51 protein-coding genes (1 of these 51 cut by a window edge) are annotated in these 56445 nt (G+C 67.8%); 29 read left to right on the forward strand and 22 right to left on the reverse strand.

The window, feature by feature from the left end:
• From ACTRWB_RS34100 to ACTRWB_RS34110, 3 genes are all read left to right on the forward strand, one after another.
• The coding region (locus ACTRWB_RS34100) for a PRC-barrel domain-containing protein (protein ID WP_446904466.1) at window positions 1-361 on the forward strand (361 nt) is incomplete at its 5' end.
• Window positions 358-1635, forward strand: a complete 1278-nt coding sequence (locus ACTRWB_RS34105) for an MFS transporter (protein WP_446904467.1) — start codon at window positions 358-360, stop codon at window positions 1633-1635. The genes ACTRWB_RS34100 and ACTRWB_RS34105, both read left to right, overlap by 4 nt.
• Before the next feature lie 41 nt (window positions 1636-1676).
• Window positions 1677-2246, forward strand: coding sequence for an FUSC family protein (locus tag ACTRWB_RS34110; protein ID WP_193098783.1), 570 nt, complete (start codon window positions 1677-1679; stop codon window positions 2244-2246).
• 48 nt (window positions 2247-2294) lie between these two features.
• On the opposite strand, the gene ACTRWB_RS34115 is transcribed toward ACTRWB_RS34110, so the two are convergent.
• Window positions 2295-2678 carry an RcnB family protein gene (locus ACTRWB_RS34115; RefSeq protein ID WP_446904468.1) on the reverse strand — a complete coding sequence of 128 codons (384 nt, stop codon included), beginning with the start codon at window positions 2676-2678 and terminating at the stop codon, window positions 2295-2297.
• A 97-nt stretch (window positions 2679-2775) separates the two neighbouring features.
• Window positions 2776-4527 carry a lipid A export permease/ATP-binding protein MsbA gene (gene msbA, locus ACTRWB_RS34120; RefSeq protein WP_446904469.1) on the reverse strand — a complete coding sequence of 584 codons (1752 nt, stop codon included), beginning with the start codon at window positions 4525-4527 and terminating at the stop codon, window positions 2776-2778.
• 225 nt (window positions 4528-4752) lie between these two features.
• Between msbA and ACTRWB_RS34125 the strand changes: the two genes are divergently transcribed.
• The 3 genes from ACTRWB_RS34125 (at window position 4753) to ACTRWB_RS34135 (ending at window position 7893) form a co-directional block, all read left to right on the forward strand.
• Window positions 4753-5505, forward strand: a complete 753-nt coding sequence (locus ACTRWB_RS34125) for a glycosyltransferase family 2 protein (protein WP_446904470.1) — start codon at window positions 4753-4755, stop codon at window positions 5503-5505.
• A gap of 131 nt (window positions 5506-5636) precedes the next feature.
• Window positions 5637-6479, forward strand: a complete 843-nt coding sequence (locus ACTRWB_RS34130) for a glycosyltransferase family 2 protein (RefSeq protein ID WP_343493686.1) — start codon at window positions 5637-5639, stop codon at window positions 6477-6479.
• Between the two features lie 133 nt (window positions 6480-6612).
• Window positions 6613-7893 carry an O-antigen ligase family protein gene (locus tag ACTRWB_RS34135; RefSeq protein ID WP_446904471.1) on the forward strand — a complete coding sequence of 427 codons (1281 nt, stop codon included), beginning with the start codon at window positions 6613-6615 and terminating at the stop codon, window positions 7891-7893.
• 161 nt (window positions 7894-8054) lie between these two features.
• Here the strand turns inward: ACTRWB_RS34135 and ACTRWB_RS34140 are convergent, their stop codons facing one another.
• From ACTRWB_RS34140 to dnaE, 3 genes are all read right to left on the reverse strand, one after another.
• Window positions 8055-9233 (reverse strand): glycosyltransferase family 9 protein, encoded by a 1179-nt coding sequence (locus tag ACTRWB_RS34140; protein ID WP_446904472.1) that lies wholly within the window; start codon window positions 9231-9233, stop codon window positions 8055-8057.
• A 174-nt stretch (window positions 9234-9407) separates the two neighbouring features.
• Window positions 9408-10496 (reverse strand): glycosyltransferase family 9 protein, encoded by a 1089-nt coding sequence (locus ACTRWB_RS34145; RefSeq protein ID WP_446904518.1) that lies wholly within the window; start codon window positions 10494-10496, stop codon window positions 9408-9410.
• 307 nt (window positions 10497-10803) lie between these two features.
• Window positions 10804-14337 carry a DNA polymerase III subunit alpha gene (gene dnaE, locus ACTRWB_RS34150; protein WP_446904473.1) on the reverse strand — a complete coding sequence of 1178 codons (3534 nt, stop codon included), beginning with the start codon at window positions 14335-14337 and terminating at the stop codon, window positions 10804-10806.
• A gap of 233 nt (window positions 14338-14570) precedes the next feature.
• Between dnaE and ACTRWB_RS34155 the strand changes: the two genes are divergently transcribed.
• Both ACTRWB_RS34155 and gluQRS read left to right on the forward strand, forming a co-directional pair.
• Window positions 14571-15425 carry a sulfurtransferase gene (locus tag ACTRWB_RS34155; protein WP_193098791.1) on the forward strand — a complete coding sequence of 285 codons (855 nt, stop codon included), beginning with the start codon at window positions 14571-14573 and terminating at the stop codon, window positions 15423-15425.
• A gap of 22 nt (window positions 15426-15447) precedes the next feature.
• Window positions 15448-16341: a tRNA glutamyl-Q(34) synthetase GluQRS gene (gene gluQRS / locus ACTRWB_RS34160; protein ID WP_446904474.1), complete on the forward strand. Its 894-nt coding sequence runs from the start codon at window positions 15448-15450 to the stop codon at window positions 16339-16341.
• Window positions 16342-16530: 189 nt separating this feature from the next.
• On the opposite strand, the gene ACTRWB_RS34165 is transcribed toward gluQRS, so the two are convergent.
• The 4 genes from ACTRWB_RS34165 to purT all read right to left on the reverse strand — a co-directional run bounded on the left by ACTRWB_RS34165 (window position 16531) and on the right by purT (window position 20389).
• Entirely contained in the window at window positions 16531-18114 is a 1584-nt protein-coding gene (locus ACTRWB_RS34165; protein ID WP_446904475.1) for a DEAD/DEAH box helicase, read from the reverse strand.
• Between the two features lie 395 nt (window positions 18115-18509).
• Window positions 18510-18890 (reverse strand): MliC family protein, encoded by a 381-nt coding sequence (locus ACTRWB_RS34170; protein WP_446904476.1) that lies wholly within the window; start codon window positions 18888-18890, stop codon window positions 18510-18512.
• 80 nt (window positions 18891-18970) lie between these two features.
• The gene (locus tag ACTRWB_RS34175) at window positions 18971-19156 is read right to left on the reverse strand and encodes a DUF6726 family protein (RefSeq protein WP_412023313.1); all 186 of its coding nucleotides are present in this window, start codon (window positions 19154-19156) and stop codon (window positions 18971-18973) included.
• An 18-nt stretch (window positions 19157-19174) separates the two neighbouring features.
• A complete protein-coding gene (gene purT, locus ACTRWB_RS34180; protein ID WP_446904477.1) occupies window positions 19175-20389 on the reverse strand; it encodes a formate-dependent phosphoribosylglycinamide formyltransferase in 1215 nt (404 codons plus the stop codon).
• 213 nt (window positions 20390-20602) lie between these two features.
• On the opposite strand from purT, the gene ACTRWB_RS34185 reads away from it, so the two are divergent.
• Complete coding sequence (locus ACTRWB_RS34185; protein ID WP_129512655.1) at window positions 20603-21148, forward strand: META domain-containing protein; 546 nt, start codon at window positions 20603-20605, stop codon at window positions 21146-21148.
• Between the two features lie 177 nt (window positions 21149-21325).
• The gene (locus ACTRWB_RS34190) at window positions 21326-25891 is read left to right on the forward strand and encodes a DNA translocase FtsK (protein WP_446904478.1); all 4566 of its coding nucleotides are present in this window, start codon (window positions 21326-21328) and stop codon (window positions 25889-25891) included.
• Between the two features lie 82 nt (window positions 25892-25973).
• On the opposite strand, the gene ACTRWB_RS34195 is transcribed toward ACTRWB_RS34190, so the two are convergent.
• Window positions 25974-27218, reverse strand: coding sequence for a lactonase family protein (locus ACTRWB_RS34195; RefSeq protein WP_446904479.1), 1245 nt, complete (start codon window positions 27216-27218; stop codon window positions 25974-25976).
• A gap of 165 nt (window positions 27219-27383) precedes the next feature.
• Between ACTRWB_RS34195 and ACTRWB_RS34200 the strand changes: the two genes are divergently transcribed.
• Window positions 27384-29213, forward strand: coding sequence for a glycoside hydrolase family 15 protein (locus ACTRWB_RS34200; protein ID WP_193098798.1), 1830 nt, complete (start codon window positions 27384-27386; stop codon window positions 29211-29213).
• Window positions 29214-29425: 212 nt separating this feature from the next.
• Window positions 29426-30895 (forward strand): polyhydroxyalkanoate depolymerase, encoded by a 1470-nt coding sequence (locus tag ACTRWB_RS34205; RefSeq protein WP_446904480.1) that lies wholly within the window; start codon window positions 29426-29428, stop codon window positions 30893-30895.
• An 81-nt stretch (window positions 30896-30976) separates the two neighbouring features.
• On the opposite strand, the gene ACTRWB_RS34210 is transcribed toward ACTRWB_RS34205, so the two are convergent.
• Window positions 30977-31609 carry a TetR family transcriptional regulator gene (locus ACTRWB_RS34210; RefSeq protein WP_129512661.1) on the reverse strand — a complete coding sequence of 211 codons (633 nt, stop codon included), beginning with the start codon at window positions 31607-31609 and terminating at the stop codon, window positions 30977-30979.
• 251 nt (window positions 31610-31860) lie between these two features.
• Between ACTRWB_RS34210 and rsxB the strand changes: the two genes are divergently transcribed.
• Window positions 31861-32793, forward strand: coding sequence for an electron transport complex subunit RsxB (gene rsxB / locus ACTRWB_RS34215; protein ID WP_446904481.1), 933 nt, complete (start codon window positions 31861-31863; stop codon window positions 32791-32793).
• On the forward strand, window positions 32790-33434 hold the full coding sequence (gene nth, locus ACTRWB_RS34220; RefSeq protein WP_193098800.1) for an endonuclease III: 645 nt from the start codon (window positions 32790-32792) through the stop codon (window positions 33432-33434). Before rsxB ends, nth begins: the two co-directional genes overlap by 4 nt.
• A 75-nt stretch (window positions 33435-33509) precedes the next feature.
• Here the strand turns inward: nth and ACTRWB_RS34225 are convergent, their stop codons facing one another.
• The gene (locus ACTRWB_RS34225; RefSeq protein WP_446904482.1) at window positions 33510-34439 is read right to left on the reverse strand and encodes a DMT family transporter; all 930 of its coding nucleotides are present in this window, start codon (window positions 34437-34439) and stop codon (window positions 33510-33512) included.
• 193 nt (window positions 34440-34632) lie between these two features.
• Here ACTRWB_RS34225 and ACTRWB_RS34230 point away from each other — a divergent pair, with 193 nt between their 5' ends.
• Complete coding sequence (locus ACTRWB_RS34230; protein WP_415927150.1) at window positions 34633-35100, forward strand: DUF1841 family protein; 468 nt, start codon at window positions 34633-34635, stop codon at window positions 35098-35100.
• 72 nt (window positions 35101-35172) lie between these two features.
• On the opposite strand, the gene ACTRWB_RS34235 is transcribed toward ACTRWB_RS34230, so the two are convergent.
• A complete protein-coding gene (locus ACTRWB_RS34235) occupies window positions 35173-35532 on the reverse strand; it encodes a c-type cytochrome (protein WP_048249238.1) in 360 nt (119 codons plus the stop codon).
• A 39-nt stretch (window positions 35533-35571) separates the two neighbouring features.
• On the reverse strand, window positions 35572-35931 hold the full coding sequence (locus ACTRWB_RS34240) for a c-type cytochrome (protein ID WP_048249237.1): 360 nt from the start codon (window positions 35929-35931) through the stop codon (window positions 35572-35574).
• Window positions 35932-36176: 245 nt separating this feature from the next.
• Between ACTRWB_RS34240 and ACTRWB_RS34245 the strand changes: the two genes are divergently transcribed.
• From ACTRWB_RS34245 to ACTRWB_RS34265, 5 genes are all read left to right on the forward strand, one after another.
• Window positions 36177-37019 (forward strand): AAA family ATPase, encoded by an 843-nt coding sequence (locus ACTRWB_RS34245; RefSeq protein ID WP_446904483.1) that lies wholly within the window; start codon window positions 36177-36179, stop codon window positions 37017-37019.
• Between the two features lie 27 nt (window positions 37020-37046).
• A complete protein-coding gene (locus ACTRWB_RS34250; protein WP_193098802.1) occupies window positions 37047-38222 on the forward strand; it encodes a vWA domain-containing protein in 1176 nt (391 codons plus the stop codon).
• Window positions 38223-38279: 57 nt separating this feature from the next.
• Window positions 38280-39491 carry a benzoate/H(+) symporter BenE family transporter gene (locus ACTRWB_RS34255; RefSeq protein WP_446904484.1) on the forward strand — a complete coding sequence of 404 codons (1212 nt, stop codon included), beginning with the start codon at window positions 38280-38282 and terminating at the stop codon, window positions 39489-39491.
• Between the two features lie 168 nt (window positions 39492-39659).
• Window positions 39660-40613, forward strand: a complete 954-nt coding sequence (gene tal, locus ACTRWB_RS34260; protein WP_446904485.1) for a transaldolase — start codon at window positions 39660-39662, stop codon at window positions 40611-40613.
• A 241-nt stretch (window positions 40614-40854) separates the two neighbouring features.
• Complete coding sequence (locus tag ACTRWB_RS34265) at window positions 40855-41307, forward strand: VOC family protein (RefSeq protein ID WP_129512668.1); 453 nt, start codon at window positions 40855-40857, stop codon at window positions 41305-41307.
• Between the two features lie 52 nt (window positions 41308-41359).
• On the opposite strand, the gene ACTRWB_RS34270 is transcribed toward ACTRWB_RS34265, so the two are convergent.
• From ACTRWB_RS34270 to ACTRWB_RS34285, 4 genes are all read right to left on the reverse strand, one after another.
• Window positions 41360-41872 carry a hypothetical protein gene (locus ACTRWB_RS34270; protein ID WP_446904486.1) on the reverse strand — a complete coding sequence of 171 codons (513 nt, stop codon included), beginning with the start codon at window positions 41870-41872 and terminating at the stop codon, window positions 41360-41362.
• 432 nt (window positions 41873-42304) lie between these two features.
• Window positions 42305-43855 (reverse strand): monocarboxylate uptake permease MctP, encoded by a 1551-nt coding sequence (mctP, locus tag ACTRWB_RS34275; protein WP_048249232.1) that lies wholly within the window; start codon window positions 43853-43855, stop codon window positions 42305-42307.
• Window positions 43852-44094 carry a DUF3311 domain-containing protein gene (locus ACTRWB_RS34280; RefSeq protein ID WP_129512670.1) on the reverse strand — a complete coding sequence of 81 codons (243 nt, stop codon included), beginning with the start codon at window positions 44092-44094 and terminating at the stop codon, window positions 43852-43854. The genes mctP and ACTRWB_RS34280 overlap by 4 nt, the downstream gene beginning before the upstream one ends.
• A gap of 198 nt (window positions 44095-44292) precedes the next feature.
• Window positions 44293-45210 (reverse strand): spermidine synthase, encoded by a 918-nt coding sequence (locus tag ACTRWB_RS34285; RefSeq protein ID WP_048249230.1) that lies wholly within the window; start codon window positions 45208-45210, stop codon window positions 44293-44295.
• Between the two features lie 381 nt (window positions 45211-45591).
• Here ACTRWB_RS34285 and ACTRWB_RS34290 point away from each other — a divergent pair, with 381 nt between their 5' ends.
• From ACTRWB_RS34290 to ACTRWB_RS34305, 4 genes are all read left to right on the forward strand, one after another.
• On the forward strand, window positions 45592-46629 hold the full coding sequence (locus ACTRWB_RS34290; RefSeq protein WP_193099491.1) for a hypothetical protein: 1038 nt from the start codon (window positions 45592-45594) through the stop codon (window positions 46627-46629).
• A 157-nt stretch (window positions 46630-46786) separates the two neighbouring features.
• The gene (locus tag ACTRWB_RS34295) at window positions 46787-47065 is read left to right on the forward strand and encodes a YlcI/YnfO family protein (RefSeq protein ID WP_193098806.1); all 279 of its coding nucleotides are present in this window, start codon (window positions 46787-46789) and stop codon (window positions 47063-47065) included.
• Window positions 47062-47370, forward strand: coding sequence for a type II toxin-antitoxin system RelE/ParE family toxin (locus ACTRWB_RS34300; protein WP_193098807.1), 309 nt, complete (start codon window positions 47062-47064; stop codon window positions 47368-47370). Before ACTRWB_RS34295 ends, ACTRWB_RS34300 begins: the two co-directional genes overlap by 4 nt.
• A gap of 14 nt (window positions 47371-47384) precedes the next feature.
• Window positions 47385-47639, forward strand: a complete 255-nt coding sequence (locus ACTRWB_RS34305; RefSeq protein ID WP_446904487.1) for a hypothetical protein — start codon at window positions 47385-47387, stop codon at window positions 47637-47639.
• 41 nt (window positions 47640-47680) lie between these two features.
• On the opposite strand, the gene ACTRWB_RS34310 is transcribed toward ACTRWB_RS34305, so the two are convergent.
• From ACTRWB_RS34310 to ACTRWB_RS34325, 4 genes are all read right to left on the reverse strand, one after another.
• A complete protein-coding gene (locus ACTRWB_RS34310) occupies window positions 47681-48157 on the reverse strand; it encodes a DNA-deoxyinosine glycosylase (RefSeq protein ID WP_193098809.1) in 477 nt (158 codons plus the stop codon).
• Window positions 48157-48753 carry a chorismate--pyruvate lyase family protein gene (locus ACTRWB_RS34315; protein WP_129512674.1) on the reverse strand — a complete coding sequence of 199 codons (597 nt, stop codon included), beginning with the start codon at window positions 48751-48753 and terminating at the stop codon, window positions 48157-48159. Before ACTRWB_RS34315 ends, ACTRWB_RS34310 begins: the two co-directional genes overlap by 1 nt.
• Before the next feature lie 8 nt (window positions 48754-48761).
• Complete coding sequence (gene htpG / locus ACTRWB_RS34320; RefSeq protein ID WP_412023294.1) at window positions 48762-50660, reverse strand: molecular chaperone HtpG; 1899 nt, start codon at window positions 50658-50660, stop codon at window positions 48762-48764.
• A 158-nt stretch (window positions 50661-50818) separates the two neighbouring features.
• Window positions 50819-52276, reverse strand: coding sequence for an aminotransferase-like domain-containing protein (locus tag ACTRWB_RS34325; RefSeq protein WP_048249224.1), 1458 nt, complete (start codon window positions 52274-52276; stop codon window positions 50819-50821).
• A 230-nt stretch (window positions 52277-52506) separates the two neighbouring features.
• Here ACTRWB_RS34325 and ACTRWB_RS34330 point away from each other — a divergent pair, with 230 nt between their 5' ends.
• From ACTRWB_RS34330 to ACTRWB_RS34350, 5 genes are all read left to right on the forward strand, one after another.
• Window positions 52507-53199 carry a VOC family protein gene (locus tag ACTRWB_RS34330; RefSeq protein WP_446904488.1) on the forward strand — a complete coding sequence of 231 codons (693 nt, stop codon included), beginning with the start codon at window positions 52507-52509 and terminating at the stop codon, window positions 53197-53199.
• 51 nt (window positions 53200-53250) lie between these two features.
• Entirely contained in the window at window positions 53251-54159 is a 909-nt protein-coding gene (locus ACTRWB_RS34335) for a DMT family transporter (RefSeq protein ID WP_193098813.1), read from the forward strand.
• Between the two features lie 151 nt (window positions 54160-54310).
• Window positions 54311-55492, forward strand: coding sequence for an aminotransferase-like domain-containing protein (locus ACTRWB_RS34340; RefSeq protein ID WP_129512678.1), 1182 nt, complete (start codon window positions 54311-54313; stop codon window positions 55490-55492).
• A 42-nt stretch (window positions 55493-55534) separates the two neighbouring features.
• Window positions 55535-55993, forward strand: a complete 459-nt coding sequence (locus ACTRWB_RS34345) for a RidA family protein (RefSeq protein ID WP_006478174.1) — start codon at window positions 55535-55537, stop codon at window positions 55991-55993.
• 13 nt (window positions 55994-56006) lie between these two features.
• Window positions 56007-56445, forward strand: partial view of a PhzF family phenazine biosynthesis protein gene (locus tag ACTRWB_RS34350; protein ID WP_446904489.1) — the start only. Its footprint extends 443 nt past the window's final position; the window shows 439 of its 882 coding nt (coding positions 1-439); it begins with the start codon at window positions 56007-56009; its stop codon lies beyond the right edge, outside the window.

Consider the following 56445-nt stretch of genomic DNA (forward strand, 5'->3'; position numbering starts at 1 on the left):
GCCGCTGTCGGGCTCGGCCGCGGCCTCGCCCACGACGCGGCTACCGATGCTCGACAGCGATGTCGAGCGCCCGAACGGCACGAAGATCGGCCGCATCGTCGACGTGCTGATCGATCGAGGCGCCCAACCGCAGGCCGTCGTGCTCGACCTCGGCGGGCTCGTCAATACCGACCGCCGCTCGATCGCCGCGAGCTGGGGCGCACTGCGCTTCGTCACGCGCGACAAGGCGCTGCATCCGCAGCTCGACCTGAACGACGCGCAGATCAAGGCGTCGCCGCCGTACGCGGCAGACAAGCCGATCGTCGTGGTCTCGCCGCCTGTTGCCCCGGCGTCGGCTTCGTCTGCGAGTGTTGCCCGATGACGATCAAGCATTCCGTCAGCGTACGCAGTCTCCGGTCCCTCGACTGGCTCAACTTCTTCGTTGCAAACGTTCAAACAGGGTTCGGTCCGTTCATCGCGTCCTACCTCGCGTCGCACAAGTGGACGCAGGGCGAGATCGGCATGGTGCTGTCGATCGGCACGATCAGCGCGATGGTCAGCCAGGTGCCGGGCGGCGCGGCCGTCGATGCGCTGAAGAACAAGAAAGGCGCGGCCGCGTGGGCGATCGTGGCCATCATCCTGTCCGCGGTGCTGCTCGCGTCGAGTCCGACGATCGTGCCGGTGATCGCCGCCGAGGTGTTCCACGGTTTCGCGAGCTGCATGCTCGTGCCGGCGATGGCCGCGATCTCGTTCTCGCTCGTCGGCCGCGCCGACCTCGGCGACCGGCTCGGCCGCAACGCGCGCTGGGCGTCGATCGGCAGCGCGGTCGCGGCGGGCCTGATGGGGCTCACCGGCGAATATTTCTCCGCGCGCGCGGTGTTCTGGCTGACCGCCGTACTGGCGCTGCCCGCGCTGTTCGCACTCGCGATGATCCAGCCGACGCACGAGGTGATCCCGCAATCGTCGAAGCCCGACGACCACGGCGACCACGGCGACCACGGCGAAGCCGGCGAACGCGAAACGCTGCTCGAACTGCTGCGCGACCGCCGGATGCTGATCTTCGCGGCGTGCGTCGTGCTGTTCCACCTGTCGAACGCGGCGATGCTGAACCTCGCGGCCGGTGAAGTCACGGCCGGGATGGGTGAGAACGTGCAGCTCGTGATCGCCGCATGCATCATCGTGCCGCAGGCGATCGTCGCGATGCTGTCGCCGTGGGTCGGCCGCTCCGCGCAACGCTGGGGGCGCCGGCCGATCCTGCTGCTCGGTTTCTCCGCGCTGCCGGTGCGCGCGCTGCTGTTCGCCGGCGTGAGCAGCCCGTACCTGCTCGTGCCCGTGCAGATGCTCGACGGCATCAGCGCAGCCGTGTTCGGCGTGATGCTGCCGCTGATCGCGGCTGACGTCGCGGGCGGCAAGGGCCGCTACAACCTGTGCATCGGGCTGTTCGGGCTCGCGGCCGGGATCGGTGCAACGCTCAGCACGGCCGCGGCCGGCTACGTCGCCGATCACTTCGGCAACGCGGTCAGCTTCTTCGGGCTCGCGGGCGCCGGCGCGCTCGCGGTGCTGCTGGTCTGGCTCGTGATGCCCGAAACGCGCGTCGAGAACGGCGACGCGGCCGCCGACGAAGCGGCCGCCGCATCGCCCGAACAGGCGCACTGAAGGCGGCGCGCCGCCGTTATCCGCTTCTTGGCCGACTCACGATGAATACGATCAGGACACTCAACGAAGCCCGCCAGCAGATCCAGCAGTCGATCTTCGATCTGTTCAAGGGGCTGACCTTCGGCGAACGGCTCACGCAAGGCGTGCTGATGGCCATCCAGGCCGTCTGCGGCGCGTGCCTCGCCTTCGTGATCGGCCGTGCGCTGCACACCGAGCAGGCCGTCTGGGCGGCCGTCACCGCGATCGCCGTCACGCAGCACAACTACTCGGACACGATGTCGCTGTCGCGCGACCAGTTCATCGGCGCGATGATCGGCGGCGTGCTCGGTTTCGCGGGCGCCGCGCTCGGCGGCGATCGCCTCGTTGCCTATGCGCTCGCGGTGGCGCTCACGATCGTCTGCTGCTGGTGCCTGAACGTCGGCAGCGCGGCACGGCTCGGCGGCGTGACCGCCACGATCGTGCTGCTTTTTCCGGGCAACGGCCCGCTGTGGGACATTCCGCTGATGCGGCTGGGCGAGGTCGCGCTCGGCACCGTATGTGCGCTGGGCGTGTGCTGGGTGATGTCGAGAATCGAGCGGCGCTGGTTTCGCCGCGCGACGGCGGCAAAGTGACGCGGCTGCCGGGCACGCGCCCGGCAGCCGGATGAACGGCGGGAAACGTTACGGGTTGACCTGCAGCACGATGCCCGAGCCGATCTGCACGAGCAGGTGATCACCGCCGACGCCGACCCACTGATAGCCGCGCGGCGGCGGGTTCAGGTGGTAGCCGCGCCAGTCGTCGATCACGTACTGGCGGTCGCGGAATTCGTTGGGCAGCCGATCGCCCTTGTGCCAGTCGCGGCGCGGCTGGTCGGCCCAGCGCTGCGGCACGTCGTCCTCACGATGCATCGCCTGGCCGGGCGGCATGTGTTTCGGGCCGTGGCCGTGCTGCATGCCGTGATTGTCACGATTGTCATGGTTGTCGTGATCCTGCGCCATCGCGGCCGGCGCGGCAAAAACCGCCGCGATCAGCGCGGCCAGCATCATGCTGTGCATCTTCTTCATTGTGCCTTCCCTCCATGTTGTCAGGTCGGACGAAACGACTGGACCCGCCTCATCAAGACTAGCACACGGTGCATGACGCAAATGCGCACGGCGCGCGTCAGGCCGCCTGCTGCTGGTACTGGATCCGGTGCAGGTGCGCGTACAGGCCGCCGTGGCGCAGCAGTTCGTCGTGACTGCCCTCTTCGACGATCTTGCCGGCCTCGAGCACGAGGATGCGATCCGCGCGCTCGATCGTCGACAGCCGGTGCGCGATCACGAGCGTCGTGCGGCCTTCCATCAGCCGTTCGAGCGCGGCCTGCACGTGGCGTTCCGATTCCGAATCGAGCGCCGACGTCGCCTCGTCGAGGATCAGGATCGGCGCGTCCTTGTAGATCGCGCGGGCGATCGCGAGCCGCTGACGCTGGCCGCCGGACAGCCGCATCCCGTTGCCGCCGACGAGCGTGTCGAGCCCGTCGGGCATCGCGGCGACCGCATCGGCGAGGTTCGCGGCCTCGAGCGCGGCCTGCACGCGCGCGCGGTCGGGCGTCTGCCCGTACGCGACGTTCGCGGCGATCGTGTCGTTGAACAGTACGACGTCCTGGCTGACCATCGCCATCTGGCCGCGCAGCGCGTGGAGGTCGTAGTCGGCAACCGGCACGCCGTCGACCAGGATCGCACCACCGGTCGGGTCGAAGAAGCGCGGCAGCAGGTTCACGAGCGTCGTCTTGCCGCTGCCGGACGGGCCGGCCAGCGCGATCATTTCGCCCGGCGCGACCTTGAACGAGATGCGGTCGAGCGTCGGCCGCTCGGCCGCGCCGTAGTCGAACGTCACGCCGCGGAACTCGATCTCGCCGCGCGCCTGCGGCAGCGGCCGGCCGCCGCCCTGCGGCTCGGACGGCTCGTCGATCAGCCCGAAGATCAGCTCGGCGGCGGTCATCCCGCGCTGCAGCGGCTGGTTGACATCGATCAGGTGCTTGAGCGGCGAGATCACCAGCAGCATCGACGTGACGAACGCGACGAAGCCGCCGACCGTCGTCTGGTCGTTCGTCGACTGCACGACCGCGATCGTGATCACGACCGCGAGCGCGATCGACGCGAGGAACTGCGTGAGCGGCTGCGCGAGGCCGCCCGAGATCGTCATGCGCATCGCGTAGCCGCGCAGGCGCTTGCTCATCGCGGTGAAGCGGTCCATCTCGTACGTCTCGCCGTTATGCACCTTGACGACCTTGTAGCCGGCGACCGTCTCCTCGACGATGTACGACAGCTCGTTGGTCAGCGTCTGGTGCTCGCGGTTCAGGCGGCGCAGGCGGCGGTTGATCTTGCTGACGAGCCAGCCGATGCCGGGCAGGATCACCGCGACGATCAGCGTGAGCCGCCAGTTCAGGTAGAACAGGTAGCCGAGCAGGAAGATCACGGTCAGTGAATCGCGCACGAGCGTGACCATCACGCCGGTCAGCACCGACAGGATCTGGTTGACCTCGAACACGATCGCGTTGATCACCGTACTCGCGGTCTCGCGCTGGAAGAACGACGCGCTCGTGTGGAGCATCCGCTGGAACATCTCGAGCCGCAGTTGCAGCAGGATGCGGTTCGACACGTAGTTGAGCAGGTAATTCGATGCGTACTGCGATACGCCGCGCACGAGCGCGAGGCCGATCACCGCGATCGGCACGTACCATTTCGCGTTGTCGCTGCCGTGCACGCCGAAGCCGTGGTCGAGGAGCGGCTTGAGCAGGGCCGGAATGCCGGCCTCGGTGGCCGCGACGACGCCCATCGTCATCACGGCGAGCACCACGATGCCGATCAGCGGCCGGATGTACGGCCACAGGCGCTTGAGGACCGTGACCGGCGAGGTGCCGGTGCTGTCCATCGGTTTGCGAAGAGTGTTCTGGGTTTCCAAGGCAATCCTTCTTGAGCCGCGATGCGGCACCCGGCGCGTGACCGCCCGGGATTTCGCCCCTGTCGGGCGGGTGCCTCAAAGGGCCCAACATTATAGCCGCACCGCCCCCACCGGCACGGCCATGGCCGATGGGGCCCGCAGCCGGGCCGCGGGTATACTGCCGCTCACCGTTTTCTCCGCCTTTCCGACGATTTCATGGCTGAACCCTCCCTCGGCGTCGCTCTCATCGCCCTCAACGCGTCCGCGCGGCTCGCGCAGTGCCTCGACGCGCTGTCGTTCGCCGACGATGTCGTCGTCATCGACGGCGGCAGCACCGACGATACCGTCGCGATCGCGCAGGCGCACGGCGCGCGCGTGATCGTCGAGCGCGACTGGCCGGGCTTCGGCCCGCAGAAGAACCGCGCGCTCGACGCGCTCGGCACCGACTGGATCCTGTCGATCGATACCGACGAGGTCGTCAGCCCCGCGCTCGCGCAGTCGATCCGCGATGCGATCCGCGCACCGGCCGCGCAGGTCTATGCGCTCGACCGGCTGTCGAGCTTCTGCGGCCAGTGGATCCATCACAGCGGCTGGTATCCGGACTGGGTGCCGCGCCTGTTCCAGCGCGGCGCCGCGCGTTTCTCGGACGATCTCGTGCACGAGCGCCTCGTGTTCGATACCGCCGCGCAGCGCCTGTCCGGCAAGCTGATGCACTACTCGTACGAGGACTTCGAAACCGTCGTGCGCAAGCTCGACGCGTATTCGACGGCCGGCGCGCGCCAGCGCCGCGCGGCCGGCCAGCGCGGCGGCTTCGGCAAGGCGCTCGCGCGCGGCGCCTGGGCGTTCGTGCGCACCTACGTGCTGCGGCGCGGGTTCCTCGACGGACGCGCGGGCTTCATGATCGCCGTGTTCAACGCGGAAACCGTGTATTACCGCTTCCTGAAGCTCGGCCACGAACCGGCGCGCTGAACGCCCGCCCCGCGCGCCGCCGGCACGCGGCCGGCCCGGCGTTACAATGCCGGGCTGCCCGCGCCGCGCGTGCCCGCCCGAGAGGCCGCGCCGCGCGCCGCCCGCCACGACGACCACCGAATCCGACCGCCATGTTCTCCATCATCATTCCGACCTGGAACAACCTGCCGTACCTCAAGCTCGTCGTCGACAGCCTGCGGCGCCACTCCGCGTACGACCACCAGATCATCGTGCACGTGAACGACGGCTCGGACGGCACGCTCGACTGGGTGCGCAGCGAAGGCATCGAGCACACCGCGTCGCCGACCAACATCGGCATCTGCCATGCGGTGAACCTGGCCGCCGCGCGCGCGACGCGCGACTACGTCGTCTACATGAACGACGACATGGTCTGCTGCCCCGGCTGGGACGCGGCGCTCGTGCGCCGCATCGAACAGATGCCGACCGACCTCTTCATGCTGTCGGGCACGATGGTCGAGCCGGTCGACACGCGCAACCCGTGCGTCGTCGTCAGCAATTTCGGCCGCGACGCCGAGCAATTCGACGCAGCGGGCCTCGTCGACGCCACCCCGCGACTCGCGCGCGCCGACTGGCTCGGCTCGACCTGGCCGCCGACGCTCGTGCACCGCGACTGGTGGAACCGCATCGGCGGCTACAGCAGCGAGCTGTCGCCGGGCATGAGCAGCGATAACGACTTCTCGATGAAATTCTGGGACGCCGGCTGCCGGATCTTCATCGGCGTCGGCGACAGCCTCGTGTATCACTTCCAGCAGAAGAGCACGGGCAAGATCGTCAAGAACGACGGCCGCCGCCAGTTTCTCAACAAATGGGGCATGACCCAGGCGACGTTCGACCGTTACTACCTGCATCGCGGCGAGCCGGCCGGCTCGCGTGTTGCGCTCGATACGCCGGCTGTCGAAGGGCGCCTGAAACGCGCGCTGCTGCGCTCGCGGATCAAGCGCGCCTTCAGCTGATCGAGCCCCGAAAACTGCACGGAAACACCCCCTGCTTCGCGTATACTGCGCCGTTCGTCCCGGGTCTCCCGCCGGGACGCGCGGCGCGCAGCACGATGCCCGCAAGCCGCATTCGTTCATTCGACAGGTTCCGATGCTTTCGTTTTCCGCTCCCGCCTCGCGGCGCCTGACCGCCGCCCGCGCATTCGCCGTCGCCGCGCTCTGCATGGTGCCCGTCTCGACCGCGCTGACCAACGTCTTCTGCGGGCTGTTCGCCGCCGCGCTCGTGATCTCCCCCGAATTCTGGCGCGACCTGCGCTCGTTCGTCACCGACCCGGCTTCGCTCGCGGCGCTGCTGATCCTTGCCGCGCTGACCGTCAGCGTCACGTACACGGTCGCGCCGCACAACAAGGCGTGGAACTGGGTCGCCAAGTACGACAAGCTGCTGCTGCTGCCATTCGCCGTGCTCGCGTTCCGTCATTCGAACTGGGCGCCGATCGTGCGGCGCTGGTGGTTCGGCACGCTGTGCGTGATCCTGCTGTTGTCGACGACCAACTATCTCGGGCTGACCTCGATCGGGCCCGCGCACGCGACCGAACTGCCGCTGTCGCGCGCCTGGGTGTTCAAGAACCACATCGCCGCCGGCATGTTCGGCGCGCTGCTGTTCTACCAGGCGGCCGATCTCGCGCTGGCGGCCCGCACGACGCTGTCCCGCATTGCGTATGCGGGCGTCGCCGCGTGGTCGCTCGTCAACGTGTTCGTGATGCTGCAGGGGCGCACGGGCCAGGTCATCGCGCTGCTGCTGATCCTCGTCGTCGCCGTGCGTTTCGTGCTGCTGCTGCGCCGGCAATCGGCGCTGCGCGCGGGGCTCGCCGCCGGCGTGCTCGTCCTGTGCGGTGTCGCGCTCGTGGTCGCCGCGTGCACGATTCACAACGGTCGCCTCACGAAGGTCGTGACGGAAGTGCAGCAATACCGGCAGAGCGACGCGGCCACGTCGACCGGGCTGCGCCTCGAGTGGTACAAGAAGGGGCTCGAGCTGTATCGCCAGCGCCCCGTGATCGGCTACGGCGCGGGCGGCCTCGAATCCGAATTCGAGAAGCTCACGGCCGGCAAGACGGCGGCCGAAGGCCAGCTCACGTCGAACCCGCACAACGAATACCTGCTGATGGCCGTGCAGCTCGGCTCGCTCGGCGTGCTGCTGTTCATCAACCTGATCGTGCAGATTGCGCGCGGCAGCCGCACGCTCGATCCGCGCTCGCAGCATTTGCTGCTCGCCTGGCTCGCGATCTTCGCGATCGGCAGTCTCGCGAATTCGCTGCTGCTCGATTTCGCCGAAGGCCACCTGATCGTGCTGCTGGCCGGCATCCTGCTCGGTTGCGGCGCACGCAGCGAGGCGCTGCCGCGCGAGACGTCGGCGATCCGGCGCAGCGCGTAACGCGCAACGGCATACGCTCTGCTGCCGCTGATTTCGTGGCAGCAGAGCGCCTCCGCCACCGTCAAAGCGTGCGAGCCGCACGGCTCGTCGCTGAACCTGCCCCCTACGAACGAAGAGAAAACGCGCGTCTCCCGCGCGTCAGTGGTCAGTGATGTCGACCGTCAGTCGGATCCGGTGCGATGCAGTCGCGACGTGTCGACGACGGTTTCGGCCGGGCCCGGCGGAGTCAGCCCGAGCATCTCGGCCGCCGCGGCTTTCACGCGCTGCGCGCCGAGATGGTCGAGGCAGTCGCTGTGGCTGTCGACCTTGCGCTCGCAGCCCTCGTGCCGGCACGGCACGCAATCGCCCTCCCCCTGCAGCAGCCACACGTTCCCGTGCCGCCCCGAGCCGCGCAGCGGCCACGGATTCTCGGTCGCGGGCCAGTGCTGCGGCCACGGCCCCCAGCGCACGGGGTCGGACGGGCCGAACAGCGCGATCGTGTCGGTGCCGGTCGCGGCCGCGACGTGCGTCGCACCGGTGTCGGGCCCGATGAAGAGCCGCGCGCGCCGCACGAGCTCCGCGCTTTCGCCGAACGTGAGGCGGCCAACCAGGTTCAGCACGTCGCCGCCCGCTTCGGCCGCGACCTGCTCCGCATACGCGCGCTCGCCGTCGGCCGGGCCACCCGACAGCGCGACCGCGAAGCCGTGCTCGCGCAGCCAGCCGATCATCTCGACCCAGCCGTCGAGCCGCCATTGCTTGTAACGGAACATCGGGTACGGATGCAGGACGACCAGCGGCTTGCCGTCGCGGATCGCCGGCGACTCCGCGAGCCACGCGTCGAAGCGGGCGCGCCGCGCGGGATCGTCGCCGATGCCGGGCGCGACGACCTCGGACACCGGTTCGATGCCGATCACGGGCGCGAGTGCGAGCGTACTGACGACCGTATGCGCGGATTCGTGGTGATTGATCGCGATCCCGTTCAGCATCATCCGCGTCAGCCACGTGACGCGGTTGGGATCGACGAGGCCGACCCGCTTGCGGCCCGCGAACCAGCTATAGAAACGCGGCCGGTCGGAACTCAGTGCCGCGCATGCGAGATCGTAACGACGCCACATCGACAGCGCGTCGCGCAGCCGCTCGCGGATTCCCGCGCGCTGCGCGACGACGATCACGCGCCGCACGTCCGGATTGTGCTCGAGCACGCCCTCGGTGCCGCGAAATACCAGCATGTCGATCTGCGCATCCGGCCAGCGGGCCTTCAGCGAGCGCACGAGCGGCGTCGTCAGCAGCACGTCGCCGATACGGCGCGGCGCGGCAACGAGGATGGTTCTGGGCGGGCGGGCGGAGGAAAACAGGGCCACGGCGATCGGTTTGTCTGGCTGGCTGAACAAGGCTGGCAATGTACAGGATTTTGCCGCAGCCGGCGCGGCATGGCGAACCGGCCGTGCAGTTGCCCTGATAGGGCCCCGTCGGCGGGACGCCGTGCGGCACGTGCCCGCGCGCCGGCGCTGTGGCCGTGCGCGGGACTTCCGGCGCTACGAAGCGATCGTCATGATCGCGGGCGCCGCAGCCGCCGCGGAACGCGGGCGACCCGCGTCGGCCACCGGCTCGTCGCACTGGCCGGCCTGCGTCAGCAGATGACGCACCGCGCGCTCGACCGCGTCGACATCGATCGCGTCGACGGTCGTGCCGGCTCGCAGGATCACGTGCGGCACGCCAAGCGGATGCCAGCGCAGGTATTTCTCGGGACGGTCCTCGAACAGTGCCGCGACGGGCACGCCAAGTGCCGACGCGAGATGCACGGGTGCGCTGTCGGCCGACACGATCGTGTCGAGCAGGCTCGCCGCGGCCACCAGTTCGGCGACCGACGACGGCGCGATATGCCGCGCGCTTACTTCGCGCCACGCATCGTCCTCGGCGGCATCGCGAACGGCCGGGTCGCGGAACACGATCACGTCGGCGAACGGCGCAAGCCGCTCGCCGAGGTCGCGCCAGCGGTCCGCAGGCCAGCGGCGCTCGACCGCCTTGTTCGACACGAACAGCCCGACGCGCGGCTTCGTACGCTCGCCGAGCAGGCGATACCACGCATCCTGCAGCGTGCGATCGGGATGAACCGACAGTTCGAGGCGGTCGAGATCGGCGCGGCCGAGTTCGGGCACGAGCCGGAAACCCGACAGCGCCTCATGGCACATCGGCCGCTGTGCGACGTGCTCGGGCTTGCGATCGTCGAATTCGGTCTCGGCATCGTGCCAGCGGCAATCCTTCGCGCCGAGCTGGCGCGCGAACTGCATGCTGCTGCGATGCATGCCGCCGTTCGGCACGACCACGAGGTCGAACCGCAGGCGACGCAGGCGGCGGACGAGCCGCAGCCGGTCGACGAGCGCGCGCATCCGCCCGGGACGGTCGTTGCGTTCGCACTGGCGGCTGTACACGTAGGTGTGGATCTTGTGCACGTCCGGGTTCCCGGCCAGCGCGGCCGCGTTGTAGCGGTTCGCGACCACATGCAATTCCGCGCCGGGCCAACGCTCCTTCAGCGCGCCGAGGAACGCCGTCGTGCACAGCATGTCGCCCAGAAAATCAATCCGGATCACGAGGATCCGCTGCGTCGGGTTCCCATTGGCCATGGTCATGTGGTGACTGTCAGTCTTTTATCGTCGCGACGGGCCGTTCCACGGCATCCGGTTCCGGGACGGCCTGGTGCAGGCTGCCGCGCGCTGCACCGATCCGCCCCCGTTTATGCGCGCAATATCGGCGCCGCCCGCCGGATGAACCGCGGCCGGCGCCGCGTCCGTGCGGCTAGCGCCGGATTGTATAGCGTCCGGACGGCAGCCCCAAGACCCGATTACCCGCAGACGTGAAAGCGGCCCGCCGCACCGCACGATGGCGATGCGACGGGCCGCGTATCGCGACAGCCGCTCGGTGAGGACGGGGTCAGTACGTGATTTCGACGATGCTGCCGCCGAACGCCGCGCGCAGTTCCGCGAGCAGCACGTCGCTCGGCTTCACGCGCCACGCGTCGCCGAGACGCATTTCGCCCTGTGCCCGCGCGTTGCTGTAGTGGATCTGGACCGCGAGCCCGTTCGGCAGCGGCGCCTGCGGGCGCCGGCCGCCATCGCGCCCGCCGCCGCGCGGCGCGGGCGCTTCGACCGCGTTCGCGGCCGCCGGATCGTCCTTCGACACGTGCGGCTCGAGCACGCGGCGCAGCTCGGCCGCGTCGGCGTTGCCGTTCATCGTCAGCCGCACGGCCTGCGCATAACGGCTGCGCGCGCGTTCGAGATCCATCACCGTGTCGGTCGTGAAACGGATGCCGCCCGTGAAGGCGTCGTTGCGCGCCTGCCCCTGCACGATCAGCAGTTCGTCTTCCTTGAACAGCGCCTTGTTCGCCTCGAACTGCTCGTTGAAGATCGTGATCTCGCACTGGCCCGAGCCGTCGTCGAGCAGCGCGATCAGCATCTTGCCGCGCTGGGTCATCTGCGTGCGCAGCGACGCGATGATGCCCGCGACCAGCTTGTCGCGCCCTTCCTTCAGGTCGCCGACCTTTTGCCGCACGAAGCGGCGCACCTCGTCGCGATACGCGTCGAACAGGTGGCCGGACAGGTAGAAGCCGAGCGCGCCCTTTTCTTCCTGCAGGCGGCGCTTGTCGTCCCACGCGGGCTCGTCGACGAGCGCATGCGCGTGCGGCGATTCGGCGCCCATGTCGAACAGGCCGGCCTGCATCGCGTTCGCCTCGGCCTGGTCGGCCGCTTCCATCGCGAGCGGCACCGACGCGAGCAACTGCGCGCGGTTCGGGTTCAGCGAATCGAACGCGCCGGCGCGGATCAGCGCCTCGACCGTGCGGCGGTTGACGACGCGCCGGTCGATCCGCTCGCAGAAATCGAACAGGTCGGTGAACGCCTTTTCCTCGCGGGCGCGCAGGATTTCCTCGATCGCGTTCTGGCCGCTGCCCTTCACGGCGCCGAGGCCGTAGCGGATCGTGCGCGAGCGCTTGCCGTCGGCTTCGGCGACGGGCTCGAACCGGTAATGCGACTGGTTGATGTCCGGCGGCAGCACGGCGAGGTTGTTCACGGCGCAGTCGTCGAACAGGATCTTCACCTTGTCGGTGTCGTCCATCGCGAGCGTCATGTTGGCCGCCATGAATTCGGCCGGATGGTGCGCCTTCAGCCACGCGGTGTGATACGCGAGCAGTGCGTACGCGGCCGCGTGCGACTTGTTGAAGCCGTAGCCCGCGAACTTCTCCATCAAGTCGAAGATCTCGTCGGACTTCTCGCGCGTGAGGCCGTTCGTGGCCGCACCCTCGGCGAAGATCTCGCGGTGCTTGGCCATCTCCTCGGGCTTCTTCTTGCCCATCGCGCGACGCAGCAAGTCCGCGCCGCCGAGCGAGTAGCCGCCGATGATCTGCGCCATCTGCATCACCTGCTCCTGATAGACCATGATGCCGTAGGTCTCTTTCAGGACGGGTTCGACGCGTGGATCCGGATAGTCGACCTTCTCGCGGCCGTGCTTCCGTGCGCAGAAGCTCGGAATCAGGTCCATCGGGCCCGGACGGTACAACGACACGAGCGCGATGATGTCCTCGAAGCGGTCGGGCTGCGCGTCCTTCAGCATGCCCTGCATGCCGCGGCTTTCCAGCTGGAACACCGCGACCGTGTTGGCCTTCTTCAGGATCTGGAACGACGCGGCGTCGTCGAGCGGCACCTGCGCGAGCGACCAGTCGGCCTTCGACGGATCGAGGCGGCGAATGTAGCGCTCGGCCCAGTCGAGGATCGTCAGCGTCGTGAGACCCAGAAAGTCGAACTTCACGAGGCCGACGGCTTCGACGTCGTCCTTGTCGTACTGGCTGACGACGCCGCCGTCGTCGCCCTGCGTGTACAGCGGACAGAAATCGGTCAGCTTGCCGGGCGCGATCAGCACGCCGCCCGCGTGCATCCCGACGTTACGCGTGAGCCCTTCGACGCGCTGCGCGAGATCGAGCAGCTGGTGGACTTCGTCCTCGTGGTCGTAGCGCTCCTGCAGCTGCGGCTCTTCCTTCATCGCGTCGGCGATCGTCACGTGCTTGCCCGGCTTGAACGGGATCAGCTTCGCGATGCCATCGGTGAACATGTAGCCGAGGTCGAGCACGCGGCCGATGTCGCGCACGGCCGCCTTCGCGGCCATCGTGCCGAAGGTGGCGATCTGCGACACGGCGTCCGCGCCGTATTTCTCCTTCACGTACTGGATCACGCGATCGCGGCCGTGCTGGCAGAAGTCGATGTCGAAGTCGGGCATCGACACGCGTTCCGGGTTCAGGAAACGCTCGAACAGCAGGTTGTAGCGCAGCGGGTCGAGGTCGGTAATGCCGAGCGCGTACGCGACCAGCGAACCGGCACCCGAGCCGCGGCCCGGGCCGACCGGCACGCCGTTGTTCTTCGCCCAGTTGATGAAGTCCGCAACGATCAGGAAGTAGCCGGGAAAGCCCATCTTCGTGATGGTCCCGCACTCGAATTCGAGGCGCTTGTAGTACGTCTCGCGCTGCGCGTCGCGTTCGGCTTCGGCCGGATACAGCTGCGCGAGCCGCGTCTCGAGCCCTTCCTTCGACAGCTGGACCAGGTAGTCGTCGAGCGACATGCCGTCCGGCGTCGGGAACAGCGGCAGTTTCGGCTTGCCGAGTTCGAGCTTCAGGTTGCAGCGCTTCGCGATCTCGACCGTGTTCGCGATCGCGGACGGCAGGTCGGCGAACAGCGCGGCCATGTCGTCCTGCGTGCGGAAATACTGGTCGGTCGTGAAACGCTTCTGGCGCCGCGGGTTCGCGAGGATGTCGCCTTCCGAGATGCACACGCGCGCCTCGTGCGCGGTGAAATCGTCGTCGGTCATGAACTGCGTCGGGTGCGTCGCGACGACCGGCAGCTGCAGCGACACGGCGAGCGTCGCGGCCTGCTGGATATACGCCTCGGCGCCCGGCTGGCCGTAACGCTGCAGCTCGATGTAGAAGCCGCCCGGAAACACCTTCGCCCAGCGCTCGGCGTGACGGCGCGCGGCTTCGTCGTTGCCTGCCGCGAGCGCGAGCCCGATATCGCCCTGCTGCGCGCCCGACAGCGCGAGCAGCCCCTGCGCGAGCTCGCCGTCGAGCCAGCTCGCGTCGAGTTCCGCGCGGCCGCGATACTGGTTCGTGAGCCATGCCTTCGACAGCAGTTCGCAGAGATTCAGGTAGCCGACCTTGTCCTTCACGAGCAGCAGCAGCCGCGACGGCTTGTCGCGATCGTCCGGATTGGCGATCCAGACGTCGCAGCCGGCGATCGGCTTGATGCCCTTGCCGCGGGCTTCCTGGTAGAAACGGACGAGACCGAATGCGTTGCCGAGATCGGTGAGCGCGAGCGCGCCCTGGCCGTCGGCGGCCGCCGCCTTGACGATGTCGTCGAGACGCACGATGCCGTCGGCAATCGAGAATTCGGAGTGAACGCGGAGATGGACGAAGCGAGGATCTGACATGGGCGTTATTGTAGCCGCCCCGCCGCACAGGCTGCCCAAAAAATCCCCGCGCCGGCCGTTCGGCCGATGCGCGCGACGACGCGTCGCGCCGCTGGCAAAACGGCTGGATGCCGATGCGCGTGCGGTTTGCGGGATAATACGGTTTTTCGAATCTCCGCCCCGGCTTCGCACCCTTTTTTGCGGGCCGCCGTGCGCCCGCCGCACGGCCGCGGCCGTTTTCCCGTCGGACCATCATGACCATCGTCAACCTCGCCGCCTACCACTTCGTGTCGCTCGACGCGACCGAACAATGGCGCCCGCTCGTCACCGCCCGCTGCAACGAACTCGGCCTGCGCGGCACGATCCTGCTCGCGCCGGAAGGCATCAACCTGTTCATCGCCGGCACGCGCGAAGCCGCCGACGCGTTCATCGCATACATCCGCCACGATCCGCTGTTCGAAGGCAAGTTCGCGACGCTGCAGTTCAAGGAAAGCCTGTCCGACTCGCAGCCGTTCCGCCGCATGCTCGTGCGCCTGAAGCGCGAGATCATCACGATGAAGAAGCCGGCGATCAAGCCGGAACTCGGCCGCGCGCCGTTCGTCGACGCGCGCACGCTGAAGGCATGGCTCGACCGCGGCCACGACGACGCGGGCCGCCCGGTCGTGATGCTCGACACGCGCAACGCGTTCGAGGTCGACGTCGGCACGTTCGACGACGCGCTCGACTACCGGATCGACAAGTTCAGCGAATTCCCGGAAGTGATCGACGCGAACCGCGCCGATCTCGAAGGCAAGACGGTCGTCTCGTTCTGCACGGGCGGCATCCGCTGCGAGAAGGCCGCGATCCACATGAAGGAAATCGGCATCGACAATGTGTACCAGCTCGAAGGCGGGATCCTGAAGTACTTCGAGGAAGTCGGCGGCGCGCACTATCACGGCGACTGCTTCGTGTTCGACTACCGCACCGCGCTGAACCCGCAACTCCAGCCCACCGAGAACGTCACGTGCTTCGCGTGCCGCGCGGTCGTCACGCCGGACGCGCAACAGTCGCCGAGCTACGTGCCCGGCAAGTCGTGCCCGGCCTGCGCGCAGGCAGCCAGCGCCGCGTAACCGCGCGTCGCGCCGAGTTCCGATGAACGGCTATCGCGGCCGCTTCGCGCCGTCGCCCACCGGTCCGCTGCACTTCGGCTCGCTGGTCGGCGCACTCGCGAGCTGGCTCGATGCACGCGCGCACGGCGGCGCATGGCTCGTGCGCATCGAGGACCTCGACGGCCCTCGCACGGTGCCGGGAGCTGCCGACGACATCCTCGCGACGCTCGCGCATTTCGGCATGACACCCGACGAACCGCCCGTCTGGCAAAGCACACGCGATGCCGCGTACACGGCCGCGCTCGAGCGGCTGGTCGCGGCGGGGTTCGTCTATCCGTGCGGCTGCACGCGCAAGGAAATCGCCGATTCACTGCGCGCCGCGCACGAGCGCCACACGACACTCGCGTATCCGGGCACCTGCCGCACCGGCCTGCACGGCAAGCCCGCGCGCGCGTGGCGGCTGCGCGTGCCGGACGGCGACGATGCGATCGTCATGTTCGACGACCGCTGGCAGCACACGCAATCGCAGAACCTCGCGACCGACGTCGGCGATTTCGTGCTGAAGCGCGCGGACGGGCAATGGGCCTATCAGCTCGCGGTCGTCGTCGACGATGCCGACGCTCGCATCACGCACATCGTGCGCGGCGCCGACCTGCTCGATTCGACCGCGCGCCAGATCCATCTGCAACACAGCCTCGGCGTACCGACGCCACGGTATCTGCACGTGCCTGTCGTCGTCGATGCAAACGGCGAGAAGCTCAGCAAGCAGACGGGCGCCACCGCGCTCGAACGCGACGATCCGCTGCCGGCACTGCAGGCCGCGGCCGCGCATCTGGGCCTCGCGCCCGATGGCGCGCTGGCGGGCACGACGCTGGATGCGTTCTACGCGGCCGCGACGGCTGCGTGGGCGCGGCGCTTCGGGCCGTTGGCCGGCTAACGCTCGCTCCGAGCCGATTTCGCGGCGATCGATGGCCGCTCGCGTACCGGTTGCATCGCTCGCCGGCACCCCGCGCCCTTTCCCGATCCCTCACAAAACCACGGCCCCAATGAAAAACGGGCACATGCTCATCGCATGCACCCGCTTCTCCGGCAGCGCTCGCGCGCTGCCTCGCCAGGCTCGCCGAACTTACGCCGACGGCTTGCGCGGCATCCCGAACCCGCCGAGCAGCGCGGCAACCTGGCGCTTCGGCCCCTTCTTCTCGGGCTGGTGCGCGTGTTGCACTTCGTCCGCCTGCTTCGCCTGCGCCGACGGTTCATACGGCTTCAGGAAGAAATCGTCGACCGGCGCTTCGTGACGACGGGGACGGCCGCCGCGCTCGGCACCGGCGGACCGGTGCCCCGACGCACCGCGATGCTCGTCGCGCTCGCGCCGACCACCGCGTTCGCCACCGCGCTCGCTGCTGCGATCGCCGCTACGGTCGCCGCCGCGCTCACCACCGCGCTCGCTGCCACGGTCGTCGTGACGCTGGCGCGCCGGCTTGTCGAGCGCGAGCGTCTGCACTTCGAGCGGACGCTTGATCAGCTTCTCGATATCGGCGAGCTGCTTGCGCTCGTTCGGGCTGCACAGCGACAGCGCGTCGCCGGTCGCACCCGCGCGGCCCGTACGGCCGATCCGGTGCACGTAGTCTTCGGCGCTGAACGGCAGGTCGAAGTTGATCACGGCCGGCAGCTCGACGATGTCGAGGCCGCGCGCGGCCACGTCGGTCGCGACGAGCGCCTCGATTTCGCCGCGCTTGAATGCGTCGAGCGCCTGCATCCGTTCGATCTGCGTCTTGTCGCCGTGGATCGCCGATGCGACCACGCCGTCGCGTTCCAGATTGCGCGCGAGCCGGCTCGCGCCGATCTTGCTGTTGCAGAACACGATCACCTGCTTGAGCCCGCGATCGCGCAGCAACTGCACGACGGCCGCCTGCTTGTCGCCTTCCGCGACGTCATAGACGATCTGCGTGACGTTCGCGTTCGTCGAGTTGCTGCGTGCGACCTCGATCGTCTGCGGGTTGCGCAGGTAGGTCGACGCGAGCTTCTTGATTTCCGGCGAGAAGGTGGCCGAGAACAGCAGCGTCTGGCGCTCCTTCGGCAGCAGGTTCAGGATGCGCTGCAGATCGGGCAGGAAGCCCATGTCGAGCATCCGGTCGGCTTCGTCGAGCACGAGGATCTGCACCTGGCCGAGGTTCGCCGTCTTCTGCTGCACGTGGTCGAGCAATCGGCCCGGCGTCGCGATCAGGACCTCGACGCCGCGGCGCAGTTCGGCCATCTGCGGGTTCATGTCGACGCCGCCGAACACGACCGCGCTGCGCAGCGGCGTGTGCTTCGCATAGGCGTGCACGTTCGCGGCGACCTGGTCGGCAAGTTCGCGGGTCGGTGTGAGGATCAGCGCGCGCACCGGGTGGCGCGCGGGTGACGCGCTCGTGCTGGCCTGCGGCAGCAGGCGCTGAATGATCGGCAGCGAGAAACTCGCGGTCTTGCCGGTACCCGTTTGCGCGGCGCCCATGACGTCGCGGCCGGCGAGCACGACCGGAATGGCCTGGGCCTGGATCGGCGTCGGCGTCGTATAACCCTGCTCCGCAATGGCTTTCAGGATATCGGCGGCAAGGCCGAATTGATCGAAGTTTGCGTCGACGGGCTTGGCGACAGAATCGGACATGGTGGCGTTTCGCTCAAAAGGCGCGGCGGGGACATCGTGCGTCAGGCCAGCCGGGCCTGCGCTCATCACAATTCGGAAGTAGACGGAGCCGCGGCGCGCCGCGCGGCGCCGCTCTGGCGCTTGGGACCGGTTCAATTCGAACACCGGGCATCAGGCCGTGCGGACTCCGTTCGGCGCGAATGCCGGCGGAAAGGGGCGTATTGTAGCATTGCGCGGCCATCTGTCCGTGACAACGCCGCGAACGGCCGCAACGGTGGTTCGCGCGGCGGCCGGCAAGGCCCCGCGCGGTCGACGGCCGGCCCGGTCAGGCTATCCCGCTCGGCCAGCCAGTGATATCAGGGGTCCGATCGCCAATTTATCTTGCCCGGACGCCCGCTGCCGGCCCGCCTGTCGGGCCTTCAGATCCGGCAGCCGGCCACCGGCAAGCACCGTCGGGCAAGATCCGCGATCGGGCCGGGCGTTCAGCCCTTCTTCTTTTTCTTCTCGACCTGTACGCAGTCGCCGAGCAGCGGCGGCGCTTTCTGGTCGGCGATCTCGTCGCGCAACGTCGCTTCCTTGCCCTTCGTCCACCACGTATAACGGCCGGCCTGGTAGCGCGCGCCCGACGCCGACACGGTATCGACGAACAGCATCTGCCGCCCGTTGACCGGCACGAGCGCGAAGCTCTGGCCGTTGCCGGCAAGCCAGTACGACACGCGCACGGGTTGCTTCTGGTTCGCGCACTGGTAGACGGTCATCTGGCGCGAATCGGCGTCGATTTCCTCGACGGTCAGTTGCGCGGCATGCGCGACCGAAACGGCGGTGCCGGCAAGCGCGAGCGCGGCGAGGGTTTGACGAATCATGCAGGTCCTCTCACGAGACGGGTGGAAACGCGCCCTCGCGGGGCGCGCGGTTATTGTCGGTGTCGCGTCGGGTCGCGCTGTCAGGGATCGATGACGTCAGCACACGCGTCGGTCGGCGCGGCCGCGAGATGGCCGACGAGCGGCACGATCTTGAGCCCGGCCGAAGCAACCCGGCACGGCGCGGCCGCGACACCGCAACCCGCGAGGCTCGCGGCCAGCGCCAGTACGACACCCAGTTTTCCGATACGCAGCCACATCGGCGCCATCGTCCTCTCCTTGTTCCGTCAACGGGCCGACACGGGCCGGACGGCCGCGGCGGCGCGCTTCGCGCGTTCGCGGGCTTCGTCGACGGTCGCGCCGGTGGCCAGCGCGACGCCCATGCGCCGCTTCGCAAAACTTTCCGGTTTGCCGAACAGGCGCAGGTCCGCGCCCGGCACCGCGAGCGCGTCACGCACGCCTTCGAACGCGATCCCGCGCTCGTCGAGCCCGCCGTAGATCACGGCCGACGCGGCCGGCGTACCGAGCGCCGGATCGACCGGCAGCCCGAGAATCGCGCGCGCGTGCAGCTCGAATTCCGACTGGCGCTGCGATGCCAGCGTGACGAGGCCCGTATCGTGCGGCCGCGGGCTCACCTCGGAGAACCACACGTCGTCGCCGCGCACGAACAGCTCGACGCCGAACAATCCGCGCCCGCCGAGCGCCTCGGTGACCTTGTGTGCGATCTCGCGCGACTTCTCGAGCGCCACCGCGCTCATCGGCTGCGGCTGCCACGACTCGACATAGTCGCCCGCGACCTGCACGTGGCCGACCGGCTCGCAGAAGTAGGTGCGCGTGTCGAGCGTCGCCGGGTCGATCGCGCGCACGGTCAGTTGCGTGATCTCGTATTCGAAATCGATGAAGCCCTCGACGATCACGCGGCCGTGGTTCACGCGCCCGCCCGCCATCGCGTAGTCCCATGCAGACTTCACGTCGGCTTCGCTCTTCACGACCGACTGCCCCTTGCCCGACGACGACATCACGGGTTTCACGACGCACGGCATGCCGATCTTCGCGACGGCCGCGCTGAACGCTTCGAACGAATCCGCGAACGCATACGGCGACGTCTGCAAGCCGAGCTCCTCGGCCGCGAGCCGGCGGATCCCTTCGCGATTCATCGTGAGCTGCGTCGCGCGCGCGGTCGGGATCACTTCAGCGAGGCCGGCCGCCTCGATCGCCGCGAGCGCGTCGGTCGCGATCGCCTCGATCTCGGGCACGATCAGGTGCGGGCGCTCGGTCTCGACGATCGCCCGCAATGCGGCGGCGTCCGTCATGTCGATCACGTGCGCGCGATGCGCGACCTGGTGGCCCGGCGCGTCCGGATAGCGGTCGACTGCAACGACTTCGACGCCGAGCCGCTGCAACGCGATGATGACTTCCTTGCCGAGTTCGCCGGCGCCGAGCAGCATGACGCGCGTGGCCGAGGGTGAAAGCGGCGTACCGAGCCGCTGACCGATCTGCATGTGATTTCCCGCTTCTGGTGGAGGACGAAAACGGCATCGATGTTAACACGCGCCACGGCGCCGGTTTGGCGCGTTTGGCCGCGCCGATGGCCGGCCTCGAACGGCGCGCGGGCGGGCTGCGAACGTTTTCACGTGTGAAGTGTCGGCTCGCCTGCCGTGGCGCGGGTGCGTTACTCTTACGCCTTGATCAGAATCCGATGAGGAACGAGGCTCATGTCCCACCTGTCCGCAGCCGCACGCGCACGCACCGGCCTGCTTCGCCCGTTGCGCGCGCCGCTGTGCGCGTTGACGCTTGCCACGCTTCTCGCCGCCTGCGCGATGCCGACCCATCCCGATTCCGCCGCCCCCGCGCCCGACCCGTACAACCCGGCCGCCGTCCAGCTGCTCGACGATACGAGCTGGGAACTCACCAGCTGGGTGAACGCCGACGGCACGCAACGCACGATCCCGCACGGCGACAACGGCGAACCGATCAAGCTCGCGCTGTCGACCGAATCGGGCATCCGGAACGCCAGCGGGTTCTCGGGCTGCAACCGCTACATGGGCACCTACGCGATCAAGAACGGCCTGCTGAGCTTCGGGCCGCTCGCCGGCACGCGGATGGCCTGCCCGAATACGCTCGGCGGCCAGCTCGAACACGCGTACCTCGACGCGCTCGCCCACGTCGCGAAGACCGGCGTGCAGATGCGCGAGCCGCAGCAGTTGCAGATCGTGACCGATGCCGGCGCCACGCTGACCTTCACGCACCGGAGCCCCTGATGCACGGCGCGCGCGAAGGCCGACCGACCGCCTTCGCGTTGCGCGCCACGCGCGTGTGCCGCGCACACGCGTCGCGCGGCGTGAATCGAATTCATGCCGCGTTAGAGTCTTGTTCGCCGGCCGGTTAAACTCGGCGGGTCGCGCCCCGCGCGCCCCTCCCCACTCCTGTTTCAAAGCATGCACACGGTTGTCTTCGGCTGGTTCGGCATCTCCGCCGTCTGGTTCCTCCTTCTCTTCTGGCGTCTCGTGCAGGCGATGCTGCCCGGCGGCGGCGGGCTCGCCGGCCGCGGTTCGATCCGCCTTTGGATCGGCTTCGCGGCGGTGTTCGTTGCAAGCTGCACGCTGACGAGTCCGCTGTCGGGCCCCGACACGAACGCGCTCGGCCATGCATTCTCGGCCGGCCTCGCACACGTGCTCGGCCCGATCGGCACGCCGGTTACGATGGTCGTGCTGTTCTTCGCCGGGCTGCCCTGGCTGACCGGCATCGGCTGGCGGCAGTTCTCCGCGTGGGTCGACACGTCGTTCGGCGTCAAGCTGTCGCGCGACGGCGGCGACGACGACGCGCGCGGCATCGCCGACCTGCCGCGCAGCGCGCTGCATCGCGACGACGACATCGTGCAGCCGACCACCGCGCATACCATCAACTCGATGGCGCCGCGCCAGAACGGCCGGTATTCGCGCCCGACGCTGTGGAAACCCGACCCGCAGGCGCGGCCGAAGCCGCGCAGCAAGACGCCCGCGCGTCCGCTCGCGGAACCCGTTGCGCCGTCGGGCTGGCTGAAGCCGACCGCGACCCAGCGCGTGCCGGCACCGCCCGCTCCGATCCCGGCCAGCGCGATGCCGCCCCCCACGACCGGCAGCACCGCCAGCCTCGCGCGCGCGGCGGCAAACACGCACGTGCCGCGCCCCGATCCGGCCCCGCTTCCTGTCGGATTCGAACCCGTCCGGCCTCGGCCGACCGCCGCGCGACCGACCACCGCTGCGTTGAAGCAGGCTGCGCCGCGCGCCACGGTCGCACCGCGGCCGGCCAGCGCGCCGCCGCCCCGCCCGCCCGTGCGCCCGGTCGCTGGAACGGCTACGGCCGGCTTGCCGCCGGACACGGCGCGCCGCCGCCCGTCGCCGCAAACACCGGCGCGCGCGCCGCTCTATGCATGGACGGAAAAGCCCGCGGCGCCAATCACGCCGGCGCCGAGCGTTCATGACACGTTGCGTTCGATCGAGGCCAGCACCGCGCAATGGGCCACGCTGGGCGGTGCGCAGGCGGCCGATGCGGCTGCCGCAGCCGCGACCGCGGCCGGTGTGGCGGCGGCTGCGGGCAGCGTTGCCGCGCCGGCATCGGCAGCCGTGTCGAACGGGTTTGCCGCGGCAACGCACGGCATCGCGGCCCATGACGCCGGTACGCCGGTCGAACACGATGCCGCACCGGCGTATGACGACAGCGCGCCGATCGTGCTGGACGCGTTCATGCCGGCAGAACCCGCTATCCACGTGTCGATTGCCGACTGGGGCGCCACGGCGCTCGACGACGCCGCACCGCGCACGCTGTCGAGCCCCGGCATCGACGAGGCCGCGTCGGCACATCACGCCGACCACCCGATCCCGCACGTCGACGAGGCACCCGCCACGCCGGCATTCGGAATCACGCCCGCACCGTCGCTGGACACGCCCATCGACCTCGCTCCGTGGGAAGACCTCGACGGCACGCCGGTTTCCGCATTCGACGTATCGACCGGGAACGAACTCGCCGCGTCGACGACGCGCGCAACCGAATCGGAGCCTGCCCATGCCGCCTCCGCGCAACCGGACGGTGAAGCGGTTCACGACATCGCCGCAAGCGACCCGGCTGCGTCGGTCGATTCCGACGACGAGTACGACGCGCAACCGGCTCCTGCCGTCGATCGCCCCGCATCGGCCCGCGTGCAGCAAGGCGTCGCCGATGCGCACGCCGACGTAAAACCGGCCGGGGGCATCGCGCCGTTCGCAGCCCTCCCCTCTTCGTCGACCGCCGCAACGTCGGCGCACGCATTTTCCGAGGCCATGCCGTTTGCGGCAGTGTCGGCACTGGCTGCATCGAGTGCAGCAGCGCCAGCGGCCAAACCGGTCGCGACGGAACCGGCGGCACCGCTGTCCGCGATCGCACCAGGCGCCACGCCCGCGACGGATTGGGCGCGGACGCCGTCGACTCCGCCGACGGTGCAACCTGCGGCGACCAATACGACCGTCTCCGCGGAATTGCCGAAATCGTCGGCAGTTCAACCGTTTGCCGCAGCACCGATGACTTCGGCCGCAGCTGCGTCGCCGCTCGTCGGCACCGCCCGTGGTTCGACTGCGCAGGTACCCGCGTCCGCATCGAGCATTGCACCTGTCACCGCTGCGGGTTCATCGGTCGGCGTGACCGGCACGGCATCCGCTTCGCTTTCGCAGCCAGCCGCATCGGCATCGACCGTTGCATCCGTCGCGTCGGCGGCGCCGGCCGGTGTCACGGGATTGACTTACGGTTCGTTCGCCCGCGCATCGACGCCTGCCTCAACCGTTGCACCCGCCGTCGCACCGTCGATGACCGGCGCTTCGGCTTCGGCAGTCGGTTCGACCGCTAACGAGCCCGCACCGGCTGCAACACAGGCAACCGCTACCGCGACGCCCGTGAATTTCACGTCCGGCTCGATCGCGGCACAACCTTCCGCGCCGGTGTCGACACTTCCGATCAACACGGCAACCTCGTCGACCGGCACGGCATTCAACGCAGCCGGCACATCCAGCGCATTCGCACCGCAGCCGGCAACCAGCCTGCCCGTGCCGCCTGCCGTTTCCGTCGTGACGGCAACGCCAACCGGCGCAGTTGCCCCAACGAGCACGGCCCCGGCGACTTCCGCTCCCTCGGTCACCAGCTCGCCTGTCCCCGCAGTCGGATCGCCGACGCCCATCGGCGCAACAACCTCGACGCAAGCTTCGTCGATCGCTTCCGCGCCTGCGGCAATCGCAACCCCGACGTTCGTAACGCCGCCCGCCCCCGCCGCATCGCCGGCGAGCTGGTCCGTGTCGAATGTCTCCGCAACACCGGCTGCCGCACCGATCACAGCCTCGCAGCCGCCGGTAACCATCCCCGGAGCGGGCCTGCCCACGCCGGCGATTCCCGTTGCCCCGCCAGCCTACGCAACCGCCACCGACGCAACCGAACCGGCCGAGCCAGCCGCAGCCGCCCCCGACACCCCGGTGCGCCAGCCGCGCCCGAACGCGTTCGAATTCCACGCGCCGGTGGCATTCAACGTCGAACTGCCGACGCTCGACCTGCTCGAGCCCGCGTCCGACGACGTCGAAATGATCACCGAGGAGCACCTCGCCCAGACGGCGCAGGTGATCGAACAGCGGCTGCAGGAATTCAAGGTGCCGGTGACGGTCGTCGGCGCGTCGGCCGGCCCCGTGATCACGCGCTTCGAGATCGAACCCGCGCTCGGCGTGCGCGGCAGCCAGATCGTCGGCCTGATGAAGGATCTGTCGCGCGGCCTCGGCCTCACGTCGGTCCGCGTCGTCGAGACGATTCCCGGCAAGACCTGCATGGGCCTCGAATTGCCCAACGCGAAGCGCCAGATGATCCGCCTGTCGGAAATTCTTGCCTCGCGCGAGTATCAGCATTCACCGTCGCAACTGACGATCGCGATGGGCAAGGACATCACGGGCCGCCCGGTCGTCACCGATCTCGCGAAGGCGCCGCACATGCTCGTCGCGGGCACGACGGGCTCGGGCAAGTCGGTCGCGATCAACGCGATGATCCTGTCGCTGCTGTACAAGGCGACGCCCGAGGACGTGCGGCTGATCATGATCGACCCGAAGATGCTGGAACTGTCGGTCTACGAAGGCATCCCGCACCTGCTCGCGCCGGTCGTCACCGACATGAAGCTCGCGGCAAACGCGCTGAACTGGTGCGTCGGCGAAATGGAAAAGCGCTACCGGCTGATGTCGGCCGTCGGCGTGCGCAACCTTGCGGGCTTCAACCAGAAGATCCGGGACGCGGAAGCGAAGGAAAAGAAGATCGGCAACCCGTTCTCGCTGACGCCCGACGATCCGGAGCCGCTGTCGACGCTGCCGCTGATCGTGGTCGTGATCGACGAGCTGGCCGACCTGATGATGGTCGCCGGCAAGAAGATCGAGGAGCTGATCGCGCGCCTCGCGCAGAAGGCGCGCGCGGCCGGCATCCACCTGATCCTCGCGACGCAGCGTCCGTCCGTCGACGTGATCACGGGCCTCATCAAGGCGAACATCCCGACGCGCGTCGCATTCCAGGTGTCGTCGAAGATCGACTCGCGCACGATTCTCGACCAGATGGGTGCCGAATCGCTGCTCGGGATGGGCGACATGCTGTTTCTGCCGCCGGGCACGGGTTATCCGCAGCGCGTGCACGGCGCGTTCGTCGCCGACGAGGAAGTGCACCGGATCGTCGAGTACCTGAAGCAGTTCGGCGAGCCGCAGTACGAGGAAGGGATCCTCGAGGGCCCGGCCGCCGACGGCGCGACGCAGGACCTGTTCGGCGAAGCCCCGGACGCGGAAGCCGATCCGCTGTATGACGAAGCCGTCGCGTTCGTCGTCCGCACGCGGCGCGCGTCGATTTCGTCGGTGCAGCGGCAGTTGCGCATCGGCTACAACCGCGCCGCGCGTCTCGTCGAGCAGATGGAAGCGGCCGGGCTCGTATCGGCGATGGGCATCAACGGCAGCCGCGAGGTGCTCGTCCCGGCCGCGGCCGACTGAGCACGGCGGCCGGCGCGGACACCCCGCACAACCGGCTGCCCCGGAACACGAAGGGCGCTGCATCGGCAGCGCCCTTTTTCATTTACTGCACCGGCACCAGCTTGAAATCGACCGGCTTGCCGACCGCGACCTTCCGCGGATTCGCGCCGAGCTGCCCCGTTTCGACATCGCGGCTGAACACGTAGAACGTGTCGCTGTCCTGGTTGCCGACGATCAGCCACTTGCCGGTCGGATCGATCAGGAACTCGCGCGGCGTCTTGCCGAGGCTCGACTGGCGGCCGACGTTCTTCAACCGGCCATCGGATTTGTTCACCGCGTAGATCACGAGGTCGTTCGCGTCGCCGCGGTTGCTCACGTACAGGAAACGGCCGTCCGGCGACAGGTGGATCGCGCCGCCGCCGACCTTGCCCTTGAAGCCCGGCGCCGTCATCGGCACGGTCTCGACCGGCGTCAGCTTGCCGTCGTGGTAACCGAACACCTCGACCGACGCGTTGAGCTCGCTCGTCACGTACGCGAACCGGCCGTCAGCGCCGAACACCATGTGACGCGGGCCCGAGCCGGCCTTCACCGGCGTGTAGCGCGTGTCGGTCGGGCCGATCAGGCCGCGGCTGCCGTCCACCGTGTAGCGGTAGCCGTAGATCTTGTCCGCGCCGAGATCCTGCACGAACAGGTAACGGCCGTCCGGCGAAAACACCGTCGAGTGCACGTGCGCGCCGTCCTGGCGGCCCTTCACGGGGCCCGTGCCTTCATGGTGCACGGTCAGCACGGCCTGGCCGACCGCGCCGTCGTCGCGCAGCGGAAACACCGCGAAGCTGCCGCCCGGATCCGCCGCGACCGAGTAATTGGCCGTCACGAGATATTTGCCGTCCGGCGACAGCGCGAGGTAGCAAGGATCGTTCCCTTCCGACGACACGCGGTCGATGAAGGTCAGCGCGCCCGTCTTCGCGTCGAAGCGGAATGCGCTGACGCCGCCGCGCTGCGTCGCCGGCCCGTCGTCGCCGGGCAGTTCGTTGACCGCGTAGACGGTGCGACCGTCGCGGCTCGGCAACAGGTACGACGGATTCACGGTCTTCGCCGACGACACGGGCGCGACGCTGCCGGTTTTCGTATCGAAGCGGTAAACGTAGATCCCGTCGCTGCCGCCACCCGTATAGGTGCCGACGAGCAGGTTGTAGACGCCGTCGGCCGCGGCGGGCGATTGCTGCGCAAATGCGTGGGTCGCGGACAGGGAGAGCACGATCGCGAAACCTTTCATCCAGTGAGCGAGCCTAAGCGGGAACCCTCGTGTCGAAGCGCGTGCGTCACGCTCGCGTAAACGGTTGGGCATTGAATCCTCCTTGCATCGAGTCGCTTCAAGTGTTGAGATAGGACGAAACGCCTGCCGTACCTGCGCTCCGCCGCCCGGCCGAGTATACGGGGCGGGGTGCCGGCACGTGAAGTTCGGCCGCCGCCGTCCGCATTGTGAACTCGAATACCCAAGGATCGCCTGCCCATGCCCGCCCTGATCGAAGACTACGCCCTCGTCGGCGACGGCCACACCGCCGCGCTGATCGCGAAAGACGGCTCCGTCGACTGGCTGTGCTGGCCCCGCTTCGATTCGGGCGCCTGCTTCGCGGCGCTCGTCGGCACGCCCGAGCACGGTCGCTGGCTGCTCGCGCCGGCCGCCGACGCCGCGATCACGCACACGACCCGCCGCTATCGCGGCGACACGCTGATCCTCGAAACCGATTACGAAAGCGCCGACGGCGCCGTCACCGTGATCGACTTCATGCCGCCCGGCAACGGCTGGTCCGAACTCGTGCGGATCGTCGTCGGCCGCCACGGTACGATGAAGATGCGCATGGAACTCGTGCTGCGCTTCGATTACGGCTTCTCGGTCCCGTGGGTCACGCAACTGACCCGCGAGGACGGCATGAAGGCGATTGCCGGCCCCGATACCGTCGTGCTGCGCACACCGGTGCCACTCGCGGGTAAAAACCTCCATACGCTCGCGGAATTCACGGTGAGCGCCGACGAGCGCGTGCCGTTCTCGCTCAGCTACGCGGCGTCGCACCTGCGGCTGCCGCCCGCGCGCGATCCGCTGTCGATGCTCGCGCGCACCGAGAATTACTGGCTCGAATGGTCGGGCCGCTGCCAGGTGCAGGGCCGCTACGCGCCCGCCGTGCGCCGTTCGCTGATCACGCTGAAGGCGCTCGCGTACGAGCCGACCGGCGGCATCGTCGCGGCGCCGACCACGTCGCTGCCCGAGAAGATCGGCGGCAACCGCAACTGGGACTACCGCTATTGCTGGCTGCGCGACGCGACGATCACGCTGCTCGCGCTGATGCGCGGCGGCCACTACGACGAGGCGCGCGCGTGGCGCACGTGGCTCGGCCGCGTGATGGCCGGTTCGCCCGAGCAGATCCAGATCATGTACGGGATCGCCGGCGAACGCCGGCTGCCGGAAATGGAGCTCGACTGGCTGCCCGGCTATCAGGATTCAAAGCCGGTACGCATCGGCAACGGCGCCGCGAACCAGCTCCAGCTCGACGTGTTCGGCGAGGTGATGGCCGCGCTGCACCTCGCGCGCGTGGGCGGACTGCAGGCCGACGACACGGTCTGGTCCGTGCAGTGTGCGCTGCTCGACCATCTCGAGAAGATCTGGCGGGAACCCGACGAGGGCATCTGGGAAACGCGCGGCGGGCGCCGCCATTTCACGTTCTCGAAGGTGATGGCGTGGGTCGCGTTCGACCGCGCGATCAAGTCCGCGGAGATGTTCCGGCTGCCCGGCTCGCTCGACCGCTGGCGCACGCTGCGCGAGCAGATCCACGCCGACGTATGCGACAACGCATGGCATGAGGGCAAGCAGGCGTTTGCGCAAAGCTACGGCAGCGACGAACTCGACGCGAGCGTGCTGCTGATGCCGCTGCTCGGCTTCCTGCCGCCGGAAGACCCGCGCATTGTCGGCACGGTCGACGCGATCGAGCGGGAATTGCTGCACGACGGCCTCGTGATGCGCTACCGCACGACCGACTACGATGACGGCCTGCCGCCCGGCGAAGGCACGTTTATCGCATGCAGCTTCTGGCTGGTCGACAATTACGCTCTGCTCGGCCGGATCGACGACGCGCACCGCCTGTTCAGCCGGCTGCTGTCGCTGTCGAACGACCTCGGGCTGCTCGCGGAGGAATACGACCCGGTCGCCGGGCGGCTCGTCGGCAACTTCCCGCAGGCGTTCTCGCACGTGGCGCTCGTGCATACCGCGATGAACCTGATGCACCACGAGGACGCGATGGCGCGCGCCGCCGGCCAGCCCGCGCCGGCGATGGCCACGGGGCGCTGAACGGGGGCGCGAGCGGCTTCTTCAGAGAACGTCAAATCGCAAAATTTTGATGAAAAATCGGGGAAATGTTGCATTGCACCACCCATCGTTGTCCGATATGATCGACGCGATTGTCCGGCTGCAGTGCAACATGGCCGGCCGCTGACCCCCACGGCACGCCGCGACGCCCCACGCCGCCCTTGCGCACCGTCCCCCACGCGGGAGTAGTCTGCATGCTTTACCAACTGCATGAATTCCAGCGGGCCATGCTGAGCCCGCTCACGGCCTGGGCCCAGGCCGCTTCCAAATCGTTCGCTAATCCGTCCAGCCCGTTCTCGCTGATGCCCGGCGCGACGCGGATGGCCGCCGCCTACGAACTGATGTACCGGCTCGGCAAGGACTACGAGAAGCCCGAATTCAACATTCATCAGATCGTCAAGGACGGCCACAACATCCCGATCGTCGAGCAGACGATCGTCGAGAAGCCGTTCTGCCGGTTGCTGCGTTTCAAGCGCTATTCGGACGACGCCGACGCGGTCACGCAACTGAAGGACGAGCCGGTCGTGCTGGTCTGCGCGCCGCTGTCGGGCCACCACTCGACGCTGCTGCGCGACACCGTGCGCACGCTGCTGCAGGACCACAAGGTCTACATCACCGACTGGATCGACGCGCGGATGGTGCCGGTCGAGACCGGCCCGTTCCACCTGCACGACTACATCGCGTACATCCAGGAATTCATCCGCCACATCGGCGCGCGCAACCTGCACGTGATCTCGGTGTGCCAGCCGACGGTGCCGGTGCTCGCGGCGATCTCGCTGATGGCGAGCCGCGGCGAGGAAACGCCGCTCACGATGACGATGATGGGCGGCCCGATCGACGCGCGCCGCAGCCCGACGTCGGTGAACTCACTCGCGACGCAGCACTCGACCGCGTGGTTCGAGAACAACGTGATCCATACGGTGCCCGCGAACTATCCAGGCGAAGGCCGCCAGGTGTATCCGGGCTTCCTGCAGCACACGGGCTTCGTCGCGATGAACCCGGAACGGCACGCGCAATCGCACTGGGATTTCTACCAGAGCCTGCTGCGCGGCGACGAGGACGACGCCGAAGCGCACCGCCGCTTCTACGACGAGTACAACGCGGTGCTCGACATGGCCGCCGAGTATTACCTCGAAACGATTCGCGTCGTGTTCCAGGAATTCCGGCTGGCCGAGGGTACGTGGGATGTCGAAGGCGAACGCGTGCGTCCGCAGGACATCCAGCAGACCGCGCTGATGACGATCGAGGGCGAACTCGACGACATCTCGGGCAGCGGCCAGACGCACGTCGCGCACGAGCTGTGCACGGGCATCCCGCAAGACCAGCGCCGCAGCCTGACCGCCGAGAAGTGCGGTCACTACGGGATCTTCTCGGGCCGCCGCTGGCGCACGATCATCTATCCGCAGCTGCGCGACTTCATCCGCGAGCATGCGCCGGAACCGAAGCAGGGCGCGACGAAGGATCGCCCGGATGCGCCGGCGGCCACGACGCTCGCCGCCGTGCCGACCGTCGTCACGCCGGCCGAATCGCGCACCACCGCGGCGAAGCGCACGCGCACGAAGGCACCGGCCACGGCCGCCGCTCCCGCCAAGGCTGCACCGGCCGCGAAACGCGCAAGCAGCAGCCCGCGCGCAAAAGCCGTTCGCGCGCGCAAGGCCGCCTGACGCACCGCGTTCCGACGAAAAAACGCCGCCGTTGCCTGCGCACGGCGGCGTTTTTGCATCCGGCGGCCGCGGGTCAGCGCATCAGCGCCGCAGCAGATACGCGAGCAATACCTCGGTGTTCATCCGGACCATCTCCGCGCGCTCGTCGGTATCGGTGAAGTCGCGGCCGAGCGTCGCGGCGAGCGTGAAGCGGTTCGACACGATGTAGTAGCCGAGCCCCGACAGCGTCACGTAGAAGCGCAGCGGATCGACGTCGGTGCGAAACAGCCCGGCCTTCTGGCCGCGCGTCAGCACGTTGCCGAGCTTCGCGACGATCGGCGACATCATCTCGCGGATCCGCGTCGACTTGTGCAGGTAGCGCGCTTCGTGCAGGTTCTCATTGTTGATGAGCCTGAGCAATTCCGGATGGTCGCGGTAGTAGTCCCAAACGAAATGCGCGAGCCGCGTGACCGCTTCGACCGGCGCGACGCCGTCGAGATCGAGCACGCGCTCGGCCTCGGTCAGCGCGGAGAACGCGTGTTCGAGCACGGCCGTAAACAGCTGCTCCTTGCTGCCGAAGTAGTAATAGAGCATGCGCTCGTTGGTTTCGGCCCGGCGCGCGATCTGATCGACACGCGCGCCGAACAACCCGCCACTCGCGAACTCTTCGGCTGCCGCCATCAGGATGCGGCGGCGCGTACCTTCAGGATCTCTTTTGATTTTTGGCTGATTCATGTGGCGTTTTGCTATGTGAGCCGCGTGATCCGGACCGGCACCCGCACTGCCTCGGCGCCGGCCGCCCTGGAACGGGCGCGCCGCGTGCGGCCGCCCTCCTGCTGAGCCCCTGCAAAAAAGCGGTTCGATTATGCGCACAGACGGCGTCCAGCGCAATGCGGGAAATCGGCGATAATCGAGCTTTGGCAAACCTTTCCGGCCGCGCCCGACGCGGCCGAGAGCCATTCGGCGCCGCTGCGCCCGTTGTCACCGTGACCGACTCCAAAACACTTGCGGATCGCATCGAAGATCTGCTTCCCCAGACGCAATGCACGAAGTGCGGCTATAACGGCTGCCGTCCGTACGCCGAGGCGATCGCCGCCGGCGACGCGAACTACAACCAGTGTCCGCCCGGCGGCGCCGAAGGCATCGCACGCCTCGCGGGCCTGCTCGGCAAGCCGGTGATTCCGCTGAACCCCGTCAACGGCAGCGAGCATCCGCGCGCCGTCGCATTCATCGATGAAAGCCTGTGCATCGGCTGCACGCTGTGCATGCAGGCATGCCCGGTCGATGCGATCGTCGGCGCACCGAAGCAGATGCACACGATCATCGAGTCGCTGTGCACGGGCTGCGACCTGTGCGTGCCGCCCTGCCCCGTCGACTGCATCGCGATGCTGCCCGTGACCGGCGATCGCACGGGCTGGGACGCGTGGTCGCAGCAGCAGGCGGATGCCGCGCGCGAACACCATGACCTGCGGCTCGCCCGCCAGCGCCGCGAACGCGAGGCCGCCGAAGCGCGCGCCGCCGCACGCCGCGCGGCCAGTGCCGCGAAGCCCGCAGCGGAGCAACCCGACACGCCACCCGGGACGCAGCCCGATCCGCAGCCCGGCACGCCGGCCACCGCACCGGCCGCCGATGACGCCGATGCGAAGAAACGCGCGATCATCGCCGCCGCGCTCGAACGCGCGCGCAAGAAGAAGGAAGAACTCTCCGGGCAGGGTGCCGGGCCGAAGAACACCGAAGGCGTGAGCGCGGCCGTCCAGGCGCAGATCGACGCGGCCGAGGCCCGCCGCAAACGAGTCGCCGAGCAACAGGCGCAGCGCGACGCCGAAGCCGCGGCGACGGGTGGCAACGGCAACGACAGCGACGCAGGCAACGACGACCAAGGCGGCCCGTCCGCGCCGCCCGACCAGAACACTCCATGAACGCCAGCAAACGACGCGCGATCTACGAAACGCTGCAGAGCCTCAATCCGCATCCGACCACCGAGCTCGAATACACGACGCCGTTCGAGCTGCTGATCGCTGTGATGCTGTCCGCGCAGGCGACCGACGTATCGGTCAACAAGGCGATGCGGAAGATGTTTCCGATCGCGAACACCCCGCGACAAATCGTCGCGCTGGGTGAGGAAGGCGTTACCGAGTACATCAAGACGATCGGTCTTTACCGCACCAAGGCGAAGAACGTGGTCGCGACGTGCCGGATCCTGCTCGACCAGTACGACGGCGAGGTGCCGGCCGATCGCGAAGCGCTCGAAAGCCTGCCGGGCGTCGGCCGCAAGACCGCGAACGTCGTGCTGAACACTGCGTTCGGCCAGCCGACGATCGCGGTCGACACGCATATCTTCCGGGTCGCGAATCGCACGGGGCTCGCGCCGGGCAAGGACGTGCGCGCCGTCGAGGCCGCTCTCGAGAAGTTCACGCCGAAGGAATTCCTGCAGGACGCGCATCACTGGCTGATCCTGCACGGGCGCTACGTGTGCAAGGCCCGCAAGCCCGAATGCTGGCACTGCGCGATCGAGCCGCTGTGCGAATTCAGGCCGAAGACGCCGCCGCCCAACGAGTAAGCATCAGGCACGGCTGAAACGCGGCAAGCCTGTCCGACGGAGCCCGGCCTGCAGGCTCCCCGCTCCCCTCCCCGACTACGCGTTGGACGTCGCGGTGGCATCGTCGGCCGCCGCGCCGCCCGCGCGCACGAGCGCCAGCACCGCCGCGAGGATCGCGACGCCGCCCGCCCACTGGAGCGGCGACAGCGCTTCACCGAACAGCAGCGCGGCGAGCGCGACCGTCACGACCGGTTCGAGCGTCGACAGCATCGACGTGCGAGCGGCCCCGAGCCGCTCGAGCCCGGCGAAGAACGCGAGCATCGCCGCGACCGTCGACACGAGCGCAATGGCGAGCATCGACGCCCAGCCGCCGGCCGTCGCGGGCCAGCGCGGCGGCGCGCCGAACGCCGCGGTCCGCACGACGGCGATCGCCACCAGCGTCGCGGTCGCCGACAGGCAGATGATCGCGGTGGTCGCGAGCGGATCGACGCCGCGCGTCGCCTTGGTGCCGCCGACGATGTACAGCGAATAGATCACCGCGGCGGCCAGCGCGAGCGCGATCCCGAGCGGCTCGCCGTGCCCGCCGCCGACCATCAGCGCCGAGCCCGCGACGCACAGCACGAGCGCGACGGCCTTCGCGCGCGTGAGACGCTCGCCGAGCCACCACGCGGCCAGCAGCGTGACGAAGGCCGGATACAGGTACAGCAGCAACGCCACGAGGCTCGCCTGCGCGTGCTGCAGCGCGCTGAAATAACAGAACGACTGCCCGACGTAGCCGAGCGCGCCCATCGCCACCAGCGGCGCGAGTGCACGCCCGCGCGGCCACGCGACGCCGCGGTGCCGCGCGATCGCGGCGAGCACCGCACCGCCGATCGCGAAGCGTACGATCAGCAGCCCGAGCACGTCGACGCCGGCCGCATATGCGTAGCGGCCGAAGATCGCCATCGCGCCGAACGCGGCGGCGGACAGCGCGACGTAGAGCGTGCCCTGTAGGGCGACGGACGATGAGCGGGCGGTGGTGGTCATGACGGGACGGGCGGGAACGGCACGGTAACGGGAATCGTCGGAGTGTAGCGGCGCGGCGGCCACGAGCCTAGCCCGCGCTTACCCGTCCGGTACGGCACGGGTAGTCGCAGCCCGCCCCCGTCACGCAAACCCAAACCGCCACCAGCCGCCTCCAGCACCGTCCGCCGACCCGGCGTACAATGCGCGACGCGGCATGACGCCGCCCGAATCACGACGTTCCCCCACCATGTTCAATCCAAGCCGCGACGAAGTGCGTCGCTTTTTCACCGAGACCTGGCGCAAGCAGCGCGCGGGCGAGATCCTGACGCCGCTGGAAGCGATGGCAGCCGACTGGATCGTCGAGCATCCCGAATACCACGCCGAACTCGACGATGCCGACGGCGCGGCCGCGCGCAACTACACGCCCGAGGAAGGTCGCACGAACCCGTTCCTGCACCTGTCGATGCACCTCGCGATCAGCGAACAGTTGTCGATCGACCAGCCGCCCGGCATCCGCGCCGCGCACGACAAGCTGGCGGCGAAGCTCGACTCGACCCACGATGCGCAGCACGCGATCATGGAATGCCTCGGCGAGACGATCTGGGAAGCGCAGCGCACCAACACGCCGCCCGATACCGACGCGTACCTGCAGCGCATCCTGCGCCGCGCGTCGCGCGACTGAGCGCCGCGGACAAAAAAATACCCCGCCGAGGCGGGGTATTTTTGCTGCGCGGGCCGGCTGGGCCCGTCGCGCTTACTTCTTGAATACGAGATCGGTCTCTTTCAGCGATTCGATGTAGGACGCGATGTCCTTCATGTCGCTGACCGACAGGCTCTGCACCTGCGCCTGCATGATCGCGTTGTTGCGACCGAGCAGCGGGTTCGTCAGGCCCATCTGGTACTGGCGCATCGCCCACACGAGGTAGTCGGCATGCTGGCCGGCGAGGCGCGGATATTCGGCGTTGATCGGCTTGTTCATCTGCGCGCCGTGGCAGGCTGCGCAGTTGTGCGATTCGACCAGTTCCTTGCCCTTCGTGGCGTCCGCCGCGTGCGCGGTACCGATCGCGAGGCCGGCCGCCAGTGCAACCGCCGCCGTCTTGAATGCGTTGTTCATGAATGCTCCTGTCCCGCCGGCGAGATCGGCGGCGCGCGCTTACTTGTAGGGATTGTCCTTCGAGTCGGCCTTCTGGGCGGCGTAGTAGGCCGCCAGATCCGCGATGTCCTGGTCCGTCAGCGAACCGGCGACCGCATTCATCGACGGGAAGTGACGATCCTTCTTGCGGTAGGCCTTCAGCGCGTTCTCGAGGTATTGCTGGTTCTGGCCGCCGAGGACGGGCACCCGGTAGACCTCCGGGTAAGCCGTGCGGTAGTCCTGGATGCCGTGGCAGCCGATGCACATGGCGACCTTGCTCGCCCCGTCCTTCGGGTTGCCGACCACACCGGCCGCCTGCGCGCTGCCCGCGAGCGCCACGAGCGCTGCGACAACGACGTGTTTGCCGACGAATTTGTTCATAGCTCTTGTAACCTAGCTTGAGGGGAAACTGGCGCCAAAGCGGCAACGGCCCGCGCCGTATTGCTTATCGGATCGCCACGCAGGCCAAAAAAAACGGCCAGATTGTACCGCGTCGGCGGGGAACGCGTCCATAAGACGCCCCGGTTCGCCCCGCCACAGCCCTGCAACGATACGCGGGCACGGCCCAACCGGACAGCCCTTCTGACTTATACTGGGTTTTTTTCCCGATGAAGAAGAGCGCCGCCATGCGTTTCGAAGGGTCCTCGCACTACGTCGCCACCGACGATCTGAAGCTCGCGGTCAATGCCGCGCTGACGCTGCAACGCCCGCTGCTGATCAAGGGCGAGCCCGGCACCGGCAAGACCATGCTCGCCGAGGAAGTGGCCGCCGCGCTCGACATGCCGCTGCGGCAGTGGCACATCAAGTCGACGACGAAGGCACAACAGGGCCTGTACGAATACGACGCCGTCTCGCGGCTGCGCGACTCGCAGCTCGGTGACGAGCGTGTGAAGGATATCTCGAATTACATCGTCAAGGGCGTGCTGTGGCAGGCATTCGATGCCGAGCACCCGAGCGTGCTGCTGATCGACGAGATCGACAAGGCCGACATCGAATTCCCGAACGACCTGCTGCGCGAGCTCGACCGGATGGAATTCCACGTGTACGAGACACGCGAGACCGTGCGCGCGAAGCACCGCCCGCTCGTCATCATCACGTCGAACAACGAGAAGGAACTGCCCGACGCGTTCCTGCGCCGCTGCTTCTTCCACTACATCCAGTTCCCCGACCCGTCGACGATGCAGAAGATCGTCGCGGTCCACTTCCCGGACATCCGCGAAGAGCTGCTGCGCGCGGCGCTCGAGAGTTTCTTCGAATTGCGCGGCGTGTCGGGCCTGAAGAAGAAGCCGTCGACGTCCGAGTTGCTCGACTGGCTGAAGCTGCTGCTCGCCGAGAACATCCCGGCCGACGCGCTGCGCGGCGCGGACGCGAAGCAGATCGTGCCGCCGCTCGCGGGCGCGCTGCTGAAGAACGAGCAGGACCTGAGCCTGCTCGAACGGCTCGTCTACATGAACCGGCACAACCGGTAATCCTCCCCCACCCGCGAAGGCCCGGCCATGCTGCTCAATTTCTTCTACGCGCTGCGCGCAGCCAAGCTGCCCGTCTCGGTGAAGGAATACCTGACGCTGCTCGAATCGCTGAAGGCCGGGCTGATCTCGCCGTCGATCGACGCGTTCTACTTCCTCGCGCGGATGACGCTCGTCAAGGACGAGCAGTACTTCGACAAGTTCGACCAGGCGTTCGGCGCGTATTTCCACGGCGTGTCCGCGCTGCCGTCCGAAGCGTTCGACATTCCGCTCGACTGGCTCGAGAAGCGCCTCGAGCGCGAGCTGTCGCCGGAGGAAAAGGCGCAGATCGAAGCGATGGGCGGGCTCGACAAGCTGATGGAGCGTTTGAAGGCACTGCTCGACGAGCAGAAGGAACGCCACGAAGGCGGCAACAAGTGGATCGGCACCGGCGGCACGTCGCCGTTCGGGCACGGCGGCTTCAACCCGGAAGGCGTGCGCATCGGCGGCCCGTCGAACGGCAACCGCACCGCGGTGAAGGTATGGGAAGCACGCGCATACCGCGACTACGACGATTCCGTCGAGATCGGCACGCGCAACATCAAGGTCGCGCTGCGACGGCTGCGCCGCTTCGCGCGCGAAGGCGCGGCCGAGGAACTCGACCTGCCCGGCACGATCCGCAGCACGGCCGCGAACGCGGGCTGGCTCGACCTGCGGATGGTGCCCGAGCGCCACAACAACGTGAAGGTGCTGATGCTGCTCGACGTCGGTGGCTCGATGGACGACCACATCAAGCGCACCGAAGAGCTGTTCTCGGCCGCGAAGGCCGAATTCAAGCACCTGGAATTCTTCTACTTCCACAACTGCGTGTACGACCACCTGTGGAAGAACAACCGCCGCCGCCACTCGGAACGCACCGCGACGTGGGACGTGCTGCACAAGTTCACGCCCGACTACAAGCTGATCTTCGTCGGCGACGCGACGATGAGCCCGTACGAAGTGCTGCAGCCCGGCGGCTCGGTCGAATACAACAACCCGGAAGCCGGCGCCGTGTGGCTGCGCCGCCTCGCCGACCAGTTCCCCCATCATGCATGGCTGAACCCCGAGCCCGAGCGGCTATGGGAATACCGGCAGTCGGTCGCGGTCATCCGCGACCTGCTCGGCCATCGCATGTATCCGCTCACGCTCGCGGGCCTCGAAACCGCGATGCGCGCACTCAGCAAATAACACAACCCACCAGCAGACACGAAGGCCGCGTCCGAGCGGCCTCCCCCCGGAGATAGCATGAACCCTTCGCCCACCGCGAGCGCTGGCCGCGCCGGCGGCCGCCGCTTTTTCACCGACACTTCCGTCTCCGCGCTCGTCGCCGGCTTCGTCGCGATGATGACCGGCTACACGAGCTCGCTCGTGCTGATGTTCCAGGCCGGCCGCGCCGCACACCTCACCGATGCGCAGATCTCGTCGTGGATCTGGGCGCTGTCGATCGGCATGGCGCTGACGACGATCGGCCTGTCGCTGCGCTTTCGCGCGCCCGTCGTCGTCGCATGGTCGACGCCCGGCGCCGCGCTGCTGATCGCGTCACTGCCCGGCGTGCCCTACCCCGAGGCGATCGGCGCATTCGTCGTGTGCGCGCTGCTCCTGACGGCCGTCGGCGTGAGCGGCCTGTTCGACACGCTGATGCGCAAGATCCCGGCCGGCATCGCCGCCGCGCTGCTCGCGGGCATCCTGTTCGAGATCGGCATCGAGATCTTCCGCGCCGCGCAGTTCCAGACCGCGCTCGTGCTCGCGATGTTCTTCACCTACCTGATCGTCAAGCGGCTCGCGCCGCGCTATGCGATCGTGACGACGCTGATCGTCGGCACGGTGGTGGCCGGCGGCCTCGGCCTGCTCGACTTCAGCCGGTTCCACATCGCGCTCGCGAAACCCGTGTTCACGATGCCGGCGTTCTCGATCGCGTCGATCGTCAGCATCGGCATTCCGCTGTTCGTCGTCGCGATGGCGTCGCAGAACGTGCCGGGCATCGCGGTGCTGCGCGCGGACGGCTACGCGACACCGTCGTCGCCGCTGATCGCGACGACCGGCCTCGCGTCGCTACTGCTCGCGCCGTTCGGCTCGCACGGCGTGAACCTCGCGGCGATCACGGCCGCGATCTGCACCGGCCCCGAAGCGCACGAGGATCCCGCGAAGCGCTACACGGCCGCCGTGTGGTGCGGCACGTTCTACCTGGTCGCCGGCATCTTCGGCGCGACGATCGCCGCGCTGTTCGCGGCGCTGCCGAAGGCGCTCGTCGTGTCGGTCGCCGCGCTCGCATTGTTCGGCTCGATCATGAGCGGGCTCGCGAACGCGATGCAGGACGTGAAGCAGCGCGAAGCCGCGCTCGTCACGTTCATGGTCACCGCGTCGGGCCTCACGCTGCTGTCGATCGGCTCGGCGTTCTGGGGGCTCGTCGCGGGCATCGTCACGCAGGTGATCCTGAACGCGCGGCGTCCCGCGTGACGCGGTTCGCCGCCCGCCGTGGCGGCCGGCGGGCACGCCAAAACGTGCTCGACACGAATCGGGCCTAAAATGATGGATCGAAAGCGGCGCCCGGCGCCGCTTCGCTTCGCCGCCGCGCTCGCGCGGCCCGTGAGAACCCGGCGCCCCGCGCCCTTCTTCCGAATCGCCATGACTACCGCACTCGACCAGCTGAAGCAGTACACGACCGTCGTCGCCGACACGGGCGACTTCCAGCAGCTTGCGCAATACAAGCCGCAGGACGCGACCACGAACCCGTCGCTGATCCTGAAGGCCGTCCAGAAGGATGCGTACAAGCCGATCCTCGAGAAAACCGTCCGCGATCATCGCAACGAAAGCACCGACTTCATCATCGACCGCCTGCTGATCGCGTTCGGCACCGAGATCCTGAAGCTGATCCCGGGCCGCGTGTCGACCGAGGTCGACGCACGCCTGTCGTTCGACACGCAGCGCTCGATCGACAAGGGGCTCGAACTGATCAAGCTGTACGAAGCAGCCGGCATCGGCCGCGATCGCATCCTGATCAAGCTCGCGTCGACGTGGGAAGGCATCCGCGCGGCCGAGGTGCTGCAGAAGGAAGGGATCAAGTGCAACATGACCCTGCTTTTCTCGCTCGTGCAGGCCGCCTCGTGCGCGGAAGCCGGCGCGCAGCTGATCTCGCCGTTCGTCGGCCGCATCTACGACTGGTACAAGAAGCAGGCTGGCGCGGAATGGAATGAAGCGAAGGACGGCGGCGCGAACGATCCGGGCGTGCAGTCGGTGCGCCGCATCTACGCGTACTACAAGACGTTCGGCTATCACACCGAAGTGATGGGCGCCAGCTTCCGCACGACCAGCCAGATCACCGAGCTGGCCGGCTGCGACCTGCTGACGATCAGTCCCGACTTGCTGCAGAAGCTGCAGGACAGCAACGAGACGGTTGCGCGCAAGCTGTCGCCGGAAGCGCTGCAGGACAAGCCGTCCGAGCGCGTTGCGATCGACGAGGCCGCGTTCCGCTTCCAGTTGAACGACGACGCGATGGCCACCGAAAAGCTCGCCGAAGGCATTCGCGTATTTGCCGCCGATGCGGTCAAGCTCGAGAAGCTGATCGACGGGCTGCGCTGAAGCGTGTCGCGCGTCAGCGGCTGTCAGCAGCACTGACAACAGCCGTCAGCAAGCGCGCCGCACACGGCCGCGAACATGATGTTCGCGGCCGTTTTTATTTTTCACTCCATCGTCAATCTCGCGCACTACAATCCACGTCACGGGTGCGCCGGCCGCCTCTCGACGTGCCCTTTCCCAGTCAATCTTGCACGACCCCGAACCCGCGCCGACGCGTGGGTCCGGCCCATCACAGGAGACAACGATGCAAGTTCAACCGTACCTGACGTTCTACGGTCGCGCCGACGAAGCCCTTCAGTTCTACGAAAAGGCACTCGGTGCGAAGACGATGTTCAAGATGCACTTCAAGGATGCGCCGCCGAACCCCGAACACGCGATCACGCCCGAGATGGCCGACAAGGTGATGCATGCGAGCTTCACGATCGGCGACTCGATGATCATGTGCTCGGACGGCGACTGCAGCCAGCCGGGCGGTACGCACGCCGGTTATTCGCTGTCGCTGAACCCGGCGACGGTCGAGGAAGGCCAGAAGCTGTTCAATGCGCTCGCCGACGGCGGCGAAGTGACGATGCCGTTCGGCAAGACGTTCTGGGCGCTCGGCTTCGGGATGACGAAGGACCGTTTCGGCGTGCACTGGATGGTCAACGTCGAGGACCTGTCGCAACGCGAGGATCTCGCGAAGCGCGCGGGCCAGTAACGCGCACGGATGCCGCCCGGATCGTGCGGTCGCGACGATCCGGGCAGGCCCGCTACTTGCGCAGCACCTCCGCCAGCGCCTGTTCCAGCGTGCCGTTCGAGCGGCACGCGACACGCGCCCCCTTCTGCTTGCCGGCCGCGACCACGCCGGCCATGCCCGCGACGTCGATCGACACGCTCACGCCTTGCGTCGCCTCGTCGATGCGCGTGACGACTTTCAGCATGTGCGTCACGTTCGACGTCTGCTTCAGTTCGGAACAGTCCAGAAAGTTGCCCGCGTTCGGATAATCGGCATACGCGGCGGCAACGAGCCCCGCGTCGCGATCGCTGACGCGCGCCGCGAGCTTGTGGTCCGCATAGAACTGCGCGACCGCCGCCCACACTTCGTCATACTTGCGATTGCCGATCACGATGCGCGATGCATCGTCGGCGCCGTGCGCGCCATCGGCCGTGTCGTGTTGCGCCGGCGGCGCATCGCGCGCCGCGTATCGCTGCCCGGGGCCGTACACCGAAATGCAGCCGGCCAGCGCCGCACACAGCACGGCGCCCGACAATATCGTTTTCATCGCGGCCCACCGTCAACGGTAGTACATGTTCGCGCAGCCGGCGAGCAGGATCGGCGCGACAAGCGCCCACATCAACAGGACTCTCATGCCGCGCCTCATCGGTAGTACGCGTTCACGCAACCGGCGAGCGCGACGCAGCACATGCCGAACACCAACAACCAAATCTTCATCATTGCATCCCTCATATAATCGAATCGTGTCGAGATCGAATCACCCGGCACAGGCCGGGCGGGACGCATTATTGGCAACCCGGCAGCGCGCCTCCCAATCGGTCTTTCACCGATTTTCGCCACGCCGCGGCCACCCTAGAATCACTTGAAGATCCGCGTAAACGGACGCACCGCCACACGGGGCTTTCGCGGCGCACCATGCAAAACGCCCGCGACTTGCGTCGCGGGCGTCGTGTCGAAACTGCAACAGAAACGGCGTCGATCAGCTCTCGACGACGTCGAGATAGTCCTCCGGCCGCGTGCGATCCTCCGCATGCGCCATGCCCATCACGCGCACCAGCACGCTCACCACCACCGACACCACCAGGTTCACGATCAGCGACCACACGGCCGCGTAGCCGGGAATCGCGAGGCCGAACAGGTGGATCGTGAAGATCGAGCTCGCGAGCTTCAGCGAGATCGCCATCCACGTGCCGCACACGATGCCTGCCGCCCAGCCGACCAGCAGGCCGCGATGGTCGAGCACGCGCGTGTACAGGCCGAGCACGATCGCGGGCAGCGTCTGGATGATCCAGATCCCGCCGAGCAGCTGCAGCTGGATCGCGTAGGTCAGCGGCAACCCGAGGATGAACGCGACCGCGCCGACCTTCACGATCAGCGACACGAGCTTCGCGACGTGCGTCTCCTGCTCGTGCGACATGTTGCGGTTCACGAACTCGCGGTGGATGTTGCGCGTGTACAGGTTCGCGGCCGCGATCGACATGATTGCCGCCGGCACCAGCGCGCCGATGCCGATCGCCGCGAACGCGACGCCGACGAACCACGACGGGAAATACTCGAGGAACAGCGCGGGCACCGCGAAGTTCGGACCGAACGCCTTGAAGTACGGCGCGTACTGCGGCATGTCCTTCACGCCCGACGCGAGTGCCATGTAGCCGAGCAGCGCCAGCAGGCCGAGCACGAACGAGTACGCGGGCAGCATCGCCATGTTGCGGCGGATCGAGTTGCCCGACGACGACGACAGGATCGCCGTGACCGAGTGCGGATACAGGAACAGCGCGAGTGCCGAGCCGATCGCGAGTGTCGCGTACGCGCTGTAGCCGTTCAGGCTCATCGCGTCCGGCGCCTTCAGCAGCAGCTTCGCGGGCGGAACGCTCGCGAAGATATGCCCGAAGCCGCCGAGCTTCGCGGGGATCACGACGACCGCCGCCGCGATCGTGATGTAGATCAGGACGTCCTTCACGATCGCGATCATCGCGGGCGCGCGCAGCCCCGACGTGTACGTGTACGCGGCGAGAATCGCGAATGCGATGATCAGCGGCAGGTCGCCGACGAAACCGGTCGTGTCGAAACCGAGCGCGCCGATCACCACTTCGATGCCGACGAGCTGCAGCGCGATGTACGGCATCGTCGCGAGGATGCCCGTCACCGCGATCGCGAGCGCGAGCATCCGGCTGCCGTAGCGCGCGTTGACGAAGTCGGCGGCCGTCACGTAGCCGTGCCGCTTCGCGATGCTCCACAGCTTCGGAAACACGACGAACGCGAACGGATAGATCAGGATCGTGTACGGCAGCGCGAAGAAGCCCATCGCGCCGGCGCCGAACACAAGTGCGGGCACCGCGACGAACGTGTACGCCGTGTAGAGGTCGCCGCCGAGCAGGAACCACGTGACGATCGTGCCGAAGCGGCGTCCGCCGAGGCCCCATTCGTCGAGATGGGCGAGATCGCCGCGACGCCAGTTCGCGGCCAGGAAACCGATGATCGTGACACCGATGAACAGCAGGACGAAGACGAAGGTGGCGCCGAGATTCATTGCGCACCTCCTTGCGGACCGCTCGCCTTCCACGCGTTCTTGGTCTTGAAATACACGAACGCGGTAATCACCGCGCTAATGAAGACCCAAAGCAACTGGTACCAGTAGAAAAACGGAAAACCCAACCATTGCGGTTCGATCTTGCTGTACGACGGCACCCAGACCATCGCGATCAGCGGCAGTACCAGCAGCCAGAGCCAGCGCTTGGCGGCCCGGTTGGCGTCGGCATCGTGAGCCATGACGTCTCCTCATCTTTCCCGGTTATCGATCTTGTTGAGCGGGTACGGCGGCGAGAGGAGCGGAAAACGGGTAAGCTGCGGCCCCCCTGGCTTCGCGCCAGTATAGGAGCCGCGGGCACGCGGTCAAGCGGGGGCGAACCCGAGGTGATCCGCCCCTTGTCACGCGGTTGCACCGGCATGTCGCCGGTGCATGACGCGTCAGATCGCGAACGCGGTGTCGCGTGCGCCCGTCGTTTCTTTCAAAGCTTTCACCCACTTGCGCGCGGGCAGCTTCAGCGTGTCCTCGATCAGCTTCGCGCGCGCGTCGAGCTGCGCGAACGGCACGTCGAGCGCGGGGCCCGAGAACGCGATCGCGATCCGGTTGCCGTCGTGCACTTCGGGCAGCGCGATCACGCGGTGATCGAACGCCGCGTTCAGGTGCTTCATGTTGCGCACGAAGCTCGGATGATCGCCGAACAGGTTGATCGTCGCGATGCCCGCATCGGCGAGGCAGCCGCGCACCGCGCGGTAGAACGCGACGCTGTCGAGCACGGGGCCGCGCGCGGTCGCATCGTACAGGTCGACCTGGATCGCGCCCGTCGTGCCGCGGTTGGCCGGGTCGTTGACGAAATCCCATGCGTCGGCTTCGTGCACGGCGAGGCGCGCGTCGTCGGGCGGCAGCGCGAACATCGTGCGCGCGGCAACGATCACGGCCGGGTTCAGCTCGACGGCCTCGACCTTCGCGTGCGGCAGGAAGCGGTGCGAGAACTTGGTCAGCGCGCCGGTGCCGAGCCCGAGCTGGACGATCCGCTCGGGCGTTTCGAGGAACAGCAGCCACGCCATCATCTGCTGCGCGTATTCGAGCTCGATATGCAGCGGCTTCGAGATCCGCATCGCGCCCTGCACCCATTCGGTACCGAAGTGCAGGAAGCGCACGCCGCCCTCTTCGGAGAACGTGACGGGCGCGAAGCGCGGCTTGCGCGGTGCTTCGAGCACCGGCACGTCGTCGTGTTCGTCGATTTCCGGGCGACGCTTCACGCGCGGCGGGTGGAGTTTTTCGGAGCCGTTGTAGGCGGACGCCTTGCCATTCTTGAACGCACGTGCCTCGGCGGACGCGCGCTTGATCAGTCGGGTCATGATTGAATCTCGCTGGGTGATGCTGGATGAGCGGACGAGAGGATAGCATTGGTGGGGGGGGGGGCGAGCCGTGCGGACGGCCTCGTGTCCGCCGTTTCGCCGCGATGGCCGTTGCGTCGCGGCGCCAGAAGCACGTTGACCGAACGCGCGGCGTGGGATCCTTTCGGTCCGGCTAATTGCCTCGCATGCGGCAATCGTTTCGAACACGCTCGACCCTGTCGGCGCCCGCTTGAAATACGCGGTAATCGATGCGTGACCGCGCCCGCGTCAAACGGCCCCGACGTCACTCGCCAAGTTACTCCCGACACGCTAAGCTCCGGCGTCGGCCGCCCGCCGCGGCGCGACATGTCTTACGGAACACTAACAAAAACGAGAGACCCCATGACACAAAAAGAACGCCTGGCACGTGTCGGTTACACCGCCGCGCTGACCGGAACCCTGCTGCTCGGCGCATGCGGCGGCGGCAGCGACGACGGCAGCGCATCGGGCACACCAGCCAGCAACCTCAGCACCGCGCAGCAGAATTATGAAAGCTTCGTGTTGGCCGCCAACGGCGGGCTGCATTACCCGCACGCACAGCTTGCCATTTCCACTTCGAGCAGCGGCGCCGTGAGCGTCAATCCCGGCAGCTATTTCTATACGCAAGATCAAAGCCTTGCGCAGAGTCCGTCCGGCGGCACGCAACTGCTCACGCTCGGTCTGTCGTCGGTCGATCCGTCGCTGCCGGTACCCACGCCCGTCGCTCAGCGTTATCTCGTCAACGGCGCAGTCGTGTCGAGCATGCAGGAGCAGGTCAGTTACAGCGGCGCAAACATCCAGTTCACGGAACTCGCCGCCGACGGCCACACTGTTGCGGTGACGCTCCTCGGCACGAACTACACGGTCGTGCCGCTGTCCGGCACGATCGCAAGCTCCCCATCCGAGTTGTTCAGCGGCAGTGCGCTCGGTGTCATCACGAACACGATCAACGGCGCATCGCTGTACAACAAGCAGGCGACCTGGCAATCGGGTGCCGCCTACATGAAGGTGACGCGACAGATGGTCGGCGATACGGTACTCACCGGCGACTGCACCGCACCATCGACGACCGGCCCGAACGTCACGCCGTGCAGTACGACGGCGTCGACACTGGAAGCGTTCTTCCCGCACACAAGCGCCGGGGACAACAAGACCTACAACCTGAGCGACGGACAAATCGTCACGCTCGCGGGTGTCCGCGCATGGGTGGCCAACTCGGCACTCAATCAGCCGACGACCGGATACAGGGTCTTCTATCAGAACAACGGGCAGATCGACGCGGGAACCTTGAACCGTGACGGCACGACGCTTGCGGTCGGTAACAGCACCTCACCTCAGAACTTCTACATCGTGCTGAACAGCGCAGCCGTTCAGTCGGTGAAAGCTGCGATTACGTTCTGACGAATCGGCGCTTTCGGGAATAAGGTGGCGAGAGACTGACGCGGGGTGGTGGCCGGACGAGCGAGCGCACGCCACATCACTTTGCCGTTCAGCCGACTTGCACCCGACGTGAACGTACGAGATAATGCATCGCAATTGCGATGCATTCGAGGGCATGATGAAAACTGCTACTTTTCCGTCCGTTCGCGTCGAGCCGGAACTGCGCGACGCCGCCGAGAGCGTCCTTCAGGATGGCGAGACGCTGTCCAGCTTCGTCGAGCAATCGATCCGAGAAGGCGTCGAACGCCGTCGCCTCCAAAGCGAATTCATCGCGCGCGGCATTGCGTCGCGCGATGAGGCTCGCCGGACCGGCGAATATGTATCTTCGTCAGAGGTCCTGGAACGACTTGGTCGACGGCTCGATACGCTGCGTGACAGGAAGCGGCACGCTCGATGACGTATACGGTTCGCTTCACGCTCGAGGCATCGGATGATTTGGACCGGCTTTATGAATTCGTCGTCGATCGCGACGATTCGGAGGTCGAACGAGCTGAACGCGCATTGGCGGCCATTGCTTCCGGAATTGCCACGCTCGAATCGTCACCGTTCACCTGCCGTAAAGTCCATCCTTCGATGCCGTTTCTCCGTGAACTGATCATTCCGTTCGGTGCATCGGGCTATGTCGCATTATTCGAGATCGATGACAGCCAGACTGTGACGATTCTCGCGGTGCGTCACCAGAGAGAAAGCGACTACCACTGACGACGAGGGATCCCATGCCTCCGAACGACAAGAAGATCTGGTTTCCGGCGAAACGCTACGGTTGGGGCTGGGGTTTACCGGTCGCGTGGCAGGGTTGGGTCGTACTGCTGCTGTTCGTGATCGGAGTCGTCGCGAGCGCGTGGCTGCTGCCGCCGCACCAGTCACCGTTCGCGTACGGCGCGTGCATTGTGGTGTTGATCGCGCTGCTGACTGTCGTGTGCTGGATCAAGGGCGAGAAACCCGGTTGGAGGTGGGGCAAGGACGATTGAGCGTCGGGCGCGATGCCCCCTCCCCGGCGCTCATGCCGGCGTCAGGAACGAATCCCCCGCCACTGCACCAGCTTCTGCTCGAACGACAGCATCGCATTCGCCGGGCTCGACGAAGGCAGCACGAGCGTTTCATACCCCGCCCTGCCGATCACGTCGGCAAACCGCCCTGCCGTCTTGCCGTTGAAACACACGCGCTTCAGCAACGGCGCATGTTCCCTCAAGGAGTCGAAATCGTTCGGCTCCGCGTTGCGGATCGCCGAATCGAGGCTGCCTTCGCGATGGCACGCGGCAAGCACGTCCCAGATGCCGATTCCATGAACCAACACACGTTCGAGCCGCGCCTCATAAGCCAGTTCGTGCAGTTGAAGCTCGCCGAGCACCGTGCCGAGCAGCCGCCAGAACTGGTTGCGCGGATGCGCGTAATACTGCGCGGCGTCGAGCGACGCCTCGCCCGGAAAGCTGCCGAGGATCATCGTATGCGTATTCGGCCCGACCACCGGCCCGAAACCCTGCAGCATCACGCGCCTCCGCCCGGACTGCCCGAACGCAGCCCGTCGCCGTGCGCGTCGAGATGACGCCACAGCGCCGGCAGCATGCACTCGGTGACCATCAGCGGTTTGCCGTGACGCTGGAACACCGAGCGCCGCGCGACGAACGCGTGCGGTGCTCGCGCGCCCTGCAGCGCATGGGTCGCGAGCGCATACAGCGGATGGCCGGCGATCACACGCCGGCTGACGAGCGCCGAGCGCTCGACCTGCGGATCGCTGTACAGCAGCTCAGCCAGCGGCCGCGTACGCAGCCGCCGCATCGCCTGCCACACGCCCTTGCTGGCGGCGAGCGGTGCGATGCTGTGCGCGGCGACGTACGGCGTACCGTCGACCGAGAGGATCACCTCGCGCACCCACATCGGTGCGCGCGGCGCACTGGCGACCGCATCGGGCTCATCGAACCACGGGCAGTCGACGGCCTCCCGCGTCACGCGCACATTCACGCGGCCGAGCCGCGCGAGATGCGCGGTCAGCGATCCGCCGCGCGTCAGCCAGTCGCGCTGGTCGAGCGTGCAGCCAGGCCGCGGCGTCTCGCGCCAGCCGGCCTGCCCGCCGTCGAATCGCATGCGTGCGTTCACGCGGCGCGCGACAGCAGCAGCGCGTTGGTCCGCTTCACGAAGCTCGCCGGATCGTCGAGCATGCCGCCCTCGGCCAGCAGCGCCTGATCGAACAGCAGATGGCACCAGTCGCCGAAATCGGCGCTGTCGGCCTTCAACTGCTTCACGAGCGCGTGCTCGGGATTGATCTCGAGGATCGGCTGCATCGCCGGCGCGTTCTGGCCGGCCGCCTTCAGCATCCGCTGCAGGTAGCCGCTCATGTCGTTGTCGTCCGCGACGAGGCACGACGGCGAATCGGTCAGGCGGAACGTGACGCGCACTTCCTTCACCCTGTCGCCGAGCGCTTCCTTCATCTTCTCGACGACCGGCTTGATCGCTTCGCCCGCTTGCTCCTGCGCCTTCTTCTCTTCGTCGTTCAGCTCGCCGAGATCGAGGTCGCCGCGCGCCACGCTCGCGAGCGGCTTGCCGTCGAATTCCTGCAGGAACGACAGCATCCATTCGTCGACGCGGTCGGTCAGCAGCAGCACCTCGACGCCCTTCTTGCGGAACACCTCGAGATGCGGGCTGTTCTTCGCGGCCTGCCATGCATCGGCCGTCACGTAGTAGATCTTGCTCTGCTCGGGCTTCATGCGCGACACGTAGTCGGCGAGCGACACGTCCTGCGCGTCGGTGTCGCCATGCGTCGACGCGAAGCGCAGCAGCTTCGCGATGCGCTCGCGGTTCGCGTGATCCTCGCCGAGGCCTTCCTTCAGCACCTGGCCGAACGCGCCCCAGAACGTCTTGTACTTCTCCTTGCCGGCATCCTCTTCCGCGTTCGCGAGCTCTTCGAGCATCGACAGCGCGCGCTTCGTCACGCCTTCGCGGATCGCCTTCACGTCACGGCTTTCCTGCAGGATCTCGCGCGACACGTTCAGCGGCAGGTCGGCCGAATCGACGACCCCCTTCACGAAGCGCAGGTATTGCGGCAGCAGCTGCTCGGCGTCGTCCATGATGAACACGCGCTTCACGTACAGCTTCAGGCCGCCGCGATAGTCGCGGTTCCACATGTCGAACGGCGCGTGCGCCGGCACGAACAGCAGTTGCGTGTATTCGCTGCGGCCCTCGACGCGGTTGTGCGTCCACGTGAGCGGATCCTGGTGGTCGTGCGCGATGTGCTGGTAGAACTGCGTGTACTGCTCGTCGGTGACGTCGCTCTTCGAACGCGTCCACAGCGCACTTGCCTGATTGACGGTCTCGTCCTCGTCCTTCAGGACCATCTCGCCCTTTTCCTGATCCCACTCTTCCTTCTGCATCAGGATCGGCAGCGCGATGTGATCGGAGTACTTCTGGACGATCGACTGCAGGCGGTGCGACGACAGCAGCTCGTCCTCGCCTTCGCGCAGGTGCAGCGTGATCGTCGTGCCGCGCTGCGCGCGCTCGATCGCGTCGATCGTGAAATCGCCCTCGCCCGCGCTTTCCCAGCGCACGGCTTCGTTCGCCGGCAGGCCCGCGCGGCGCGTCTCGACGGTGATCTTGTCCGCAACGATGAAGCCCGAGTAGAAGCCGACGCCGAACTGGCCGATCAGCGCCGCATCCTTCTGCTGGTCACCGGACAGCTTCGTGAAGAATTCCTTGGTGCCCGAACGCGCGATCGTGCCGAGGTTCGCGATCGCCTCGTCACGGCTCATGCCGATGCCGTTGTCGTCGATCGTGATCGTGCGCGCGGCCTTGTCGTAGCCGATGCGGATGCGCAGGTTCGGATCGTTCTCGTACAGCGCGTTGTCCGCGAGCCCCTCGAAGCGCAGCTTGTCGGCCGCGTCGGACGCGTTCGACACCAGTTCGCGCAGGAAGATTTCCTTGTTGCTGTAGAGCGAATGAATCATCAGGTGGAGGAGTTGCTTGACCTCTGCCTGAAAGCTCATCGTTTCGTGTGCCATGGATGCTGTTTCCTCTTACTTGAACTTGAATGGTGTGGCGCAGGCGCCCGGCACGCGATGCCGGCCAGCCCGGGACGGACGACCGCCTGGCGCAAGCGGTTTGCGCGCGTATCTGGGGACCGCACGCGCGATTTCAAGGGCCGGCATGCCGCGCCGCGTCACGACGCACGCCGCACGGCCGAGTCGATATAGCGCGCGAGAAACCCCGGCAGCGCCGGATCGCCGCAGTTCGCGACGTTGAAGCGCGTCCACGTCGACGACGACTGCTGCGGCGAAAACAGGCTGCCGGGCGTCAGCAGGAACCCCTGCTCGTGCGCGGCGGCCGCGAGCGCATCCGAATCGACACCGGTGTCGGCCCACAGGAACATCCCGGCCGCCGGCATCGTGAACAGGCCGAGCCCCGTGCGCTCGAGCATCCGCGCGGTCTTGTCGCGCACGCCGTCGAGCCGCGCGCGCAGCCGCTCGACGTGGCGCCGGTAATGCCCTTCGGTCAGGATCTTGTACAGGACGCGCTCGTTGAGTTCGGGCGTCGTCATCCCGACCAGCATCTTCTGGTCGGTGATCGCCTTCGCGATCTCCGGCGCGCACGCGACGTAGCCGACCCGCAGGTTCGCCGCGAGCGTCTTCGAATAGCTGCCGAGGTAGATCACGCGCTTCAACTGGTCGAGGCTCGCGAGGCGCGTGGCCGGATAGCTCGGCGGGCACAGGTCGCCGTACACGTCGTCCTCGACGACGAGGAAGTCGTACGCCTCCGCGAGCTTCAGGATCCGGAACGCCTGCGCGGCCGACAGCGACGTGCCGGTCGGGTTCTGCAGCACCGAGTTGATCACGAGCATCTTCGGCCGCCACATCTGCACGAGCGTCTCGAGCGCGTCGAGATCGGGGCCGTCGGGCGTGTAAGGCATCCCGATGAGCTGCGCGCCCTGCGATGCGAAGCGGCCGAACATCTGGAACCAGGCCGGATCGCCGACGATCACGGCATCACCGGGCCGCACGTAGATCCGCGAGATCAGGTCGATTGCCTGCGTGATTCCCGATACCAGCACGAGCTGGTCGGGCGTCGCGCCGATCTCGACCTCGGCCAGGCGCGTCTGCAGTTGCTGGCGCAGCGGCAGGAAACCCTGCGCGGTGCCGAAGCCGAGCATCTGCGCGCCGGACTGGCGCCCGAGCGCACGCAGCGCGCCGGTGATCAGTTCGCCGTCGAGCCAGCGGCCCGGCAGGTAGCCGAGACCGGGCCCCTTTTCCGGGCTGACGGTGTGCAGCATGTTGCGCAGCAGCCAGACGACGTCGATCGTGTTGTGCACGGGCGCGGCCTCGGCCACGCGCGCCACCTTGTCGGTCGGCTGCGGGCCGGCCGTGCGCTCGCGCACGTAGAAGCCCGACCCGCGCCGCGAGTCGAGGTAGCCCTGCGCGACGAGGCGCTCGTACGCCTCGACGACGGTGAAACGCGACACGCTCTTGTCGAGCGCGAGCTTGCGGATCGACGGCATCCGCATGCCGGGACGGAACACGCGTTCGTCGATGCGCCGCCGTGCCCACTGGACAAGCTGGTCGACGAGCGTAAGCGTGGCCGTGTCGTGCGGCACGGGAATCTGGGCGAGTGGAACGGTGGACATGGGCGGCAGCTCCAACTGTACCGAAGGCTATCGCGCCGATTGTACCGTTACTGTGCCGGTATCGACGATTACAGTTGACCGGAATGGCGACCGTGCGGCCGCCGTTCCGGCCCCGCCGCACCTGGCGCCGCGCCGGCCGGCCTGCGTCGCGGCTCGTGCGCCGGCCGGTCCGGCAACCGCCCGGCGCATCACCCGCCCACCATGACACTTTCGCTTCCCGACCGACGTTCATGCCAGCCCGCTCCCTGACACTCGACCATCTCGTGATCGCCGCGCGCACGCTCGACGACGGCGTACGCCATGTCGCCGACGCGCTCGGCATCGAACCGGCCGGCGGCGGCCGGCACCCGCTGATGCGGACCCACAATGCGCTGTTCGGCGCGTGGGGCGGGCTCTACCTGGAAGTGATCGCGATCGACCCCGATGCGCCCGGCCCGGAAGATACCGATACGCCGCCGCGCGCGCGGCTGTTCGCGCTCGACGATCCGGCGATGCACGCGCGGCTCGCGCAGGGCCCGTTTCTCGCGCACTGGGTCGCGCGCGTCGACCGCCCGCGCCAGCTCGCGCTGTGGCAGAGCCAGTACCCGGCCCGCATCCCGCCCGTCGTCCCGATGCGGCGCAGCGAGCTGACCTGGGGCCTCACGGTGCCCGACGACGGCGCGTTCCCCGCGTGGCAGGGTTCGGGCGACGGCCTCGTGCCGTCGCTGATCCAGTGGGACAGCCCGCGCCATCCGGCCGAATCGCTGCCGCACGACGGCGTCGCGCTGAAGTCGCTCAAGGGCACCCACCCGCGTGCGGACGCGATCCGCGAGCAGCTCGACTGGCTCGGCGCCGCGCATCTGCTCGACCTCGAAACCGACGACGGGCCGCCCGCGCTGGTCGCCGAATTCGACACGCCGCAAGGCGCGCGCACGCTGCGCTGAACACCCCGCCCCACGATTACAACCACCCTGCAAGACGGAGACACCCACGACATGAATTCGCGCGAAACCCGGGGCATGCTGCTCGGCCTGATCGGCGTGATGATCTTCAGCCTGACGCTGCCGATGACGCGTATCGTCGTGTCCGAACTCAATCCGCTGCTCAACGGGCTCGGCCGCGCGCTCGCCGCCTCGGTGCCGGCCGGGCTGCTGCTGTGGTGGCGCCGCGAGGCGCTGCCGACCCGCGCGCAACTGAAAAGCCTCGCGATCACGTCGGCCGGCGTGATCATCGCGTATCCGGTGTTCTCCGCATGGGCGATGAAATCGGTGCCCGCGTCGCACGGCGCGGTCGTCAACGGGCTGCAGCCGCTGTTCGTCGCGCTGTACGCCGCGTGGCTGTCGCACGAGCGGCCGTCGAAGGCATTCTGGGCCAGCGCGGTGGCGGGCAGCGCGCTCGTGATCGCGTTCGCGCTGCGCGACGGCGGCGGCACCGTGCAGGCCGGCGATGCGCTGATGCTCGTCGCGGTCGGCATCGGCGCGCTCGGTTATGCGGAAGGCGCGCGCCTCGCGCGCCAGATCGGCGGCTGGCAGGTGATCTGCTGGGCGCTCGTCGTGTCCGCGCCGTTCCTCGTGCTGCCGGTCGGCTGGCTCGCGTGGATGCAACATGTCGCGCATCCGGGCCCGCTCGCGCTGCGCACGTGGCTCGCGTTCGGCTACGTGACCCTCTTTTCGCAATTCATCGGCTTTTTCGCGTGGTATGCGGGACTCGCCATGGGCGGCATCGCGCGCGTCGGCCAGGTGCAGCTGCTGCAGATTTTCTTCACGATCGCATTTTCCGCGCTGCTGTTCGGTGAAACGGTGACGTCAACGACGTGGCTGTTCGCGGCCGCCGTGATCGCCACCGTGGTGCTCGGGCGCCGCTCGGCGGTCGCCACCGCCGCGCGACCGGCTCGCGCCGGCTGAACAGGTGCGCCATAATGGCTGTTTTGCCTGATCGGTTTGCCCACCCGGCCGCGAAGGCTCGCCCGCGCTCGCGCCTGCCCACCCGGCAGCGTCGAGGCGATCGACCCGAACGACCTTTCTTGACTGACCACGATATCCGAACGAGGAGACTATGAATCCGAGCGACCTGCATCCGCCGCACTGGCAACTTTCCGAACGCGCCCGCAAGCTGACGAGCTCTGCGATCCGCGAGATCCTGAAGGTCACGGAGCGCCCCGAGGTCATCTCGTTCGCCGGCGGCCTGCCCGCTCCCTCGACGTTCCCGGCCGAGCGCATGCGCGACGCCGCCGACCGCGTGCTGCGCGACGCGCCGGCCGCCGCGCTCCAGTACAGCGCGACCGAAGGCTACCTGCCGCTGCGCGAATGGATCGCCGAGCGCTACAGCGTGCGCGTGTCGCAAGTGCTGATCACGACCGGCTCGCAGCAGGCGCTCGACCTGCTCGGCAAGGCGCTCGTCGACCCGGGCAGCCCGATCCTCGTCGAAACCCCGACCTACCTCGGCGCGCTGCAATCGTTCTCGCTGTACGAGCCGCGCTACGTGCAGGTGCCGACCGACGAGCAAGGCCTGCTGCCGGAAGGCCTCACGCCCGAACTCACGCAAGGCGCGCGCCTGCTGTACGCGCAGCCGAACTTCCAGAACCCGACCGGCCGCCGCCTGCCCGTCGAGCGCCGCCGCGCGCTCGCCGCGTTCGCGCAGACGAGCCCGTTCCCGGTGCTGGAAGACGATCCGTACGGCGCGCTGAACTACCGCGGCGAACCGCTGCCGACGATGCTGTCGATGGCGCCCGACCACGTCGTGCACCTCGGCACGTTCTCGAAGGTGCTCGCGCCGGGCCTGCGGATCGGCTACATCATTGCGCCCGAGGAACTCCACTTCAAGCTCGTGCAGGCCAAGCAGGCCACCGACCTGCACACGCCGACGCTCACGCAGCGCATCGCGCACGAAGTGATCAAGGACGGTTTCCTCGACGAGCACATCCCGACGATCCGCGAGCTGTACAGCGCGCAATGCGACGCGATGCTCGCCTCGCTCGCGCGCCACATGCCGGAAGGCGTCACGTGGAACCGCCCGGAAGGCGGGATGTTCATCTGGGTGAACCTGCCCGCGCAGATCGACAGCATGAAGCTGCTCGCCGCGGCCGTCGACAACCACGTCGCCTTCGTGCCGGGCGCACCGTTCTTCGCGGACGATGCGCAGCAGAACACGCTGCGCCTGTCGTTCGTGACGGTGCCGCCCGAGAAGATCGAGGAAGGTGTCGCGCGGCTCGGCAAGCTGCTGCGCGAACGCCTCTGATCCCCTTTTTCCTGTCACGACTCTCTACGAGGAATCGAACACATGGCTAACGTCTACGACAAACTGAAGTCGCTCGGCATCGAGCTCCCGACCGCCGGCGCACCGGCCGCCGCCTACGTGATGAGCGCGCAAAGCGGCAACACGGTCTACCTGTCGGGCCACATCGCGAAGAAGGACGGCAAGGTCTGGGCCGGCAAGCTCGGCGCGGATCTGCAGACGGAAGACGGCAAGGCGGCCGCGCGCTCGATCGCGATCGACCTGCTCGCGACGCTGCACGCACACACGGGCGACCTGAACAAGGTCACGCGCATCGTCAAGCTGATGAGCCTCGTCAACTCGACGCTCGACTTCACCGAACAGCACGTCGTGACCAACGGCGCGTCGGAACTGATCGCCGAAGTGTTCGGCGACGCGGGCAAGCACGCGCGTTCGGCCTTCGGCGTCGCGCAGATCCCGCTCGGCGCGTGCGTCGAGATCGAGCTGATCGCCGAAGTCGCGTAACCGGCGCAGCGCGATGCCCGGTCGTCTGGTCCGCTTCAAGCAGGTCGACGTGTTCACGTCGGTGCCGTTCAAGGGCAATCCGCTCGCCGTGATCTTCGACGCCGATTCGCTCGGCGACGACGACATGCTCGCGATCGCCCGCTGGACCAACCTGTCGGAAACGACGTTCGTCTGCACGCCGACCGATCCGGAAGCCGACTATCGCGTCCGGATCTTCACGCCGTGCGGCGAACTGCCGTTCGCCGGCCACCCGACGCTCGGCACCGCGCACGCGTTCCTGGAAAGCGGCGCCCGGCCGCGCACGCCGGGCCGGCTGATCCAGCAATGCGGGGTCGGACGGGTCGCGCTGCGCGAGCAGGCCGACGGCTGGGCGTTCGCCGCGCCGCCGGCCCGCGTCACGCCGCTCGACCGTTCGGACTACGCGGCGCTGGCCGCCGCGTTGCGCAGCGACG

Source organism: Burkholderia sp. YIM B11467 (assembly GCF_052952715.1).

Bases quoted from the DNA above. Each gene is read 5' to 3' on its own strand.
- ACTRWB_RS34105 (WP_446904467.1), top strand. From the start codon at position 358: ATGACGATCAAGCATTCCGTCAGCGTACGCAGTCTCCGGTCCCTCGAC.
- ACTRWB_RS34110 (WP_193098783.1), top strand. From the start codon at position 1,677: ATGAATACGATCAGGACACTCAACGAAGCCCGCCAGCAGATCCAGCAG.
- ACTRWB_RS34115 (WP_446904468.1), bottom strand. From the start codon at position 2,678: ATGAAGAAGATGCACAGCATGATGCTGGCCGCGCTGATCGCGGCGGTT.
- msbA (WP_446904469.1), bottom strand. From the start codon at position 4,527: ATGGACAGCACCGGCACCTCGCCGGTCACGGTCCTCAAGCGCCTGTGG.
- ACTRWB_RS34125 (WP_446904470.1), top strand. From the start codon at position 4,753: ATGGCTGAACCCTCCCTCGGCGTCGCTCTCATCGCCCTCAACGCGTCC.
- ACTRWB_RS34130 (WP_343493686.1), top strand. From the start codon at position 5,637: ATGTTCTCCATCATCATTCCGACCTGGAACAACCTGCCGTACCTCAAG.
- ACTRWB_RS34135 (WP_446904471.1), top strand. From the start codon at position 6,613: ATGCTTTCGTTTTCCGCTCCCGCCTCGCGGCGCCTGACCGCCGCCCGC.
- ACTRWB_RS34145 (WP_446904518.1), bottom strand. From the start codon at position 10,496: ATGGCCAATGGGAACCCGACGCAGCGGATCCTCGTGATCCGGATTGAT.
- dnaE (WP_446904473.1), bottom strand. From the start codon at position 14,337: ATGTCAGATCCTCGCTTCGTCCATCTCCGCGTTCACTCCGAATTCTCG.
- ACTRWB_RS34155 (WP_193098791.1), top strand. From the start codon at position 14,571: ATGACCATCGTCAACCTCGCCGCCTACCACTTCGTGTCGCTCGACGCG.
- gluQRS (WP_446904474.1), top strand. From the start codon at position 15,448: ATGAACGGCTATCGCGGCCGCTTCGCGCCGTCGCCCACCGGTCCGCTG.
- ACTRWB_RS34165 (WP_446904475.1), bottom strand. From the start codon at position 18,114: ATGAGCGCAGGCCCGGCTGGCCTGACGCACGATGTCCCCGCCGCGCCT.
- ACTRWB_RS34170 (WP_446904476.1), bottom strand. From the start codon at position 18,890: ATGATTCGTCAAACCCTCGCCGCGCTCGCGCTTGCCGGCACCGCCGTT.
- ACTRWB_RS34175 (WP_412023313.1), bottom strand. From the start codon at position 19,156: ATGGCGCCGATGTGGCTGCGTATCGGAAAACTGGGTGTCGTACTGGCG.
- purT (WP_446904477.1), bottom strand. From the start codon at position 20,389: ATGCAGATCGGTCAGCGGCTCGGTACGCCGCTTTCACCCTCGGCCACG.
- ACTRWB_RS34185 (WP_129512655.1), top strand. From the start codon at position 20,603: ATGTCCCACCTGTCCGCAGCCGCACGCGCACGCACCGGCCTGCTTCGC.
- ACTRWB_RS34190 (WP_446904478.1), top strand. From the start codon at position 21,326: ATGCACACGGTTGTCTTCGGCTGGTTCGGCATCTCCGCCGTCTGGTTC.
- ACTRWB_RS34195 (WP_446904479.1), bottom strand. From the start codon at position 27,218: ATGCCCAACCGTTTACGCGAGCGTGACGCACGCGCTTCGACACGAGGG.
- ACTRWB_RS34200 (WP_193098798.1), top strand. From the start codon at position 27,384: ATGCCCGCCCTGATCGAAGACTACGCCCTCGTCGGCGACGGCCACACC.
- ACTRWB_RS34205 (WP_446904480.1), top strand. From the start codon at position 29,426: ATGCTTTACCAACTGCATGAATTCCAGCGGGCCATGCTGAGCCCGCTC.
- ACTRWB_RS34210 (WP_129512661.1), bottom strand. From the start codon at position 31,609: ATGAATCAGCCAAAAATCAAAAGAGATCCTGAAGGTACGCGCCGCCGC.
- nth (WP_193098800.1), top strand. From the start codon at position 32,790: ATGAACGCCAGCAAACGACGCGCGATCTACGAAACGCTGCAGAGCCTC.
- ACTRWB_RS34225 (WP_446904482.1), bottom strand. From the start codon at position 34,439: ATGACCACCACCGCCCGCTCATCGTCCGTCGCCCTACAGGGCACGCTC.
- ACTRWB_RS34230 (WP_415927150.1), top strand. From the start codon at position 34,633: ATGACGCCGCCCGAATCACGACGTTCCCCCACCATGTTCAATCCAAGC.
- ACTRWB_RS34235 (WP_048249238.1), bottom strand. From the start codon at position 35,532: ATGAACAACGCATTCAAGACGGCGGCGGTTGCACTGGCGGCCGGCCTC.
- ACTRWB_RS34240 (WP_048249237.1), bottom strand. From the start codon at position 35,931: ATGAACAAATTCGTCGGCAAACACGTCGTTGTCGCAGCGCTCGTGGCG.
- ACTRWB_RS34245 (WP_446904483.1), top strand. From the start codon at position 36,177: ATGCGTTTCGAAGGGTCCTCGCACTACGTCGCCACCGACGATCTGAAG.
- ACTRWB_RS34250 (WP_193098802.1), top strand. From the start codon at position 37,047: ATGCTGCTCAATTTCTTCTACGCGCTGCGCGCAGCCAAGCTGCCCGTC.
- ACTRWB_RS34255 (WP_446904484.1), top strand. From the start codon at position 38,280: ATGAACCCTTCGCCCACCGCGAGCGCTGGCCGCGCCGGCGGCCGCCGC.
- tal (WP_446904485.1), top strand. From the start codon at position 39,660: ATGACTACCGCACTCGACCAGCTGAAGCAGTACACGACCGTCGTCGCC.
- ACTRWB_RS34265 (WP_129512668.1), top strand. From the start codon at position 40,855: ATGCAAGTTCAACCGTACCTGACGTTCTACGGTCGCGCCGACGAAGCC.
- ACTRWB_RS34270 (WP_446904486.1), bottom strand. From the start codon at position 41,872: ATGAAAACGATATTGTCGGGCGCCGTGCTGTGTGCGGCGCTGGCCGGC.
- mctP (WP_048249232.1), bottom strand. From the start codon at position 43,855: ATGAATCTCGGCGCCACCTTCGTCTTCGTCCTGCTGTTCATCGGTGTC.
- ACTRWB_RS34280 (WP_129512670.1), bottom strand. From the start codon at position 44,094: ATGGCTCACGATGCCGACGCCAACCGGGCCGCCAAGCGCTGGCTCTGG.
- ACTRWB_RS34285 (WP_048249230.1), bottom strand. From the start codon at position 45,210: ATGACCCGACTGATCAAGCGCGCGTCCGCCGAGGCACGTGCGTTCAAG.
- ACTRWB_RS34290 (WP_193099491.1), top strand. From the start codon at position 45,592: ATGACACAAAAAGAACGCCTGGCACGTGTCGGTTACACCGCCGCGCTG.
- ACTRWB_RS34295 (WP_193098806.1), top strand. From the start codon at position 46,787: ATGAAAACTGCTACTTTTCCGTCCGTTCGCGTCGAGCCGGAACTGCGC.
- ACTRWB_RS34300 (WP_193098807.1), top strand. From the start codon at position 47,062: ATGACGTATACGGTTCGCTTCACGCTCGAGGCATCGGATGATTTGGAC.
- ACTRWB_RS34305 (WP_446904487.1), top strand. From the start codon at position 47,385: ATGCCTCCGAACGACAAGAAGATCTGGTTTCCGGCGAAACGCTACGGT.
- ACTRWB_RS34310 (WP_193098809.1), bottom strand. From the start codon at position 48,157: ATGCTGCAGGGTTTCGGGCCGGTGGTCGGGCCGAATACGCATACGATG.
- ACTRWB_RS34315 (WP_129512674.1), bottom strand. From the start codon at position 48,753: ATGCGATTCGACGGCGGGCAGGCCGGCTGGCGCGAGACGCCGCGGCCT.
- htpG (WP_412023294.1), bottom strand. From the start codon at position 50,660: ATGGCACACGAAACGATGAGCTTTCAGGCAGAGGTCAAGCAACTCCTC.
- ACTRWB_RS34325 (WP_048249224.1), bottom strand. From the start codon at position 52,276: ATGTCCACCGTTCCACTCGCCCAGATTCCCGTGCCGCACGACACGGCC.
- ACTRWB_RS34330 (WP_446904488.1), top strand. From the start codon at position 52,507: ATGCCAGCCCGCTCCCTGACACTCGACCATCTCGTGATCGCCGCGCGC.
- ACTRWB_RS34335 (WP_193098813.1), top strand. From the start codon at position 53,251: ATGAATTCGCGCGAAACCCGGGGCATGCTGCTCGGCCTGATCGGCGTG.
- ACTRWB_RS34340 (WP_129512678.1), top strand. From the start codon at position 54,311: ATGAATCCGAGCGACCTGCATCCGCCGCACTGGCAACTTTCCGAACGC.
- ACTRWB_RS34345 (WP_006478174.1), top strand. From the start codon at position 55,535: ATGGCTAACGTCTACGACAAACTGAAGTCGCTCGGCATCGAGCTCCCG.